This is a genomic window from Roseateles sp. P2_H4, from assembly GCF_056403315.1.
In genome coordinates this window covers 112342-154859 of record NZ_JBFUFR010000011.1, presented here as the reverse complement: position 1 = coordinate 154859, position 42518 = coordinate 112342, and the positions used below count along the sequence as shown (strand labels likewise).

37 protein-coding genes (1 of these 37 running past the window's edge) are annotated in these 42518 nt (G+C 68.8%); 17 read left to right on the top strand and 20 right to left on the bottom strand.

All coding sequences use genetic code 11. From position 1 onward, the window contains the following. Positions 1-110 precede the first annotated feature (110 nt). The 4 genes from AC1DW3_RS10955 to AC1DW3_RS10940 are packed head-to-tail and all read right to left on the bottom strand — an operon-like array spanning position 111 to position 3834. Positions 111-881, bottom strand: coding sequence for an ABC transporter ATP-binding protein (locus tag AC1DW3_RS10955; protein WP_477931321.1), 771 nt, complete (start codon positions 879-881; stop codon positions 111-113). Between the two features lie 60 nt (positions 882-941). After that, positions 942-1784 (bottom strand): alpha/beta fold hydrolase, encoded by an 843-nt coding sequence (locus AC1DW3_RS10950; RefSeq protein WP_477931319.1) that lies wholly within the window; start codon positions 1782-1784, stop codon positions 942-944. Beyond that, entirely contained in the window at positions 1781-2863 is a 1083-nt protein-coding gene (locus AC1DW3_RS10945) for a branched-chain amino acid ABC transporter permease (RefSeq protein ID WP_477931317.1), read from the bottom strand. Before AC1DW3_RS10945 ends, AC1DW3_RS10950 begins: the two co-directional genes overlap by 4 nt. Next, positions 2860-3834 (bottom strand): branched-chain amino acid ABC transporter permease, encoded by a 975-nt coding sequence (locus AC1DW3_RS10940; protein ID WP_477931315.1) that lies wholly within the window; start codon positions 3832-3834, stop codon positions 2860-2862. The genes AC1DW3_RS10945 and AC1DW3_RS10940 overlap by 4 nt, the downstream gene beginning before the upstream one ends. Positions 3835-4057: 223 nt before the next feature. On the opposite strand from AC1DW3_RS10940, the gene AC1DW3_RS10935 reads away from it, so the two are divergent. Beyond that, positions 4058-4285, top strand: a complete 228-nt coding sequence (locus AC1DW3_RS10935; RefSeq protein ID WP_477931314.1) for a hypothetical protein — start codon at positions 4058-4060, stop codon at positions 4283-4285. Positions 4286-4455: 170 nt separating this feature from the next. Here AC1DW3_RS10935 and AC1DW3_RS10930 read toward each other — a convergent pair whose 3' ends face one another. The 6 genes from AC1DW3_RS10930 to AC1DW3_RS10905 all read right to left on the bottom strand — a co-directional run bounded on the left by AC1DW3_RS10930 (position 4456) and on the right by AC1DW3_RS10905 (position 12114). Next, positions 4456-5190: an ABC transporter ATP-binding protein gene (locus AC1DW3_RS10930; protein WP_057298923.1), complete on the bottom strand. Its 735-nt coding sequence runs from the start codon at positions 5188-5190 to the stop codon at positions 4456-4458. Continuing rightward, positions 5187-5930 (bottom strand): ABC transporter ATP-binding protein, encoded by a 744-nt coding sequence (locus tag AC1DW3_RS10925; protein ID WP_477931312.1) that lies wholly within the window; start codon positions 5928-5930, stop codon positions 5187-5189. Before AC1DW3_RS10925 ends, AC1DW3_RS10930 begins: the two co-directional genes overlap by 4 nt. Before the next feature lie 13 nt (positions 5931-5943). Next, complete coding sequence (locus tag AC1DW3_RS10920; RefSeq protein WP_477931310.1) at positions 5944-7143, bottom strand: substrate-binding domain-containing protein; 1200 nt, start codon at positions 7141-7143, stop codon at positions 5944-5946. A 205-nt stretch (positions 7144-7348) separates the two neighbouring features. Continuing rightward, entirely contained in the window at positions 7349-7744 is a 396-nt protein-coding gene (locus AC1DW3_RS10915; RefSeq protein ID WP_477931309.1) for a hypothetical protein, read from the bottom strand. Beyond that, a complete protein-coding gene (locus AC1DW3_RS10910; RefSeq protein WP_477931307.1) occupies positions 7741-9246 on the bottom strand; it encodes a sigma-54 interaction domain-containing protein in 1506 nt (501 codons plus the stop codon). The genes AC1DW3_RS10915 and AC1DW3_RS10910 overlap by 4 nt, the downstream gene beginning before the upstream one ends. A gap of 666 nt (positions 9247-9912) precedes the next feature. Further along, complete coding sequence (locus AC1DW3_RS10905) at positions 9913-12114, bottom strand: TonB-dependent receptor (protein ID WP_477931305.1); 2202 nt, start codon at positions 12112-12114, stop codon at positions 9913-9915. A gap of 259 nt (positions 12115-12373) precedes the next feature. On the opposite strand from AC1DW3_RS10905, the gene AC1DW3_RS10900 reads away from it, so the two are divergent. Beyond that, positions 12374-13309, top strand: coding sequence for an MBL fold metallo-hydrolase (locus AC1DW3_RS10900; RefSeq protein ID WP_477931303.1), 936 nt, complete (start codon positions 12374-12376; stop codon positions 13307-13309). 162 nt (positions 13310-13471) lie between these two features. Here the strand turns inward: AC1DW3_RS10900 and AC1DW3_RS10895 are convergent, their stop codons facing one another. Further along, positions 13472-14629, bottom strand: coding sequence for an AI-2E family transporter (locus AC1DW3_RS10895; RefSeq protein WP_477931302.1), 1158 nt, complete (start codon positions 14627-14629; stop codon positions 13472-13474). A 127-nt stretch (positions 14630-14756) separates the two neighbouring features. Between AC1DW3_RS10895 and AC1DW3_RS10890 the strand changes: the two genes are divergently transcribed. Beyond that, entirely contained in the window at positions 14757-15632 is an 876-nt protein-coding gene (locus tag AC1DW3_RS10890) for a YihY/virulence factor BrkB family protein (RefSeq protein ID WP_477931300.1), read from the top strand. Here AC1DW3_RS10890 and AC1DW3_RS10885 read toward each other — a convergent pair. Then, entirely contained in the window at positions 15598-16119 is a 522-nt protein-coding gene (locus tag AC1DW3_RS10885) for a YgjV family protein (protein ID WP_477931298.1), read from the bottom strand. The two genes, AC1DW3_RS10890 and AC1DW3_RS10885, sit on opposite strands and share 35 nt — an antisense overlap. A 231-nt stretch (positions 16120-16350) precedes the next feature. Between AC1DW3_RS10885 and AC1DW3_RS10880 the strand changes: the two genes are divergently transcribed. The 12 genes from AC1DW3_RS10880 to AC1DW3_RS10825 all read left to right on the top strand — a co-directional run bounded on the left by AC1DW3_RS10880 (position 16351) and on the right by AC1DW3_RS10825 (position 31915). Beyond that, positions 16351-16983, top strand: a complete 633-nt coding sequence (locus tag AC1DW3_RS10880; RefSeq protein WP_477931297.1) for a PEP-CTERM sorting domain-containing protein — start codon at positions 16351-16353, stop codon at positions 16981-16983. Between the two features lie 11 nt (positions 16984-16994). Continuing rightward, entirely contained in the window at positions 16995-19043 is a 2049-nt protein-coding gene (locus AC1DW3_RS10875; protein ID WP_477931295.1) for a hypothetical protein, read from the top strand. Positions 19044-19046: 3 nt separating this feature from the next. Next, positions 19047-19814, top strand: a complete 768-nt coding sequence (locus AC1DW3_RS10870) for a hypothetical protein (RefSeq protein ID WP_477931294.1) — start codon at positions 19047-19049, stop codon at positions 19812-19814. 197 nt (positions 19815-20011) lie between these two features. After that, the gene (locus tag AC1DW3_RS10865) at positions 20012-20866 is read left to right on the top strand and encodes a GntR family transcriptional regulator (protein WP_477931292.1); all 855 of its coding nucleotides are present in this window, start codon (positions 20012-20014) and stop codon (positions 20864-20866) included. Beyond that, complete coding sequence (locus AC1DW3_RS10860; RefSeq protein ID WP_477931290.1) at positions 20863-22590, top strand: fumarate reductase/succinate dehydrogenase flavoprotein subunit; 1728 nt, start codon at positions 20863-20865, stop codon at positions 22588-22590. Before AC1DW3_RS10865 ends, AC1DW3_RS10860 begins: the two co-directional genes overlap by 4 nt. Positions 22591-22613: 23 nt before the next feature. Further along, positions 22614-22862: a 4Fe-4S dicluster domain-containing protein gene (locus AC1DW3_RS10855; RefSeq protein ID WP_378990811.1), complete on the top strand. Its 249-nt coding sequence runs from the start codon at positions 22614-22616 to the stop codon at positions 22860-22862. A 10-nt stretch (positions 22863-22872) separates the two neighbouring features. Further along, on the top strand, positions 22873-24264 hold the full coding sequence (locus tag AC1DW3_RS10850) for an ABC transporter substrate-binding protein (RefSeq protein ID WP_477931288.1): 1392 nt from the start codon (positions 22873-22875) through the stop codon (positions 24262-24264). Between the two features lie 4 nt (positions 24265-24268). Continuing rightward, positions 24269-25093: an ABC transporter permease gene (locus AC1DW3_RS10845; RefSeq protein ID WP_477931286.1), complete on the top strand. Its 825-nt coding sequence runs from the start codon at positions 24269-24271 to the stop codon at positions 25091-25093. Beyond that, the gene (locus tag AC1DW3_RS10840; protein ID WP_477931284.1) at positions 25090-25911 is read left to right on the top strand and encodes an ABC transporter ATP-binding protein; all 822 of its coding nucleotides are present in this window, start codon (positions 25090-25092) and stop codon (positions 25909-25911) included. The genes AC1DW3_RS10845 and AC1DW3_RS10840 overlap by 4 nt, the downstream gene beginning before the upstream one ends. Positions 25912-25917: 6 nt before the next feature. Next, positions 25918-26895 (top strand): HEAT repeat domain-containing protein, encoded by a 978-nt coding sequence (locus tag AC1DW3_RS10835; protein WP_477931283.1) that lies wholly within the window; start codon positions 25918-25920, stop codon positions 26893-26895. Beyond that, the gene (locus tag AC1DW3_RS10830; protein ID WP_477931281.1) at positions 26892-27278 is read left to right on the top strand and encodes a DUF971 domain-containing protein; all 387 of its coding nucleotides are present in this window, start codon (positions 26892-26894) and stop codon (positions 27276-27278) included. The genes AC1DW3_RS10835 and AC1DW3_RS10830 overlap by 4 nt, the downstream gene beginning before the upstream one ends. Positions 27279-31495: 4217 nt before the next feature. Then, positions 31496-31915, top strand: coding sequence for a hypothetical protein (locus AC1DW3_RS10825; protein ID WP_477931279.1), 420 nt, complete (start codon positions 31496-31498; stop codon positions 31913-31915). A 17-nt stretch (positions 31916-31932) separates the two neighbouring features. Here AC1DW3_RS10825 and AC1DW3_RS10820 read toward each other — a convergent pair whose 3' ends face one another. Together AC1DW3_RS10820 and AC1DW3_RS10815 are read right to left on the bottom strand one after the other, a co-directional pair. Then, entirely contained in the window at positions 31933-34083 is a 2151-nt protein-coding gene (locus AC1DW3_RS10820) for an Ig-like domain-containing protein (RefSeq protein ID WP_477931277.1), read from the bottom strand. Positions 34084-34145: 62 nt separating this feature from the next. After that, a complete protein-coding gene (locus tag AC1DW3_RS10815) occupies positions 34146-35237 on the bottom strand; it encodes a PQQ-dependent sugar dehydrogenase (RefSeq protein WP_477931275.1) in 1092 nt (363 codons plus the stop codon). A gap of 118 nt (positions 35238-35355) precedes the next feature. Between AC1DW3_RS10815 and AC1DW3_RS10810 the strand changes: the two genes are divergently transcribed. Further along, complete coding sequence (locus AC1DW3_RS10810) at positions 35356-36582, top strand: hypothetical protein (protein WP_477931273.1); 1227 nt, start codon at positions 35356-35358, stop codon at positions 36580-36582. A gap of 52 nt (positions 36583-36634) precedes the next feature. After that, positions 36635-36862: a hypothetical protein gene (locus AC1DW3_RS10805; protein ID WP_477931271.1), complete on the top strand. Its 228-nt coding sequence runs from the start codon at positions 36635-36637 to the stop codon at positions 36860-36862. On the opposite strand, the gene AC1DW3_RS10800 is transcribed toward AC1DW3_RS10805, so the two are convergent. The 6 genes from AC1DW3_RS10800 to AC1DW3_RS10775 form a co-directional block, all read right to left on the bottom strand. Further along, the gene (locus AC1DW3_RS10800) at positions 36859-38043 is read right to left on the bottom strand and encodes a tetratricopeptide repeat protein (protein WP_477931270.1); all 1185 of its coding nucleotides are present in this window, start codon (positions 38041-38043) and stop codon (positions 36859-36861) included. The two genes, AC1DW3_RS10805 and AC1DW3_RS10800, sit on opposite strands and share 4 nt — an antisense overlap. 6 nt (positions 38044-38049) lie before the next feature. Further along, on the bottom strand, positions 38050-38781 hold the full coding sequence (locus AC1DW3_RS10795) for a zf-TFIIB domain-containing protein (protein ID WP_477931268.1): 732 nt from the start codon (positions 38779-38781) through the stop codon (positions 38050-38052). Positions 38782-38919: 138 nt separating this feature from the next. Then, positions 38920-40548 (bottom strand): peptide chain release factor 3, encoded by a 1629-nt coding sequence (locus AC1DW3_RS10790; RefSeq protein ID WP_477931266.1) that lies wholly within the window; start codon positions 40546-40548, stop codon positions 38920-38922. 51 nt (positions 40549-40599) lie between these two features. Beyond that, complete coding sequence (locus tag AC1DW3_RS10785; RefSeq protein WP_477931264.1) at positions 40600-41292, bottom strand: LytR/AlgR family response regulator transcription factor; 693 nt, start codon at positions 41290-41292, stop codon at positions 40600-40602. Further along, positions 41289-42320 (bottom strand): sensor histidine kinase, encoded by a 1032-nt coding sequence (locus AC1DW3_RS10780; RefSeq protein WP_477931263.1) that lies wholly within the window; start codon positions 42318-42320, stop codon positions 41289-41291. Before AC1DW3_RS10780 ends, AC1DW3_RS10785 begins: the two co-directional genes overlap by 4 nt. Continuing rightward, positions 42317-42518, bottom strand: partial view of a hypothetical protein gene (locus AC1DW3_RS10775; RefSeq protein ID WP_477931262.1) — the final stretch only. The gene runs 365 nt beyond the window's last position; the window shows 202 of its 567 coding nt (coding positions 366-567); its start codon lies beyond the right edge, outside the window; it ends in the stop codon at positions 42317-42319. The genes AC1DW3_RS10780 and AC1DW3_RS10775 overlap by 4 nt, the downstream gene beginning before the upstream one ends.

Below are 42518 nucleotides of genomic sequence, written 5' to 3'. Positions count from 1 at the left end.
TTTGGTGACTTTTCTCTGGCGCGTCAGAGAAAAGTTACCCGCCCTCGCGGGGCGGATTCCCGCGGCACTGCACCGGGTCGAGAGGCTCTTCGCAAGAGCAACACTGCTCATCAATGCGCCCCCACCAACTCAGTCGCCTCGGTGCCCATATAAGCCTCCAGCACCGCCGGATGCTTCGACACCGTCGCGTAATCCCCCTCCGCCAGCACGGCACCGCGAGCCAGCACGGTGATCCGGTCCGCAATGCTCGCCACCACCTTCATGTTGTGCTCCACCATCAACACGGTGCGCCCCTCGGCCACACGCTTGATCAGCGCCGTCACACGGTCCACGTCCTCATGCCCCATGCCCTGGGTCGGTTCGTCCAGCAGCATCAGCTGCGGCTCCATGGCCATGGTGGTGGCGATCTCCAGCGCGCGCTTGCGGCCATAAGGCAGGTCGGCCGCCTTCACATGGGCCATGTCGCGCAGGTCGACCAACTCCAGCAGCGACAGCACCTTGGCGTCCAGCGTCTTCAGGCCGGTGAGACCTTTCCAGAAATGGAAGCTCGTGCCGGTGAAGCGCTGCAGGCCGATGCGCACGTTCTCCAGCACGCTGAGGTGGGGGAAGACGGCCGAGATCTGGAAGGAACGGATGACGCCGCGGCGCGCGATCTGGGCCGAGTTCTCGCCGGTGATGTCGGCGCCCGCGAAGACGATGCGGCCGCGCGTCGGCGTCAGGAACTTGGTCAGCAGATTGAAGCAGGTGGTCTTGCCGGCGCCGTTGGGGCCCAGCAGTGCGTGGATGTGGCCACGCTGCACGCGCAGGTTGACCGAGTCGACGGCGGTGAAGCCTTTGAACTCCTTGGTCAGGTCCTGGGTCTCGAGGATGAATTCGCTCATGGACTTACCGGTTGGCTGCGCGACTCTAGGCCTTCAAGCCTGACACAGGCTTACGGGCATTCACGGGGTTTGATCGGCCGACAGGAAGCGCTCGATCAGGCCGATCTGCTCGGGCGTGTTCAAGGCAGGCGCATGGCCGCAGCCGGGGATGAGGGCGACGGCCGCGCGCGGACCGCGCTCGCGCATGGCCTGGGCGGTCTCGGCGGTCAGCAGCGTCGAGTCCTCGCCGCGCAGGCAGAGCACGGGCAGGTCGAGCTGGTCCCAGGCCTCCCACAGCAGATAGTCGTCGGGATGGTGGTCGAACTGGTCGGCCATCGCGGGGTCGTAATGCGTCGTCACGCGGCCATCGGGCAGGCGGCGCAGCGAGGTCTCGGTGAGGTGGCGCCACTGGGTGTCGCTCAGGTGACCAAAGCTCGCGTAGATCTCGCGGAAGTAGGCCTCCAGTTCGCCGATCGTCGCGAAGCTCGGCGGCTGCCCCGCGTAGCTCTTGATGCGCGCCAGCGCCGGCGCGGCCAGCTCGGGGCCGTTGTCGTTCAGCACCAGGCGCTTGATGCGGCCGCGCAGCTGGGTGGCCGCGCCCAGCGTGCCGATGGCGCCACCCATGGAGGTGCCGACCCAGTGCACCTTCTGCAGGCCCAACTGGTCCAGCAGCGCTTCGGCCTGCTCGACATAGAACGCCAGGCAGTACTCGCTGGCCGGGTTGATGGCCCATTGCGACAGGCCGCGGCCCAACGTGTCGGGGCAAACGACATGCCAGCGACCGCTGAGCGCGGCGGCGAAGTCATCGAAGTCGCGACTGCTGCGCGCCAGGCCATGCCAGGCGATGACCGGCGGCGCCGCCGGGTCGCCCCATTCGGTGAAATGGATCTCGCGACCCAGGCAGTTCAGGTAACGCGATCTCATTGGTTCTTTCTCCCTCGCGTCCACGCCGCCAGCCGCAGCCGCCCGACGATGCCGCCGGGGAAGTGGTAGACCGCCAGCACGAAGAGCAGGCCCAGCCACAGCAACCAGCGGTCGGGCGAGATCAAGGTGCTCAGCACCGGCACGCCTTCGACCAGCGAGCCGGCCGCCTTCAGCAGGGCCTGCAGATAGTTCTGCGCGACGATGAAGAGCACGCTGCCGATGACGGCGCCATAGACCGTGCCCATGCCGCCGATGACGACGATGAGCAGCAGGTCCAGCATGATCTCCATGCTCATCGCCGTCTCGGGGCCGGTGTAGCGCAGCCACAGCGCCAGCAAGGCGCCGCCGCAGCAGGCCAGCAGGGCCGCGACGATGTTGGCGCCGGTGCGGTAGACGACAGTGCGGTAGCCGATCGCCTCGGCGCGGAACTCGTTCTCGCGGATGGCCTGCAGCACGCGGCCGAAAGGCGAGTTGACGATGCGCAGCAGCAGCGCGATGAGGGCCGCGACGGCGACGAAGAGCAGGTAGTAGGTCAGCAGCCGGCCGTCGAGCATGACGCCGAGGATCGGGTCATCCATGAACTCGGTCGACGGGCGCAGCGCCGAAGGCAGCTGGAAGTTCAGGCCGTCCTCGCCGCCGGTGAAGTCGCTCAGTTGCGAGGCCAGCGTCATGAAGGCCGAGGCGACGGCCAGCGTGATCATGGCGAAGAAGATGGCCTTCACGCGCAGGCTGGCCAGGCCCATGGCGAGGGCCAGCACGGCGCTCAGTGCGAGGGCGGCGATGAAGCCAATGCCCAGCGACGTCCAGTCCGACCCCAGACGCGTCGATGCGATGGCGATGCCGTAGGCACCGATGCCGACGAACATGGTGTGGGCGAAGCTGACGATGCCGGTGTAGCCCAGCAGCAGGTCGTAGCTGGCGACGAGCAGGATGAAGACCAGGATCTTGGCCGCGACGTTCAGCGCCTGGGTGCCCGGGAAGATGAAGGGCGCGCCGAGCAGGCCGACGAAGCAGGCGGCCAGCAGCGCGCCGAGGATGCGGCTGCGCGGCAGGTCGTGGGAGAGCAGCGCACGCATCATTTGGCGCCCACCGGGTAGAGGCCTTGCGGGCGCCACAGCAGGATGGCGACCATCAGTCCGATGTTGGAGAACAGCGCCGCCTTGGGCGCAATGAAGCCGGCGTAGTTGGCGACCAGCCCGACCAGCAGCGCGCCGACCAGGCAGCCCACCGTCGAGCCGAGGCCGCCGATGATGATGACGATGAAGAGCAGCAGGTTGACCTGGGCACCGATCTGCGGCGTGACGCCCTGTTGCACCAGGCCCCACAGCACGCCGCCCAGGCCCGCCAGCGCGGCGCCGGCCACGAAGACGCCGACGAAGAGGCGCCGCACGCGATAGCCCAGCGCCTCGACCATCTCGCGGTCCTGCACGCCGGCGCGGATCAGCAGGCCGATCTTGGTGCGGTTCAGCACCAGCAGCAGTGCGATGAGGACCGCGATACCGATGAGCATGGACAGCACGCGGAACTTTTCGACCGCGACGTCACCGAACAGGAAGATGCCGCGCAGCGCATCGGGCATGGGCAGCGGGATGAGCTGGGCACCCCAGGTGGCCTTGATCAGCTCCTCGCCAATGATCATGCCGCCCATGGTGATGAGGATCTGCTTCAGGTGCTGGCCGTAGACGGGTCTGACGAGCACCCGTTCGAAGACGACACCCACCGCTGCCGCGATGGCCATGCCTGCCGTGCAGGCGGCAGCGAGTGCGGCGAGGTTGGAGGCGACATTGGGGCTGGTGGCCCAGGGGGCGAGGAAGGCGAGCACGGTGGTGGCCGTGAAGGCACCGAGGGCGATGAAGACGCCGTGGCCAAAGTTGAGGACGTCCATCAGGCCGAAGACCAGGGTCAGGCCCGAGGCGATGACGAAGATGATGAGTCCCATGGCGATGCCGGCCAAGGTCAGGTTGAGCCAGGTGCTGGGGCTGCCGGTGAGGGGCAGGGCTAGAAGCATGATTGCTGCCAGCAGTGCGAGGGGGCGGGGGTCGAGTTTCATGGGGCGTCCGTCAAAAGGTTGCTCTTGCGATGAGCCTTCTGACCCGGTGCAGTGCCGCGGGAATCCGCCCCGCGAGGGCGGGTAACTTTTCTCTGACGCGCCAGAGAAAAGTCACCAAAAGAGGAGCGCTGAATGCAATCCGCACTCGAGCGGGATGAGGCGCTCGCGATGCTCGAACTGGAGAGCGCCCCGACGCGAGCCGCTGCGCTCTCGCCCACCACTTATGCAAACCACCACGGCTTGGATCTTCACGCCGCTTAAGTCGCGGCTGCACGCCGACGCCCGACAAATGCCGAACAGCCGCGCCGCTCGGGCGGCGCTGCATTGGGCTGTTCTGGTGAGCCCGGCGTGCAGCCGCGCGTCGGACGGGCTGCTGGTGCGATGGATGTTGGTCGTGACAAGTCAGACGCGAGAGCGCAGCGGCTCGCATCTGGGCACGGTGCCGAAGTGAGTTAGCCGCTGTGCCAAGGGCGTGTGGTGCTCGTGTGCGGTTCAGGGCCTCTTCTTTGGTGACTTTCTTCTGGCCCCGCAGAAGAAAGTTACCCGGCCGCCGGGACGGACTCCCGGCAATGCAGCGAGCAGGCACGTTCTCCGCAAAAGCATCCCAGAAATTCCAAGCGCTCATTGATGCGCTCCCAACGACAACCCCAGCAACCGCTGCTGCAGCGCCGCGTCCTCGATCAACTCTCGCATCGCCCCGCGATGCACGATCCTTCCGTCATCCATCACCGCGACCGAATCGCCCAGCTCAGCCGCCACCCGAAAGTTCTGCTCCACCAGCAGCACCGTCGCCTGCGACGTCTTCTTCAACTCCCGCAGCGCCGTGATGAGGTTCTGCACGATGGCCGGCGCCAGGCCCTTGCTGGGTTCGTCGATGACCAACAGCTCCCGCGGTTCGATCATGGCGCGCGCGATGGCGAGCATCTGCTTCTGCCCACCCGACAACTTGCCCGCCGGGTGCTGCCAGAACGTCTTCAACGCAGGGAACAAACCGAACAGCCAATCCAGCCGCTGCGCATCCAGATCCGCCAACCGTTTGGCCGAGCGGGCGGCCAGCAGCAGGTTCTCCGCCACGCTGAGCTCGCCGAAGATGCCCATGGTCTCGGGCACATAGGCAATGCCGCGCGAGGCGATGTCAGGCGTGGCCAGCTTCGTGATCTCTTCGCCCTTGAACCACACCGAGCCGCTGCTGGCCGTCCACAGGCCCATCAGCGTGCGCAAGGTGCTCGTCTTGCCCGCGCCATTGCGGCCCAGCAGCATGGTCACCTGGCCAGCGGGCACTTCGAGGTCGACGCCATGCAGGATGTGATACGCCCCGACGTGGGTGTGGACGCCCTTCAGTTCGAGCAAGTTCATGCCGCAACCCCCAGGTAGGCCTCTTGCACGATAGGCGACGCGATCACCGTCGCCGGGTCGCCGTCGGCCACTAGCTTGCCCTGGTGCAAGACGATGATGCGGTCGGCCAGCTCGCGCACGACGTCCATCTTGTGTTCCACCAGCAGCAGCGTGTGCTTCTTCTCCGCCTTCAGCGCGCGGATCAGGTCCAGCACGACGGGCACCTCGTCCACGCTCATGCCAGCGGTCGGTTCATCGAAGAGATAGACCTTGGGGTCCAGCGCAATCAGCATGGCCACTTCGAGCTTGCGCTGGTCGCCATGCGGCAGGCTGGCGGCCAGGTCATCGGCGCGCGAAGCGAGCCGCACACGGTCGAGGATCGCCCGCGCCTCGTCGATCAATTCGCGATGCGACAACCACACGGACAGCATGCGCAGGCCCTTGCCATGGCGGGCCTGCACGGCAAGCCGCACGTTCTCCAGTACGGTCAGGTGGGCGAACAACTGCGTCAACTGGAATGCGCGACCCAGCCCACGCCGCGTGCGCAGCGGCGCCGGCAGCTTGGTCAGGTTCTCGCCGTCCAGCCACACCTCGCCGGCGGTCGCGGGCAACTGGCCCGAGATCAGGTTGAAGTAGGTCGTCTTACCCGCGCCGTTGGGGCCGACGATGGCCGTCAGCGTGCCGGGCTGGAAGGCACACGACACGCCGTCGACGGCCACATGGCCGCCGAAGCGGATCGTCAGGTTCTTGGTCTCGAGCACGGGCCGTCCGGGATCAACGCTTGTTGCGGATGGGGACCTGCATTTCCTCCGGCTTGATCTCGCGCACCAGCTCCGGCACGCCCCAAGGGAAAGCCGGGTCCACCTTGATGCGGAAGTGGTACATCGACTGCATGGCCTGGTGGTCTTCCGCCCGGAAGGTCATCTTGCCCTTGGGCGTCTCGAAGCTCATGCCTTCCATGGTCTTGATGAGCTTGTTGGTCGCCGTGTCGCCGCCGGTCTTCTTCAGGGCTTCAACCAGCGCAATCGCCGCGCTCATGCCGCCGGCCGTGAAGAAGTCGGGCGGGTTCTTGAACTGCTTGTAGTGGTTGGCCACCAGCCACTCGTTGACCGGGTTCTTCGGGATGCCGAAGTAGTAGTAGGTCGCGCCTTCCATGCCCGGGAACTGCTTGTAGGCGGTCATGGCCGGCAAGATGTTGCCGCCCGAGCCCACGCCGATGCCGTAGCGCTTCTGCAGGTCCAGCGCGGCCAGCGCGCCGAAGGGCGGCGTGGCGCCGGCCCACACGACGGCGATGACCTTGGGACCTTGCTTGTCCTTGAGCGCATCCACCAGGCGCTGGATGCCGGCGGTGAAGTCGGTCGTCGCCGTGGGCAGGTATTCCTCGTGGACGATCTTGGCCTTCTTCAGCGCCTCCTTGTAGGCCTTCACGGCGTCGCGGCCGAAGGCGTAGTCCTGGGCCAGGATGCCGATGTTCAGGCCCTGGATGTCGGAGGCGACGGCGTTGCCGATGGCGTCCTGGCTGGAGTTGCGGCCGGTGCGGAAGATGTATTTGTTCCACTTGTCGCCGGTGATGGAGTCGGCCACGGCGGGCTCCACCAGCAGGATCTTCTTGTATTCCTCGGCCACGGGGAGCATGGCCAGCGCCACGCCGCTGGACGACGGTCCGACGGCGATGTCGGCCTTGTCGTCGCCATAGGCCGCGGCCAGCAGGCTCTTGCCCACGTCGGGCTTGCCCTGGTCGTCCTTCTCGATGACGACGAGCTTCTTGCCCGCCACCGTCATGGTGCCGCCGGTGGCGTAGTCCAGGCCCATCATGAAGCCGGTCTGCGTCTGCTTGCCGTAGGCCTCCAACGGGCCGGTCTTGCTGTAGACGTGGGCGATGCGGATTTCTTTATCGGCAGCCAGGGCGAGGCCAGGCAGGGCGACCGCCAGGGTGGCGGCGGCGATGGCGAAGCGGCGCGTGGTGAAGCGCATGGGCTTGTCTCCTGAAGTTCTTGAGGCCTGCTCTGTCGGCAGACGGTGTCTTCCCTTTTTGCAAGGGCCGTGCCCGGCGGGGAAGGGAGCGCCGGGGCGGATTTTGTGCGGGTTGTCCCGAAGTTTTCGGCCGCGAAACTGTTGCCGAGTGTCCGGGAGTTAGGCGCTGCCTGAAATATGGACGAATGCTCTGGCGCTGGCCAGCCTAGAGGCCGGTCTTTTGCCTGGCACGCGCAATGAACAGCCCCAGCATGGACAAGAGCGCAACGGCCAACGCCAGCGGGAAATAGAAGATCCAGGCCAATCCACTTTCGCGCACGGGCACGCACCACAGGATCCACGCCTCAAAGCAGCACAGCAGCAGCGTCAGCATCAGCAGCGGCAGCCAGGTGAAGCGGCGGCAGCTCGGGCAAAACGCGCCCAGGGCGGTGACGACAATCTGCGGGCCGGCCATGAACATCCAGTTGATCAGCCCGTTTGCGAAGACGACTGTCCAAGGCTCGACCCGCTGGCTGGGCCGCCAGATACCGAGGCCGACGATGATCAACCAGGGTGTGACGAGCGCGATCGCGGCGCTGCTGAGGAAGCTGGGAGGCTTCATTCCGGTTCGCGTGCCTGCTCCAACTCCGGCCAACGTGCCAGCCTCTCGTACAGCGACGCTCGCGAGATCTGCAGCAGCCTGGCCGCCGCCATGCGGTTGCCGCCGGTGGCCTGCAGCGCGCGGGTGATGGCGTCACGCTCCAGGGCTTCGATCAACTCGGGCAGTGGCGCCACGGCCTGGGCCGTCGTGACGGCAGGCGCCGCGGGTTGAGGCGCCGGCGCGGGCGTTGCGGCAGCCGGCGTCCGCCCCACCGCTCCACCCTGGAAATGCGCCGCCGTCAGCTGCATGTCGTCGCTCATCAGGCTGACCTGCTCCAGCGTGTTGCGCAGTTCGCGGATATTGCCGGGCCAGCCCTGCTGCATCAGCCATTCGATGGCGTCGGGGCTCAAGAGCTTTTGCGGCATGCCGCTGCGGCGGGCGATGTCTTCGCCCAGGGCCTCGGCCAGCGCCTCGATGTCGTCCAGGCGCTCGCGCAGCGCCGGCACGCGGATGGGCAGCACATTGAGTCGGTAGTACAGGTCGGCGCGGAACTGGCCGGCAGCGACCATGGCGGCGAGGTCACGGCTCGTCGCGGCGATCACGCGCACGTCCACTCGCAGCACGGTGTTGCTGCCCAGCGGCTCCACCTCCTGCTCCTGCAGCACGCGCAGCAGCTTCGATTGAAGCGCCAGCGGCATGTCGCCGATCTCGTCCAGGAACAGCGTGCCGCCGTCCGCCAGCTTGAACTTGCCGTCGCGACCCTTGCGGTCGGCGCCGGTGTAGGCGCCCGGCGCGACGCCGAAGAACTCGGCCTCCAGCAGCGTCTCGGGCACGGCGGCGATGTTGACGCCCACCAGCGGCCGATGCGCGCGGCGCGACGCGGAGTGGATGGCGTGGGCCATCAGCTCCTTGCCGGTGCCGGTCTCGCCGAGCAGCAGCACGGTCGAGTCGGTCTGCGCGACGCGGCGGGCCTGGCGCTTCACTTCCAGCGCCGCCGGGCTGGCGCCGATGAAGCTGGCAATCGTGTACTTGGGCCGGCGCTGGGCGGCCAGCTGGCGCCGCGTATCTTCCAGCTCCTGCTGCATGCGCGCGAACTTCTGGATCAGCGGCTGCATCGTCGTCTCGGGGTGGTCCAGCAGCACCAAGCCCAGCGCGCCGATGACCTCGCCTGCGTCGTTCCTCAGCGGCAGGCGGCTAACCAGGAAGGTGCCGGCCTTGTTGGTCAGCAGGTCCACCAGCACCGGCTTGCCGGTTTCCAGCACCTGCAGCATCTGCGTGTTCGGGACCACGTCCTCCACCCGCTTGCCAACGAACTCGTGTTCGTCGCTGAACCCGAGCGCCGGCAGGAAGCGCTTGTAGCCGTCGCTGATCCAGACCACGCGATGGTTGCGGTCGATGACCATCATCCCTTCCGTCGACCGGGCCAGCACGTCGAACATCGACTGCGCGGCCAGGCGCAACAGCCCGTCGACATCCTGGGGGATGTCGAGCGGGGCGGGTGTCTGGTTTTTAGACAGGGGCATGACGGCGGGAATGTAGCGCGGTGGGCGTTGGTGGCGGCGCGCCTTGGTCTATCCATTTCATGTGGGTGCCCGCTACTTTTGGTTGGTGGCGAGTGTGGTGCCGGGAGTCCGCCCCGGCAGGGCGGGTAACTTTTCTCTGACGCGCCAGAGAAAAGTCACCAAAAGAGGAGCGCTAATGCAATCCGCACTCGAGCGGTATCAGGCGCTCGCGTCGCTCGAAGCGGGGCATGCCCACAAGCGAACCGCTGCGCTCTCGCACACGACTTGTGAAGAGCGCCAGCGATCGGACCTTCACGCCAGTTGACGCCGGCTGCACGCCGGGCTCATCAGCAAGCAAACCCAATGCAGCGTCGCCCGAGCGACGCGGCTGTTCGGTATTTCCTGATGAGCACGGCGTGCAGCCGCGCGTCGAACGGGGTGCTGGTGCGATGGATCCCGCTCGTGACAAGTCAGACGCGAGAGCGCAGCGGGTCGCTTCTTCCCGCAATGCCGTTGGCTGTTTTCGCGCGCCGCTGGTGGCGGCGTCGTGCTGGTGTGCGGTTCAGGGCCTCTTCTTTGGTGACTTTCTTCTGGCCCCGCAGAAGAAAGTTACCCGGCCGCCGGGACGGACTCCCGGCAATGCATCGAGTAACCACACTCCCTGAGAAAGCAACCCACCAACCCCCATCAGAACTTCAAGGTTCCGCCAATCGTGAACGTGCGCGGCGGGCCGTAGTAGGCGTTCAGCACGCTCAGCGCCGCGATGTTGTAGCCGTCGGTCTTGTAGGCCTTGTTGGTCAGGTTGCTGCCCTGCAGGAAGAAGCTCAGCTTGGGGTCCTTCTCCCAGATCAGGCCGGCGTTGACCAGCGTGTAGGCGTCCTGGGCCAGCGCCTCCGACAGGTCGGTCGTCGGGTAGACCTTGCTGCGGTGGGCCAGGCCCAGGCGCGAGCGCAGCGTGCCGATGGCGAGTTTGGCGTTGTGCTCGATGTTCAGGCCGGCCTGGAACTTGGGCGTGTTGGTGAACTTCTTGTCGGCCGCCACGTTCACGCCGCGGTCGAAGTACTCGTCGTATTTGGCGTCCAGCGTGGCCAGGTTGCCGCTGATGCGCCAGGCCGGCGTCGGCATCCACAGGAACTCGACCTCGGCACCGTTGACGGTGGCCTTGCCGGCGTTGGTGAAGTCGCCGAAGAAGCCGGGCTGACCATTGGCCTGGGTGTAGCTGGTGAACACCGACAGCTGCACGTTCTTGTACTTGTTGTGGAAGACGGCGGTGTTCAGCTCCAGCCGGCCGCTGTCCAGGATCATCTTGGCGCCGAGCTCCAGCGAGTCCAGCACCTCGTCCGCGAAGGGCTTGCCCGAAGACGGGAAGGCCACGGTGTTGGCGCGGATGTTGTAGCCGCCGCTCTTGAAGCCGCGCGAGGCCGTCGTGTAGAGCTTCACTTCCTGGCTGGCCCTGTATTCGAGSGACAGGCGCGGCGAGGTGTTGGTCACCGAGCGGCTGTTGTCGAAGTTGGCCGGCACGGCGATGGGTGGGCCGCTGAACTGGTCGTTCGCGAAGGCCTGGTTCAGCACGACGGCGCGCTTGCTCTCGTCGGTATAGCGCAGGCCGGTGCTGACGCTGAACTGCGGCGTCAGGCGCCAGCTCCAGTCGCCGAAGATGGCCTTGCCCTGGGTGTAGACCAGGCCATTGGTCGTGCCGAAGCTCAGGTTGAAGAAGTTGTTGCGCACCGTGCCGCCGGCGCGGCCATCGAAGTAGTAGACGCCGATGACGCCCGAGTGGTTCTTGCCTTCGTAGATGGCCTGCAGCTCATGGCTCTGCGAGCTGTCGTGGTACTCGGCGCGCACGTCGGCGGTCTTGTTGGGCAGGCCGTCGAAGTCGATGGAGGTGTTGGTGTCGGAGGCGCGATGCGCCAGGATGTACTTCAGGCTCCAGTCGTCGCTGAGGCCCCAGTTCAGCGTCAGCGATTCGCCCTCGCTGCTGGTGCGGTTGGCGTTGGGCATGCCTGTCGCGATGTCGTAGCGGCCAGGGGTGGGGGGCGTCTTGGCGGGGTCGAAGGCGCTGACGTTCAGGCGCTGGAAGCCGCGCATATGCGAGTCGTCCCGGGTGCGGTCCACCGACACCTGGGCGTTGAAGCTGGAGCCGGTCGGGAACCAGCCGGCCGAGAAGCGGCCGCTCATCGTCGCCTGGTCGCTGACGGGGCTGCCGTCGGTCAGGTTCTTGCCGTAGCCGTCGCGGTTCAGGCTGGCGCCGGCGAGGCGGAAGCGGAACTGGCCGTCGTTGACGGCCGTGCCGACACCACCCTTGGCGGTGACCTGGCCGTAGTTGCCGATGGCCAGCGTCACCGAGCCTTCGGTCTTCTGGGGCAGCGGCTTGGACACGTATTTCACCGCGCCGCCGATGGTGTTCTTGCCGTACAGCGTGCCCTGCGGGCCGCGCAGCACTTCCACGCGCTGCACGTCGTACACGTCCAGCAGCGCACCTTGCGGGCGGGCGATGTAGACGTCGTCGAAATAGATGCCCACGCCCGGGTCCACGCCCCACAGCGGGTCGGCCTGGCCGACGCCGCGGATGAAGGTCGTGATCGTCGTGTTGCTGCCGCGCGCGGCGTAGATGGTCAGGTTGGGCACCTGGCCCTGCAGATCGCCCAGGTCCTTGATGGCGAGCTTGTCCAGCTGCTCGGCGCTCAGCGCCGTGACGGCCACCGGCACGTCCTGCAGCGACTCCTCGCGCTTGCGCGCCGTGACCTTGACGACGTCCAGCGTCGTCACCGCGGGTTCGGCCGCGGTCTGGGCGGCCGCCGGCAGCGCGACCGTGGCGCCGAGTGCGGCGAGGATGGCGAATTGCAGCGGGCGGACGTGGAACGTCGGCGCCGGTAGGCGTCGGGTCATGGCGTGTCTCCTGGTTGTTGTGTTTGGAACCAGATGCCAAAGCGCAAAAGCCATGCCCGCGCCAACTCGGGGCGAGTTGCTGGCAAACCCTTGCGAGCTAACCCGCGGTTTTGGCCTCTGGCGCTGCGAAACCGTCCGGATTCCAGGCATCCGCGCCGCCATGTGCTGTCCAGGATGCAGACAACATCCCTGGGGGCTGCAAGGCCGTCGAGGCGCCGCTATCCTGCGCCGCTTCCTCAAAATCCCCCGGAGACCCACCATGCTAAAGCGTCTGCTCCCCGCCGCCATCGCCCTCGGTTTCAGCGCCACCGCCCTCGCCGCCGGCCCGCAGCTCAAGGGCCAGGCGCCCGGCTGGTACCGCATGCAGCTCGGCGATTTCGAGGTCACGGCCCTGTCCGACGGCACGCTGGACCTGCCCGTCGACAAGCTGCTGCAGCAACCCGTGCCCAACACGGTCAAGGCCCTGCAGCACGCCTACCTCGGCGTGCCGCTGGAGACATCCTTCAACGCCTACCTGATCAACACCGGGGCCAAGATCGTCCTCGTCGATACCGGCGCCGCGGGCCAGTTCGGCCCGACGTTGGGCCGCGTACTGGCCAATCTCAAGGCTGCGGGCTATGCGCCTGAGCAGGTCGACGAAGTGGTCATCACGCATATGCACAGCGACCACATCGGCGGCACTGCCGTCGACGGCAAGGCCAACTTCCCGAACGCGACGCTGCGCGTGGACAAGCGCGACGCCGACTTCTGGCTGGCACCCGAGCAGGTGGCCAAGGGCGACGGTGCCAAGGCTATCGCCGCCAACGTGAAGGCTTATGCCGACGCGGGCCGCTTCAAGCCCTTCGAGGGCAGCGCCGCCGGCGTCGAGATCGTGCCCGGCGTGAAAGCCTATCCGGCCTATGGCCACACGCCCGGCCACAGCAACTACGTCGCCGAGAGCAAGGGCCAGAAGATGATGTTCTGGGGCGACCTGATGCACGTCGCCGCCGTGCAATTCCCCGAGCCGGCCGTGACGATGAGCTTCGACTCCGACCCCAAGGCCGCTGCGCCGGCACGCGAGAAGGCCTATGCGGCGGCCGCCAAGGACGGCTACTACGTGGCCGTGACGCATGTGTCCTTCCCCGGCATCGGCAAGCTGCGCGCCGACGGCAAGGGCTATGACTGGCTGCCGGTGAACTACAGCGCTAACCGCTGAACTTTCGCCCGGGCTGCCGGCTTGCGGGCCGAGCGCCGGGCCGCTCCCTAGCCGGCCCGCGCTGGCGATGTGCTTGCGGCTCAATGCCGCAAGCATCGCCGTCCCCGCGGGGGACCGACCAGCCTCGCGCGCGTTCAGCGACGCGAGGCTGGGCGAGGGGCTTCAGTCCCCCAGCAGCTCGCCGATGGGCTGCAGCCCATCCACACGGTCGCACACCGCCTTGGTGCTGGCCAGGATGGGCACGCCCAGCAGCAGGCCCGGCAGGCCCCACAACCAGCCGAAGCCCAGCACGCCGATGAACACGACAACGGGGTTCATGCGGCTGCTGCGGCTGCTCAGCCACGGCATCAGCAGGTTGCCTGACAGCGTGTGCACGCCCAGCGCGATGCCTGCCACGAGCAGCGCCATGTCCGCGCTGCCGAACTGCACGAAGCTCATCAAGCCCGCGGTGCTGGTCAGCGTGGCGGCGCCGATATAGGGTATGAAGTCCAGTGTGAAGGCCACCACGCCCCAGACGGCGGCATGCTCCATGCCCACGAGCGTGAAGGACAGCCAGATCGTCAAGCCGACTGCGGCGCTGGTGATCACCTGCACGATCAGATAGCCCTGAATCTGCGAGCCGATCTCGTCCAGCGTCTGGACCGTCAACCGCCGCTTGGCAAAGGTGGGGCCGGCCAGGTGCACCAGCTTGCGCCGGAAGGTGTCGCCCGAGGCGAGCAGGAAGAAGGCGATGAACACCACCACCAAGATCGAGCCGAGCAAGGCCAGCAAGCCCACCGTGCCGCTCAGCAGGTAGTCGTGCAGGTTGAAGCGGGGGCGCTCGACGATGACGCGGGTGATGCCGCGAGGGCTGGCGGCAGGGGCGGTCGCGCTGGCCTCAGCCGCCTGTTCCAGCTGGGTTGCCGCCTTCTGCACCTGCGCCAGCGGGTTCACGCCGGGCCGGCGCTCCGCCATCGCCGCGCGCACCTTCTCGGCGGCCACGGGCAAGGCTTCAAGCAGCTTGCTGGCGTCATCGGAAAGCGCATAGCTCGTCCAGCCGACGCCGCCTACAAGGCCCAACAGCAGCGCCGCCGCCGCCAGCGCCCGGGGCAGCCGCAGCCGTTGCAGCCGGTCGACCAAGGGGTTCAGGGCATAGCTCAGCATCACGCCGAGCAGCACCGGCACGAAGAACGCGCCGGCCACATGCAAGGCGGCCAGCGCCGCCACCAGCGCGATCAAGGCGAGCGAAAAGCTGCGGATGTCGACGGGCATGTGCAGGCGCATCGGTTCGCCGGCGGGCGTAGGCGTGGGCGTGTCGATGCTGGAGGGAAGTGCGCTCATGGCATGGCAGCGTACGCGCTGTTACACGGCCATGCACTCGCACTTGGGTGCTTCGAGGCGCCGTCTGACAGGGGGGCGTTGTGCACACCGACAAGCCGCGACCGCTGCGGTGGCCGACCCTGTTGACATGTATCTCTTCACCCACAGGTTTGCCCGCCAGACCGCCCGCGTGCTGCACAACCCCTGGGGCTTTGCATGGCAGACGCTGAAGGCCTTTCGCGCCAACCAAGGCCTGCTGCTGGCCGGTGCGGTGGCCTATTACGCGCTGCTGTCCATCGTGCCGCTGATGATCCTCAGCGTCATCGCGCTGTCCCACTGGGTCGGGCAGGCCTCGCTGCTGCAGACGGTGGGCCGCTATCTGGAATGGCTGGTGCCGGGCCAGTCGGTGGCCATCGTGGCCGAGCTGGCGCGCTTCCTGGCTCACCGTGAAGTGATGGGCTGGGTGCTGCTGGTCAGCATGCTGTTCTTCAGCTCGCTGGCCTTCTCGGTGCTCGAGGGGGCGATGTCGGTGATCTTTCATCACCGGCACAAGCTGCGCCGGCGGCACGCGCTGATGTCGGCGCTGATCCCCTACGTCTACATCCTCTGCCTGAGCCTGGGCCTGCTGCTGGTGACGCTGGTGGCCGGCCGCTTCCAGGCCCTGGGCCAGCGCGAGGTGGAGTTCCTGGGCCTGAGCTGGTCGCTGCACGGCGTGTCGGGGGCGATGCTCTATCTGCTGGGCTTTGCCGGCGAGGTCTTCGTGCTGGCCTCGGTCTATATGGTCATGCCCGCGGGCCGGCCCTCGCTGCCGCTGGCCCTGATCGGCGCGCTGGCCGCGGCCCTGCTGTGGGAGCTGTCGCGCCACGTGCTGGTCTGGTACTTCGGCACGCTGTCGCAGATCGGCACCGTCTACGGCTCTCTCACCACGGCAATAGCCGTGCTGCTGAGCCTGGAGATCGGCGCCACGCTGCTGCTGTTCGGCGCCCAGGTCATTGCGGAGTTCGAGCGGCTCGGCGAGCCTTGATCATCCGCATGATGGTTGTGAGATTGATGACCGCGATGACGACCTCCAGCGCCGTGCCGCCGATGGAGCCGACGATCAGGTTGTTGGCGATCCACAGCGCCGTGCCGCACATCATCAGCAGCCGCATCGGCACGCCCTGCAGCGTGAACAGTGCGATGGTGCCGAGGCAGGACGCGCCCAGCGGCAGCCAGTCACTGGGCCGCTGCGCGATGGCGAGGCCGAAGCCGATATTGGCCGCAACGACGCCCACCGCCACCCACCGGGAGCGCGTGTACAGCGACAGCAGGGAGCGCAGCATCGACAGCGACGAGCTGGCCACCGCCGTCGGGTTGCCCAGCAGCGCGAAGTGGGCGATGTAGGCGACGCACTCGCCCGTCATGAACCACTTGAAGCGCCGGTCGTCGGTCTGCAGGAAACAGGCGACGCCGAGCACGAAGGCGAGATAACCCAGCGCTTGAGCGGGAGAAAACCAGTCGGTGGCGAACATGCGGGTGGTCGTTGACCCCCTGGAATTAGGGAGGCGTCTCGGCAAGGCCTGGATTGTCCCGCTGACGCCAGGAAAGCCCGCCTTCGCGAGCGACGGGGTGGCATTCCCGGTGGTTATGCGGCCCGCTCGAATTGGCAGAGGCGACGCCGGACTAACCCGATGGTCGCTGCACAGCCGTTTGCGGACCATCCGACCCGCCTCCAGCTCACGCGACGCCGTCGCCCTCGCCCCATGACCAAGAAGACGCTGATTGCCGTCCTGGCAATAACTGGTTTGTTGATCGGTGCACCGGCACGTGCCGAGCTGCAGTCGCGCGCCAACGGCAGCATGGTCTACGACACGCAGACCCACCTCACGTGGCTGGTGGACGCGAGCGCCGGCGGGCTGCTCACCCAGGCCGACGCGGCGCAGTGGGCGGCGTCGCTGAGCTTCGGCGGCGTCGACGACTGGCGCCTGCCCGCCGTGCTGCCGGTCAATGGCAGTGCGCTGCAGCTGGACTATTCGGAGGACGGCTCGACCGATGTCGGCCTCAACAACGCGGGCTTCAACAGCGAGCTGGGCCGGCTCTTCTACGTCAGCCTCGGCAACACGTCCACGGGCCTCACCCATGCCGGCCCCTTCAGCGGCCTCGTCGATGCCAACAACGCCGTCGGCCCGGTGTTCTGGACCGGCACGGCCACCGATCCCGGCTGGGGCCTGAGCTTCTTCATGGGCATGGGCCTGCAGGACCAGCTCGCCACGGACACCCTGGCCCAGGCCTGGGCTGTGCGGGTGGGCGACGTGGCAGCCGTGCCCGAGCCCGGCAGCGTGGCCCTGCTGCTGGCAGGCCTGGTGGCCATCGCGGCCCGCCGTCGTTCGCGCTGAGGAGAGCCGCCATGAGAACCCTTGCCCTCATCGCCCTGTGCCTTGGCTTTGCTTCCCAGGCCCAGGCGGCCTACACCCCCACGCCCAATGACTGGGCCTGCACCAACAAGGTCGGCGGCACCTGGACGCATGGCCGCGCGCCGTCGGGCTGCGATGCCAATGCCTTCGGCCCCGACAGCTTCGTGCGTGGCAACTACAGCGGCACCATCTTCAATGACGCATCGGCCAGCCTCGTCGACGAGCGCAAGCGCTATATGCAGGCGATGTACCCCGTCATCCGCGACGCGAGCGAGCGCTATCTGCGCTCGCGCAAGCCGGGCGTGTCGGCGCGCGAGCTGGAGGCCTTCCAGCGCGGTACCTTCGCGACGCTGCGCCAGGAGACCTTCTGGTCCCACTACCGCGATGCGCAGCTCGCCGCCGGCCAGCCCTACACGCTGAAGATGATGCGCGGCGACAGCGGCCATGGCCACGGAATGATGCAGGTCGACGACCGCTATCACTTCGTCCAGCTCCAGCAGGGCAAGGGCTGGAACATGATGCAGAACTTCACCTACGCGATCGACATCTACTACGCCGCGTGGGAGGCCGCGCCCGCGTCCTGCCTGGGTGGCGTGACGGCGCCGACCGGCACCACGGCCGAGGTTGACGAGTACTGGCGTGGCCGCGCGCGCTCGGCCTGGTCGGCCTACAACGGCGGGCCCACCAAGGTCTGCCGCTGGCAGAACGCGTCGGACGTCAACGTCGCCAAGGACAACGGCTACCGCGACAACTACGACGCCCGCCTGTGGCTGACCGACGTGGCCGACCTCGGCAAGGCCGCCGGCATCGACGTGGCCTGCCTGATGGACGACGGCCCGCAATGCCCCGTGCCGGTGGGCGGCAACGTCGAGGCCGGCAAGCTGCTGCAGGTCGGCAGCGCGGCCTGCGTGCTCAATGGCAGCACGCTGGAATGCGTGGACGATGTGCGCGACGCCGCCTGCCTGGCCGGCCGCGCGAACTTCGACGACGCCAGCATCACCCAGGTCTATGTGGCGCAGACAGCCAACTACGCCCGCATCGACCACAACCGCCACCAGCTCTGCCGCGCCCAGGTGCCGGGCCTGCAGTCGCTCGCCAGCGCCATCGCGACGCTGCAGCCGCTGGCGCTGCGCTCGGCACCCAACGGCATGGTGCTGGGCCAGGCGGCGGCGGGCACTTATCAGGTGCTGGACTTCATGGTCAGCGGCGCGCAGCAGCAGACGCGGCTGTACCGCATCCGCGCCCTCGTCAACGGCGTGCTGACCGATGGCTGGATAGACGCCGGCACTGCCGCCACGCAGGCCTCGCTGGCCGTGGGCGCGGCGCCTTCAGGGGCCGGCGCCATTGCCTATGCGGGCGACTGGGTCAAGGTCGTGCCCAACCTCAATATGCGCGCCACGCCGGGCGGCGCCCTGCTGGTGGCCATCCCGGCCAACACGGCCGTGCAGGTCAAGGAGGTGTTCGGCACCGCATCGGCCAACAACCTCTACTACCGCGTCGAGTATCTGCACAACGACGGCGTGCTGCGCGAGGGCTGGATCTTTGCCGGCAACCTCTACCCCGCGTCGACGCTGGCGAGCTGGGCCCTGCCGACGGCAGCGCCGTCGGCACAGAAGCACGCCCATTGCCCCAACGGCACGCGCTACGACAACCACCWGCGCCAGTGCATGAGCGCGAGCCAGACCTATGGGCCCTTCACCGCCGCGGCGACGCAGGCCTGCGTGGACGGCGGCGGTGGCGCGGTCTGCGCGGCCAACCGCGCGACGGTCGTCGATGGCGTCGCGCTGGCCCTGCCGATCTGGAGCAAGGCCCTGGCGGCCGCCGCCACGGGCAATGGCGACTGCCCGCGCGGCGCCGCGCGCTCCCTGGCCCACCGCTTCCATTGCACGGAGGCCGTCACCCGCAATGGCGCGGCCGAGATCGATGTCTACGGTCCCTTCGGCACGGCCCTCGTCAACGCCTGCCTGGCGCGCTCCGGCAATGCGGCCTGGTGCCGGACCAATCGCTGGCCGGCGGCCGCTTTCCTGGCCTTGCAGCCCTGAGCTATGAAGGCGAAGCTGGCTCTGGCCGCTGCCACGGCGGCGGTCGTCGCAGGACTGTGGTGGGCGCAGGACGACGATTCCGCACCCACCACGGTGGCGGCCGCACCGGTACCGCGGGCCCTGCAGCCCCCGTCTCCGGCCAGCGCCTCGCCCACGTCGCCGCCGACCGTTCGCGATATCGAAGCGGCCGCGGTGGCGTCGCTCACCACGGCAGCGCCGGCCCAGGCCCTGCGCACGCTGACCCAGTGCCATGCCGCCAACAGTTGCCGGCTGACGCGTGGCGAAGGCATGGACGAGCATTTCGAGGTCGTGCGCCTGTTGCTGGAGCAGCTGGACCGGCTCGCCGCTCATGGCAGCCCCGCCGAGCAGGCCGCCTGGGCCCGCGAACTGCTGGCCTTCCCAGACGGCCATGTGCAGGCCGCGGCGCTGGCCCTCGCCGCCCGGCTGCCGCCGTCCGCGGAGACGACGGCCGCGGCGGTCGCAGCCCTGGGCAAGACCTATGACGCCGTGCTGCTCGGCAAGGCCTACCCGGTGCTGCAGCAGTGGCAGCAACTGGGTTTGAGCAGCGGCTTCGACGACATGTTCATCGGCCTCGTGCACACCGGCGGATGGCAGGCGGCCCAGTCGGTGGCCGACAACATCCGGCCTTTCCTGAACGCCGGCAATGTCGCGCGTTTCGAGCAGGTCGTCGGCCAGCTGCAACCCGGCACACGTCAGCAATCGCTGCAGCGGGCGCTGCGCGACTACCAGTTGCAACGCCAGGGCGGCTGAGCGCTGTTGAAAAATCAACAGCCAGCTGTTGATGGCGCAGCAGTCTGTTGATTTATAGGCACCGCGGCGAGTTGGCTGGCGCCTGCCAGAAGCCCCTGTCTTCATAGGAGAAACGGCGCCAATCCGGGGTGCCGAATGCACCCGGCACAGCGCTTGCGATGAGAGCACCTGACATGACAGGTCAGGCCCCCTCTCCCATGCTTGTTTTTCCCACCCGCGCTGACGCCCCGCTGCACCACGGCCCGGCTGCCGTGCGGCTGTACAGCCGCATCCGCGAGGACATCCGCGCCCGCATCGTCAGCGGCGCCTGGCAGCCGCACGACCGCCTGCCGTCCGAGAGCGAGCTGATGGGCCTGTACGGCGTCAGCCGCATCACCGTGCGCCAGGCGCTGGGCGACCTGCAGAAGGAGCGCGTCATCTTCAAGGTGGCGGGCAAGGGCAGCTTCGTGTCGCCCCTCAAGCCCTTCCAGGAACTGGGCCGGCTGCAAGGCTTTGCCGAGGCCATGGGCGCGCTGGGGCACGACACCTACAACCGCCTGCTGGCTGTGAGCACGGTGCCCGCGACCGAGGAAGTCGCCCAGCGCCTGCAGCTTGCAATGAACGAGCCCGTCACCGAGATCCGCCGCGTTCGCCACGTCGGCTCGCAGCCGGTGTCGCTGGACCTGACCTGGCTGCCGCTCGCCCTGGGCCAGCGCGTGGCCCGCGAGGACCTGGCGGTACGCGACATCTTCGGCATCCTCGAAGCCGACTGCGCCGCGCCGCTCGGTCACGCCGACCTCGTCATGGACGCCCAGCTTGCCGACGCCGAACAGGCCGCACTCCTTGGCGTGGAGCGCGGCGCGCCGCTGCTGCACATCGAACGCCTCACCCACGGCCGCGACGGCCGGCCGCTCGACTACGAGCACCTCTATTGCCGCGCCGACAACTTCCAGTACCGGCTGCGCCTGCAGCGCAGTCCCGATTCAACAACAGCCCCCACGCTCGCTTCGCTCACTGCCCCCCGAGGGGGCGCGTCAGCGGTTTCGGGCGGCCGGGCACCACTGACGACATGAACCTCATAGAAACCGAAGTCGACGTCCTCGTCATCGGCGGCGGCACCGCCGGACCGATGGCGGCCGTCAAGGCCAAGCAGGCCAACCCCGCCTTGCGCGTGCTGCTGCTGGAGAAGGCCAACGTCAAGCGCAGCGGCGCCATCAGCATGGGCATGGACGGCCTCAACAACGCCGTGCTGCCCGGCCACGCCACGCCCGAGCAGTACGTGCGCGAGATCACCGTCGCCAACGACGGCATCGTCAACCAGAAGGCCGTGATGGCCTATGCGGCCAACAGCCACGCGATGGTGGAGGAGCTGGACCGCTGGGGCGTCAAGTTCGAGAAGGACGAGACCGGCGACTATGCCGTCAAGAAGGTCCACCACATGGGCAGCTATGTGCTGCCCATGCCCGAAGGCCACGACATCAAGAAGGTGCTCTACCGCCAGCTCAAGCGCACGCGCGTCGAGATCACCAACCGCCTCGTCGCCACGCGCCTGCTGACGCACGAGGGCCGCATTGCCGGTGCGATGGCTTTCGACTGCCGCACGGCCGACTTCCACGTCATCCGCGCCAAGTCCGTCGTGCTCAGCTGCGGCGCCGCCGGGCGCCTGGGCCTGCCGGCCAGCGGCTACTTGTTCGGCACCTACGAGAACCCGACCAACGCGGGCGATGGCTACTCCATGGCTTATCACGCGGGCGCGGAGCTGTCGGGCATCGAGTGCTTCCAGATCAACCCGCTGATCAAGGACTACAACGGCCCGGCGTGTGCGTATGTGACCGGGCCCTTCGGCGGCTACACGACCAATGCCCAGGGCCAGCGCTTCATCGAGTGCGACTACTGGTCGGGCCAGATGATGTGGGAGTTCTACCGCGAGCTGCAGGGCGGCAACGGCCCGGTGTTCCTGAAGCTGGACCATCTGGCCGAGGAAACGATTCAACAGATCGAGACCATCCTGCACACCAACGAGCGGCCCAGCCGCGGGCGCTTCCACGCCGGCCGCGGCACCGACTACCGCGAGCGCATGGTCGAGATGCACATCTCCGAGATCGGCCTGTGCAGCGGCCATTCGGCCTCGGGCGTGTGGGTCAACGAGCACGCGCAGACGACGGTGGCCGGCCTGCACGCCGCGGGCGACATGGCCAGCGTGCCGCACAACTACATGCTGGGCGCCTTCGTCTACGGCAAGTTGGCGGGAGAGAGCAGCGCCGCCTTCTGCGCTGCCAATGACTTCGCGCCGGTCGATGCCGGCCAGGTGGAAGCCGAGCGTCAACGTGTCCAGGCGCCGCTGCTGCGTGACAAGGGCCTGCCGCCCAACCAGGTCGAGTTCAAGCTGCGCCGCATGGTCAACGACTACCTGCAGCCGCCCAAGGTCACCAAGAAGATGGAGATCGGGCTGGAGCGCTTCGAGGCCATCCGCGAAGACCTCGACCAGTTGCAGGCCCGCGACCCGCACGAGCTGATGCGAGCCATGGAAGTGCACTTCATCCGCGACTGCGCCGAGATGGCCGCACGCGCGTCGCTGTTCCGCACCGAGAGCCGCTGGGGCCTTTACCACGCACGGGTCGACTACCCCGAGCGCAACGACGCGGACTGGATGGTCCACGCCCAGCTGCACAAGGACACGCACGGCCGCATGGCCTGCTTCAAGCGCGCCATCGAGCCCTACATCGTCCCCATCGCCCAGGCCGACAGCTCGGCCTATGCACGGCTGCGCATTCCGGCCGAAACCGTGCCCGCTTGAAAGACCACCCCATGAGCATCGCCATGACCACCCCGATCCGCCCGCAGGCGCTGACGCCCTCGCAAGTGCCCGTCACCGTCGACGCCGACAAGTGCATCGCCCACAAGGGCTGCACCGTCTGTGTGGATGTCTGCCCCCTCGACGTGCTGGCCATCGACCTCAGCAAGGGCACGGCCTATATGAAGTTCGACGAGTGCTGGTACTGCATGCCCTGCGAGAAGGACTGTCCCACCGGCGCCGTCCACGTCGAGATCCCCTACCTCCTCCGCTGAACTGACTGTCATGAAGAAACTCGCTCTCCTGGCCCTGTCTCTCGCGCTGGCCTCGGCGCAGGCAGAAACGATTCGCGTCGCCATCGGCACGCAGGACACGACGATCAACTGCGCCACCGGCGGCCTGCTGATCCGTGAACTCAAGCTGCTGGAGAAATACCTGCCCAAGGACGGCAAGTACAAGGGTGTCACCTACGACATCCAGTGGAAGAACTTCACCTCCGGCGCGCCGCTGACCAACGAGATGGTGGCCGACAAGCTGGACATCGGCTCCATGGCCGACTTCCCCGGCTCCAACAACGGCGCGGCCTTCCTGAAGGCCGGCAAGCAGAGCCTCTTCCTGACCGTGCTGTCGGGCAGCACACTGGGCAGCGGCAACGGCGTCGTGGTCCCGAAGCAGTCCACCATCACGTCGCTGTCCGAGCTGAAGGGCCGCACGATCTCGGTCCCGTTCGCGTCGACCTCGCACGGCATGCTGCTGCGCGCCATCGCGTCCCAGGGCTGGGACCCGCAGAAGGACGTCAACATCATCACGCAGGCGCCTGAAGTGGCGGGGCCGGCGCTGCAGGCCAACAAGATCGAGGCCCACGCCGACTTCGTGCCCTTCGTCGAGCTCTTCGAGCACCGCGGCATCGCGCGCAAGATCTATGACGGCGCCCAGGCCAATGCGCCGACGTATCACGGCTCGCTCGTCGCGGCCGACTACGCGAAGAAGTACCCCGAGATCGTCGTCGCCTTCCTGCGCGCCGCGTTGGAGGCCGACAAGCTCATCGCCGCCGAGCCCGAGAAGTACAGCGAGCTGATCGAGAAGGTCACCGGCATCGAGGCCGCGGTGAACTATCTGTACCACGGGCCTCTCGGCCTGCAGACCCGCGACAACACCTGGAAGCCCGAGTACCGCAAGGCCCTGGCCACCTCCATCGAGACGCTGAAGCTGATGGGCCGCGAATCACCGCTGAAGGCCGAGACCTTCATCGACGACCAATACATCCGCGCCGCCTTCAAGGCCTCCGGCATCGACTACGAAGCCAAGCTGAAGAACTACGACAAGCTGGCGCTGAAGGCCAATGACGCCGTCACCGGCAAGCCCATCACCGACTTCCAGCGCGTGGCCGGCATCTGGCTGGTGGGAGAACCCAAGGTGCGCCACTACGCCACCATCGAGGGCGCGTTGGCCGATCTGCGCAAGCTGGAAGCCGAAGGCAAGAAGGCCCGCGGCATCTATGTGCATGACCTCGTGCACCGCATCAAGCTGCTGGCGCCCAATGCGTCCTTCGTTGCCGATGCGAATGGTCAGCTGAGCGCCTTCCTGCAGAAAGACGCCGCCAACGCCTATGCCGCCGCGGTGAAGGGCAAGGCGCTGGACTTTGCCGGCGCCCAGGCGGCTGCCAAGGCGCGGTGATGCCATGAGCGCCGTCCTGCCCGCGCCCGCTCAGGTCGCACCTCGCCCGATCTGGTGGCCGTCGTTGACGCGGCTCACGCTGCAACTGCTATCCCTCGCCGGTTGCCTGCTGGCCTGGCAACTGGCCTGCGCCTGGCGCCTGCACCTCGGTTTCGTCACCTTCGCCAACACGCCCAGGCCGGCCGAGGTGTTGGAGGCCGCCTGGCAATTGGCGCAGTCGCCCAAGCTGTGGCCGCATCTGTCCAGCAGCCTGCTGCGCGTCGGCGCCGGCTTTGGCCTGGCGGCCGTGCTGGGAGTGGGACTGGGTCTGCTGATCGGCCGCTTGCCACTGGCCAACCGCCTGTTGCTGCCGCCGCTGGAGGTGCTGCGCCCCATCCCTGCCGTCGCTTGGATTCCGCTCTCCATCCTGATGTTCCCCTCGTCCGAGGGCAGCATGATCTTCATCACCTTCGTCGGCGCGCTCTTCCCCATCCTGCTCAACACCATCCATGGTGTCGAAGGCGTGGACGCCCGCCTGATCGCCTCGGCCCGCGGCCTGGGCACGAAGGGCTGGCGGCTCTTCACCGAGGTCGTCGCGCCGGGTGCGGCGCCCAGCATCGTGACCGGCCTTTCCATCGGCATGGGCACCTGCTGGTTCTGCCTCGTCACGGCCGAAATGATCGCCGGCCAGTACGGCATCGGCTACTACACCTGGGAGAGCTACACGGTGCAGGCTTATCCCAACATCGTTGTCGGCATGTTGGTCATCGGCGCGCTGGGCATGGGCAGCAGTGCCGTCATCACCTGGCTGGGCGCGCGGCTGATGCCCTGGCAGGGAGGCAAGCGATGAACGGACGCATCACCGTCGAGCACCTGTCGATCGAACTCGGCGAAGGCGCGGCGCGCTTCGAGGTGCTGCGCGATCTGTCGGTCACCATCGAGCCGGGCGAGTTCGTCTGCCTGCTCGGCCCCTCGGGCTGCGGCAAGTCCACCTTGCTGGGCGCACTGGCCGGCCATCTGTCGCCCTCGCATGGCCGGCTGAGCCTGGACGGCGAGCCCATCACCGGCCCCGATCCCGACCGTGGCCTCGTCTTCCAGCAGCACACGCTGTTCCCGTGGAAGACCGTGCTCGACAACGTTGGCTACGGCCTGAAGATGAAGGGCGTGCCGCGCGCCGAGCGCGAGCAGCGCGCTCACGAGCTGCTGCAGCTCGTCGGCCTGCAAGGCTTCGAGCGCCGCTATCCGCGCGAGCTGTCGGGCGGCATGCAGCAGCGTGTGGAGATCGCTCGCGTGCTCATCAACCACCCGCGCGTGCTGCTGATGGACGAGCCCTTCGGCGCGCTGGATGCACTCACCCGCAGCCGCATGCAGGAGCTGTTGCTGGCGCTGTGGGCGCGCATGCGCACCACCGTCGTGTTCGTCACCCACGACATCGATGAAGCCCTCTTCCTCGCCGACCGCGTCCTCGTCATCGGCCCGCGCCCGGGCCGCATCGTCGAGGAGCTGAAGCTGGACTTCGCCCGCCCGCGCGACGCGGCCCTGCTGACCGAGCCCGCTTTCGTGCAGCTCAAGCGCCGCTGCCTGGCCCTGCTGCGCGAGGACGGCCACGCGCCGCCGCTGGAGCGGTTGACCCCCCTTGGTACGCCACGCTGGCGCTTTGCGAATTGACTCGACATGACCGACCTGATTGATCCCGACGCGCAGGAGCTGCTGCAACGACTGGCCGACCCCGACCCCGGCGTGCGCCGCGTCGCCGTGCTGGCGTTTGCCGACGTCGAGGACGAAGCCCTGCTGCCCGCCCTGGCCCAGCTGCTGCGCCGCGACCCCGACCCCACGCTGCGTGCCGAGGCGGCGCGGGCGCTCGCCGGCTGGGACGAGCCCGCCGTCGTCGATGCCCTGGCCGCTGCGCTGAGCGACACGCCCGAAGTCGCTTCCGCCGCCGCCCAGTCCCTCACGGAGCTGAAAGACCCGCGCTCCGGCGAAGGCCTGCTGGCCCATGCCGCCTCGCCCGACGCCTTCATCGGTGCCGCCGCCCTGCGCGCCCTGCGCGAACTGCGCGTGCCGGCTGCCGCCACGCCTGCGCTCGCGGCGCTGCAGCACGCCGATGCCAGCGTGCGCCGCGAAGCCGTCGCGGTGCTCGGCTGGCTGAAGCACGCGGCCGCCCTGCCGCTGTTGACCCGCGTCGTCATCGCCGACGCCGACACCGAAGTGCGCCGCGCCGCCGCCGGTGCGCTGGGCCTGGCCACGCCCGAGCAGGTGACCGCCGTTCAAGCCGCACTGTGCGAATCCCTGCAGGACGCCGCCTGGACCGTGCGCGAGGAAGCCGCTTCGACGCTGGGCAAGCTGCGCGCCGCGGCCGCCGCCACCGCACTGCGTGCGGCCATGGACGACGACTACTGGCAGGTGCGCCTGCGCGCTGCCCGGGCGCTGGGCCGTATTGCCGATGCGCAGGCCCTGCCGGTGCTGAGCCAGGCCCTCATCCACCCGGCAGGCAACCTGCGCAAGGAGGCGGCCATTGCGCTGGGCGACATCGGCGACGCGACCGCCGTGCCCGCACTGCAGGCGGCTGCCGCCGATCCCGACCCCGAGGTGCGCAAGGCCGTGCGCCTGTCGCTGCAGCGCTTGGGGGCAGCCACCGGAGTGGACCGATGAATGACCTGCCAGAAGCCGTCGACCTGACACCCACCGCGTTGCGCCTGCGCTGGCCCGACGGCGCCGCCGAACTGCCTGCCGCCCGCCTGCGCGCCATCTGCCGCTGCGGCGCCTGCCGAGCCCGGGCGCCGCAGGCCGCGCCTGTCCTGCTGGTGGACGCCGTGCCCGTGGGCCGCTATGCGCTTCAGCTCATCTTCAGCGACGGCCACGACCGCGGCATCTATCCCTGGGTCTGGTTGCGCGAGCTGTCGTCTGCCACGACCACCACCGCCGGCTTGGCCGGCCAGGCCCCGCCCGCACTGAACGCGGCCCAGGCCCAGCCCACCCAGCGCAGCAGCGACGCCGCCAGCCACAGCGCCCAGGCCAGCATCAGCACGCGGTAGAGCCAGACCGGCGCACTGAAGACCCAAGCGCCGGCCGTGTGATCAGTGAAACGGTCCGAGGTCCAGATCAGCACATGACTGCTCGACTGCGGCCCGGCGACCAGCAGGTCCGGGTAGCCGAGCAGGCCGGTGCGCAGCACGTCCAGCAAGGCGCCGATGGCGAACAGCGTCCAAAGCACCAGCAGCAGCTGCAAGAGGATGCGCAGCCAGCGCGCCGTGTTCGGCATGGCCAGCGTCCAGCGCCGGCGCGCTTCCAGCAGCGCGAACCAGCCGGCCAGCAGCACCAGCGCCCACAGCGACACCGGTGCCACGCCCAGGGCCAGGATCAGCCACGCCGGCCGCGCCATGACGCCGGGCAGGCCACGCGGGGCAAACCAGGCGAGCACCAGCACGACGACCAGCACGCCCCAGATCAACACGGCCGGCCCCATCAGCGGCCCGCCGACGGCGAGCACGATGCGGTCCTGCGGCACGTTCAGCATCAGCTCGTCATTGACGCCGGGCAGGCCCAGCGTCACGCCTTCGTGTCGCCACAGCGTCCCCATCCCGCCGGGCTCGCGCCAGAGCAGGTTCACGGACTGGTGACCGGGGGTCAACGGCAGGCTCAACGCGCCATCGCGCGGCTGCAAGGGCAGCACATTGCCATTGATGCGAACGGCGAGCAGCTCGGCACCGGCCGGCAGTTTCAGCACGTGAGGCCCGCCGAGGCTGGCGCGCAGGCTCAGGTCCAGGCCGACGTCGCTGCTGCGCTCTCCCGGCGAGATGGAGGTGCGGGCGCTGTCCAGCGTCAGGGTCTGGCCGGGCACGCCGGCGGGCTTGCTCACGGTCAGCTTCAGCGTCTCGCCGGGCCAGGGCCGCCACTCGGGCTGCCACTGGCCGCCCTGCTGCAGCGCCGTGGCGGCCAGGCCGCTGGATTCCACATGCCATTGCGCGGACGCGTCCACCGTCCAGTGCTCGACCTGGTTGGGCTCCTTGCCGGCGGTCAGCGTGAGTGCCTCGGCAGGCTTCAGCGTGCTGGCGACTTCGGCCGCGTCATCGCCGCCCAGTTGCAGGCTGGCCACGCCGCCTTCCACCGTCACGCGGGCATCGCTGACCGCCTCGCCGGGTAGCAGGGCCCAGCGCACGCGCAGCGGCGCGCGGCTCGGGGCCATGCGCTGGATCTGCGTGGTCACCTGCCAGCGCAGGCCCAGCTGCAGACGGCGGTCCACGCGCACCAGCGGCGGCAGCGCGTCGCGCTGGGTGCCGGCGTCCTCGGTGCGGCTGCTGCCCGAGCCGGCCTCGCGGCTCAGCGTGATGGCGCCGGTACTCTCGCCGCGCGGGTCCAGCCCGGCCAGGGCCCAACCCTTCAAGTCGCTCTGCAGCGCGCGCGGCGGCAGCGGCAGCGCGATGTCCAGGCCGCTGGCGCTACCCACGTCAGCGCTCAGCACCACCTGGTGCACACCGGCCGGCACGGCGATCAGCAGCCGACCTTCGTCATCGCGCCGCGCGGCGGCCGGCTGGCCGTCCAGCGTGATGCTGGCGGGCTGCCAGCCGGTGCCCTGGCCGGGCAGGGGCACGGCCACCAGCGCCTGCGCATGGATCTCGGCGCGCAGCTGCACGGTCGAGCCCGAAGCGCTGACGAAGAGGCGGGCCAGCTCGGCGCAGCGCGGCAGGCAGTCGGGCGGCGCGGCGAGCTTGTCGCGCATCGCCTTGAGTTGCTCGTCGCTGGGCCAGCCGGCCTGGGCTTCGCTCGGTTGGGGCGTCAGGCCCAGCAGCAGCAACAGGGCAGCCGCGACAGCGCTGGCAGTCGCGCGTGGCGCGCGCAGCGGCGGCGGCTTCAAGCCGGTGACGACTATCAGCGCAAGCGCCAGCAGCGCCAGGCCGGCCAGCTTCATCAGCGCCGTCGCCCAGGGCGGCAGCAACCACAGCCGCAGCGTCTGCTCGGGCGTGACCGGGCCGCTCCACGTGAGCATGTGGCCGCGCCAGGTCCAGGTCGGCAGTCCGGGGCCGGTCTGCACGCGGGCGTTGGGGTCGATGCGCTCGGTGGGAGCGTAGGGCGAGGGGATGTAGGGTGCGGGCGAGAGGCTGCCGACCCGTTTCCCCGGCGGCGCGGGCATGCTCATCTCGGGAGCGGGCATGACCTTCTCTTCGTTGATGCCCATGTCGGCAGCTGCCGGCGGGCCGCTGCGCGTCATGAGGAACCCGGCGCCCACCGCAGGCCGCTCCAGGCTCGGATAAATCGCCTCCCTGACCTGCTGCACCGCAAACGGCAGCATCAACAGCGCCAGCATCCCCGCTACCGCGATACGGCCGCGCGCAAACGCCGTCTGGGCGCGCCCCAGCGGCAACACGCGGGCCAGGGCCGTCAGCGCCAGCAGGCCGAACCACAGCACCGCGGGTGGGCTGCCGGGCGTGTGCCAGGTCAGCACCAGCGCCACGCCGAGCAGCAGGCCGACCCGCCAGCCCAGCAGCCGGTAGGCCGCCAGGGCGGCCAGCAGCACGAAGAAGAAGTCCCACAGCGTCCACATCGCCAACCAGGCGTCGCTGGCGCTGCTGGGGCCTTGGGCGTGCAGCAGGCGCCAGCCGGGCGGCAGCTGCAGTGAGACAGCCAGTCCGTCGACGGGAATGCTCCAGCCGCTGGCGGGCAGGGTGCCGTCGCGCGGCCAGCGGCTGTCGGCCTCGATGATGTGAGCGCGTCCGCGGGCATTGAACTCGCGCTCGCGCACTTCGAAGCCGGCCCGGTCGTCGTTCGACAGACGGGTGATGGGCTGGTCTTCGCCGTGAATGGCCGCACGACCGAGCTGGCCGGGTGCGGTCATGGCCAGGCGCGCACTGGCCGACAGTTGGCCATCGAACTGGTCTTGCGCCGTCAGGCCAACGCCGTCGAAATCCAGCCAGAGGCGGCGCATCTGCTTCAGCGCGTCCGGTGGCGGCTTGGCGTTGCCGCGTTGCAGCTCGGTCAGCTTCAGCGTCTCGCCAGGCTTGAGGCGAAAGGCCGGCAGGGCGCGCCAGGGCTCGGGCATTTCGACCTGGCGTGGGTCGACGCTGGCTGGACCCTCGGGGCGGATCAGCCGCAGTGCCGGCGCTGCCTTGACGACCCAGACCTCCTCGTCGGGCGCCGCCTCGGGCAGCTTCAGCGCCTGCACCGGCGCCATCAGCCGGGCGCGCAGCTCGATGTGCCAGTTGCCCGGCCGGGCCTGCACGATGAGGCGGCCGTCGTCGGCGAGGCGGGCGGGCAGTGGGCTGTCGAGCTGCATGGCGCGCAGCCCCGGCAGCAGGGCCAGCGGCAGCTCCACGGCGCGGGCGCGGCCGGCAACGCGCAGGTCGAAGGCGGTGGTTACCGTCAGCGGCAGTTCGTCGTCGATGAGGCGCACGGCCTGCACGCTGACGCTGTCGCTGGCCTCGGCAGGGCTGGCCCCGGCGCGCAGCCAGATGCGGCCTTCGCCGTCGGGCGCGCGGGCCTGGGTGGCACCGTCGCTGGTCACGACGATGGTGGCGAGGTTGGCGGGCACGGCCAGGTTCTGCGGCATCTCTGCCCAGGCGATGCGGCCTTCGACAACATGGGCGCCCGGCGCCAGCCAGACGGCCGGATGCTCGCTCGCCTCGACGACGGCCAGCGCCTTGCCGCCCGCCTTGACGTCCTGCGGCCAGGCGCCGGGCTCACCGGGCAGGGCCACGCGGGCCGGCGCGCCGAAGACCTGCACCTCCAGCTTGAACGTCGCCTCGCGAGCCCCGGCGCCGAGCTGCAGCCGCCCGGGCCAGACGCAGACCGGCGTCTCGCCTTCGGCGCTGCCCGCCGGGCAGCCCAGCGGCGGCTGGCCCTGTTGAGCCCAGGGCAGCCAGTCGCGCGTGGCGGCGGGCAAGTCAGCGGGTGTCAGCGGTGCGGCATGCACGGTCAGGCCGGCAAGCAGGCACAACAGCGTCGTCGCGAATCGCTTCATCGTGTCTCTCCCTGTGCGCGGCATTCCAACACAGCGCAAGAGGACGTCGACGGGGGTTGTCGCGGGTGCGCGGGGTGCTGCTGCCGGTGCAGCGAGATGCGACTTTTGCCGGGCGGATGCGATAGTGCAGCGGTCGTATCCACGCTCTGCATCTCCTCCCTGATGTCCGTTCTCGCACCCTTGCCCACAGTCCCGACCGAAGAAGAACCGCGGACGTCCTGGCCAAGCCTGTTGCTGGCCCTCGTGACTGCGCGGCGTGCGCCGTCATTGACCCTGCATTGCCTGCTGGCGTGGCCGGTGGCCTTGCTTCCCAGCGCGGCCTTCGTCGGCCTGGCCTATGGGCTGGCCGTGGCGCTGGGCGTGGACACGACCGCCTTCGCGCCACCCGATCGCGAGGCTTCGTTCAAGGACTTTTTCGGTGCGGTGGTCTTTGCACCCCTGGCCGAGACGCTGTTGCTGGGCGGCCTGCTGTGGCTGCTGGGCCGCCTGTCGAGCCAGCCCCTGTTCATCGCCGCAGTCTCCGGCGTGCTGTGGGGCGGCCTGCACGGCGCGCACGGCTTGCTCTGGTTCTTCGGCACCTTCTGGAGCTTCTTCGTGTTGAGCTGCGGCTACCTGGCCTGGCGGCCGCTGGGCTTCGGCCGCGCCTTCGCCGCCGCGACCCTCCCGCATATGCTGATCAATCTGACGGCAATGATGCTGGTGTGGCTGCCTGCCTGAGGCGAGACGGGCCGGCGTCAGTCGGCCTGCAGCGTCAGCGCCACCAGCGTCCAGCGGTCTGCGTTGCTGACCACGGTCCCGTCGGTATCGAGAACCACCGGCCCCAGCTGCATCACCCAGACGGTGTCGCCGATGCGCAGCAACGGCTGCCATTGACGCAGTTGCGACAGCGCGCATGAGCCCTGGCCGGGGAGTGGCTGGTAGACGCTGCAGTTGGCGTCGTAGGTGCGCACCGCTTCCAGGCGGCCATCGGCCAGCAGGCGCCATTCGCGGCGGCTGAAGTCGAAGGTGGAGGTCGGCTCGCCCGGCACGGTGAACTGGAGCCCGAAGCGGCCGTCGCTGCGCAGCTGGTAGGCGACGCCCTGGCCGTAGAAGACGCTGACGTTGGACGCGAAGCTGTGCTGCCAGAAGGCGCGGTCCAGCGTCGGGATCGCCACCGGAATCACGCTCACTTCCACGGCCGTCTGCGGGCTGCCGTCCGCTCCCAGGTCCTGCAGCAGCCAGCGCGCATCGCCGCGCGCACCCTTGCCCAGCAGCGTGTACAGATGCGAGACGTGCGCGAAGTCCACCCGCAGTTTGCCGTCCACGAGGCGCCAGCTGCCCTTCAGCCCCGATCGCGACAACGTCAGTTCGGTGGCCGACGTGACCGTCGCGATGTCCTGATGGGGTTCCAGCACGTCGTTGGCGTCCAGGGACAGCGGCGCGGACAGGCCGGCCCATTGCGTGCCGACCGCGAAATCCTCGGCCTTGAACGCCGGCGTGTCGATCTGGCGGCGCATGAGGTCGCCACTTTCGACGCGCCGTTCGCTGCGCGACTGATTGGGAGGGATCCGCGTCACGGATCCCTGCCGTGCGACCTTGGCGAGCGACGTGCTCTGCGGGCCGCCGATATCGCTGAGGGTCAAGCCCGTGCGGGTGAGCTGGAAGGGAACGTCTTCGCTGATCTCCAGCAGGCCCAGGTAGGCATAGTCGTAGGCACGGTAGGCCTCGACGGGGGGCTGGTCGTAGGTGACGGTCATCGCGCGGGCGCTGGCGGTCCAATGCACGGCACGCGGCCGATCGCTGACCTCGGTGCCGGTGCCATCCGAACGCAGCGTCAGCGTGCGCACGGCCTGAGCGCCGGCCTCGTCGCCATAGCTGTAGATCAGCGTCACCGGGGCGCCGTTGGCCGTCGGCGTTGGGGGCGGTGCGTTGAGGGCGGGGTCGCCCAGCGTGGCCTGGCGGGCGGCTTCGAATTCGCCGGGCCTGTCGCGCCGCAGGCTGGTGCGCAAGCCGTTCAGCGCCGCGGCGCTGGTCAGCAGCGCACGGGTGTCGGCCGCACCGGCCGGCAGGGCGACGCCGCCGTCGATGACGAGCTTGGCCGTGGCCGCCGCGTCCAGCACGGACTGCGGCCCGAGCCGCTGCAGCGCCGCCACCAGTTCCGCGGCGGTCCCGGGTTGTGCGCCGGCCTGGGCAATCAGTCCGGCCTGCGCGGCACTCAGGTGCGTCAGGTTCAGGGCGGCGTTCTGCTCGGCCGCCAGCTTGCCATCCCTGGACGCCGCCGCGAGGCCACCGAACTCACCGGCCAGACTGGTGAGGACGACCTTGGACTGGGTGCCGGCGCCTGTCGCGGTCAACGTGACGAAGTCGCCAGGCTGGCTGCTCTTGACCGCCAGGGTGTAGCGGCCGCTGGCATCGGCAATGGCCGTGAAGCTCTGGCCGCCGACGTCGGCCTTGACGGTGGCGTTGGCGACGGGCGCATCGGTGACCTGGCCCTGCAAAGTCAGCGCGGCCTCCACCGTCAGCTTGACCGTGGCCGACTGGCTGGCCGTGCCGACGCTGAGCTTGTAGCTGAAGCTGTCGGGACCGAAGAAGCCGGAATTGGGCGTGTAGCTGATCTTGGTGCCGTTGACGGTGGCCGTGCCGTGCAGCGGGGCGGCATCCACCGTCACGCTGGCGCTGCCATTCGTGACGGTGTCGTTGTCGGTCACGCCCAGCGCGACAGCGGTGTTCCAGGCCACGGAATAGGCATCCGCAGCAGCCACGGCGGCCGGTGCAGGAGCCGGCGCGGGTGCCGGTGCCGGTGCGTCGGATCCACCACCGCCGCAGGCGGTCAGGGTCGAGATCAGCGCAGCGCCGAGGGCACAGCGCAACATGGCGCCATCACGGCGCCCCAGCTCGGTGGACATGCGGAACTCCCTGGGTCATCTTTTTTCGCCGCGATTGAACCAGAAAATCCCGGAGGATCTGATCAGGGCTTCACGCGGACGATGCGGCCGTGGGCTTCCAGCACCAGGTAGAGCAGGCCGTCCGGGCCTTCGCGCACATCGCGCATGCGGCCAGCGTCGGGGAAGAGCTTCTCCTGCTCGGCGGGCCGGTTGTCGGCGTCGAGCTTGACGCGCTCCAGGTAGCCGAACTTCAGCGAGCCGATGAAGAAGTTCCCTTGCCAGGCCGGGCCGTACTTGGCGCTCTTCAGCCGCACCAGGCCCGAGGGCGCGATGGAGGGCACCCATTTGACGACGGGTTGCTCCATGCCGGCCTTGGCGAAGATGCCGTCGCCGATCTTGCCGCCGCCATAGTTCTCGCCATAGGTGATGACGGGCCAGCCGTAGTTCAGCTTCGGGCGGATGAGGTTGAGCTCGTCGCCGCCCTGGGGACCGTGTTCGTGTTCCCAGAGCTGGCCCTTGTCGTCCAGGGTCAGGCCTTGCGAGTTGCGATGGCCATAGCTCCAGATCTCGGGCAGTGCGCCGGGCGTGTTCACGAAGGGGTTGTCGGCCGGCACGCTGCCGTCCTTGCCGACGCGCACGATCTTGCCGAGGTGGTTGTCCAGCGTCTGCGCGCTCTGCATGCCGCTGAAACGTTCGCCCATGCTCAGCATCAGCTTGCCGTCGGGCATCTCGACGATGCGGCAGCCGAAGTGGTGCTTGCTCTCGACCTTGGGCTTCTGGCTGAAGATGACCTTGACGTCGGTCAGGCGCTTCAGGTCTTCGCTGAGGCGCGCACGGGCGAGGGCCGTGCTGTTGGTCTTGTTGGCGCCGGGCTCCGAGAAGCAGAAGTAGATCGTGCGGTTGCGGGCGAAGTCGCTGTCGGTGACGACATCCAGCAGGCCGCCCTGGACGACGGCATCGACCGCGGGAACGCCCGCAATCGGCGCGCTGGGCTTGCCGCCGGCCTTGGCCGTGCGCAGGGTGCCGTCGCGCTCGGTGATGAGGAACTGGCCATCGGGCAGGAAGGCCACCGCCCAGGGCGTCTTGAGGCCTTCGACGACGGTTTCGAGTTCGGGGGCGGCCTGGGCGAGGCTGCAGCCGAGGGCGAGAAGAAGGGGGAGAAGACGCTTGCTCATCGGCGTGGACTCAACTCAGGGCGCGGGGGGCTTGCATCATCGCAGCCCACGGTCTCGCTAGCATCGCGATCCAGTGAATGACATGACTCGGGGAGGGCGGATGCGCGCTGCGGTGTGGATGACTTTGGGACTGCTGATTGCCTGCTGGGTTTCAGCGCCGGCGCGGGCCCAACCCTCGGAGGTGGATGTCATCGTCGGCCGCGCCGATGCAGACGCCAGCGGCGCCTGGCCGGTGATGCTGTGGGTGCGGGACGGCGCGCAAAGCCGCGTCATCGTGCGCGCGCCGCGGGCCTGGCTTGGGGCCATGCCCTGGCGTGCGGCCGATGCGCAGGCGCTGATGCAGCTGGAACGCTTCGGCGCACCGCGGCTGCAGCGACGGCGGGATGCCGACCCCTGCTCGACGGCACTGGCCTGGGCGCGCGTCATTCACCCGCCGGGCAGCGCCCACTGGCCGGGCGAACGTGAAGCCCTGGCGCACCCGGTTTGCGCGACCGGTGGCTGTGAAGGTGAAGCCTGGCAACTGGCATTGCCCGAGGAAGCGGGTGACGCCCTGCCGTTGGCGAAGTTGTTGCCTGGCCTGGGCGCCGACCGCGCGCAATGGCTGGTGCTGCTGGTCGTCAGCCCCTCGCAGGCCGTGATGCTGGAGGGGCTGCCGCAGCTGCGGATACCGGCCTCGCTGCAGTGGGATCGCCCCATCGAGCGCTGGGCCAGCGACGTCTTCCCCGAACGGGCCGCGGCGAGCTTTCCAGCCATCCACACCGCTCTGCTGGAGCAACTGGCGGCCACCCAGGGGCTGGCGTCGTCGTCGGCGCTGATGCGTTCCGACTCGATATCCCATGTCCAGCCGCACAGGTATGTGCGGAGTTGGGAGCCCAGCCCTGAGCAGCGCCAGGCGCTGGGCCTCGCGGGCCAGGCCTTGCAGGGTCACAACATCTTCCGCCTGCTGCTGCGGCTGAATCCGGGCAGCCGCCCGACGGCATTGCGGTTGCAGGCTGTCGATTGGCGGGAGATCGGATTCTTCGGCCAATTCCATGCGCTCGAGCCGCAAGCCGTGGACCGGCCGGCCTGCCGGCTGAAACTCGCCGACATGAACTGCAAGCAGAGCTGCGCCGAGCGCTTGGCCAGCTTGCCGGGCCAGCTGAAATGGGGCTTTCTTGCGGACGCGTCGATCAAGACCCTGGCCGATGGCGAGCGCCCGGCGGCCTGCCTCAAGAGTTGCGAACAGCAACGCGCGGCGCTGGACGCCGGCATGGAAAGTCGCTTCGAAGCCGTGGCGCAACGTCAGCGTGACGCCTGGCGCTGGGTGGAGGAGCTGACCGGCCGGCCAGCCGGCAGCTGGCAATAGCGCTGCCGCCTGCGCTGGCGATCCCGGCACGCCGATTGCCGGTCAACCCGCCATGCAGCGCTATCTCAACCGCAGCGGCGAGTCAGGCGTCGTCGCCTATGAACTCGGCCCGGCCAGCATCGCCGTGCGCTTTGTCGACGGCTCGGTCTATGTCTACGACGCCAAACAGCCGGGAGCCGAAGCAGTCGACGAGATGAAGCGCCTGGCCCAGGTCGGGCGGGGCCTGAGCGGCTATATCAGCCGCTTCGTGCAGGCCAACTACGCGAAGAAGCTGCGCTAGGCGCGCCGCATCACGACAAGCAGGCCCTCGACGGCTTCGTCGTTTTCCTTGCGGATGGCGCAGCGCGTCGACGACTCGAGTGTGAAGCCGTGGGCGGCTGCCAGGCGCTGCAGATAGGCCAGCGAATGGGCGTAGCGGCGCTTGGCGCCGAGGCGGAAGTCGCTGCTGTCCTCGCAGGCCTCGACGGAGAAGGCGAACAGCCCGGCCGGCCGAAGCGCGGCCGCGGTGGCGGTGAAGACGTCGCCCAGGTCACCGATGTAGACGAAGACGTCGGCAGCGACGGCGATGTCAAAGCGCTGCGGCTGGCCTTGCAGCGCCTGGGCGATGTCGCCCTGCACCAGCTCGTCGTACAGGCCCAGCTCGCCCGCCTTGGCCAGCATCAGGCCGGACAGGTCCACGCCGGTCAGCTTGGCCGCCAGCGGGCGCAGCAGCGGCCCGCACAGGCCGGTGCCGCAGCCGAGGTCGATGACCTCGCCGCCCGCAGCCGGCAGGGCGCGCTGCAGCTCGTTCACGAGCAGCTCGGGCGTGCGATAGCCCAGCCTCTGGACGAGGTGCTCGTCGAAGTTGTGGGCATACATGTTGAACAGCGCCTCGACATAGCCGGCCGGCGCCGTCGACGGCGGGCTGCCGACGCCGAGTGCCGCCAGCGCGTACTGGATCTGGTCGACGTCCTTGCCCAGCGCCAGGGCCAGCTGGAAGGTGGCGATGGCCTGGCCGCGGCGGTGCAGGGTCAGCAGGCATTCGGCGCGGCCGACCAGCGCCTCGGAGTAGGTCGGCTGCAGGGCCAGGGCGGCGTCGAAGCTGGCCAGGGCTTCCTCGGGCCGCTCCAGCGCGCGCAGGCTGGTGCCGCGGTTGCGCAGGGCCTTGGCGTCGGCGGGGCGCAGCGCCAGCGCATGCTCGAAAGCCTGCACGGACTCCTCGTGGCGGCCCAGGCTGCCCAGCGTGTTGCCGAGGTTGTTCAAGGCCGGCGCGCTGTCGGGGCGCTGGGCCAGCGCGCGGTTCAGCAGCTCGAGGGCTTCGTCGAAGCGGTTGGTCTGGCCGCAGATGACGCCTTGCAGGTGCAGGGCATCGAAGTGGGTCGGTGCGGTGCGCAGCAGGCGGCGGTAATGCTGCTCGGCTTCGGCGAGACGGCCTTGCTGGTGCAGGGCCAGGCCCTTGTCGAAATCGGTGGGCTTGGCCATGGGGCTTCAGTCGTCCCAGAGGTTGCTGATCAGGTTCAGGCCCACGGCGAGCAAATCAACCGTGAAGACGGCGGTCGCGCCGATGGCGCCCCCGGCCGGCGACCGGGCCGCGTCGCGCTCGGCGCGGGCACGGTCGCGCGCGATCAAGCCAAGCGCGTCCGCCACGCTGGCGGGCGTCGGTCCCTTGGCCGCCGCCTTGGCGTAGCCCTGCAATGCCTGCTCGACGGCCTGCGGGTCCAGCAGCGACAGCGCCGAGCGGCAATGCGAGCAGGCGTCTTCCTTGCGCAGGTCCACCGGCGCGCCGCAGCCGCTGCAGTTGATGACGCCGACCTTCTTGGCGATGTCGGCGATCTCGGGCCTGGTGAGCTGTCGCACGAAGCCCTTCTCGATCATGAAGGACGCGAAGCTGCTGAAGCGGCCGTGGCCGTGCGGGCAGCGGTGCGTGATGTAGCGGCCGCTGCGCACGATGTCGAAGCCTTGCACGAGGCGCGCGCGGCATTCCGCGCAGCGCAGCGTGCCGGCCAGCGGCCCACGCTTGTCGCCCTGGTGGCGGTGCATGTCCTTGAACACCGACAGCGTTGCCTCGGGCGAGAGCTTGAGGTTCTCCTGGTGGTCGAACCAGATGCCCTGGCAGCCGAAGCAGAAGTCGATGTCCACCTGCGCGCCGTGGTGGGCGGGCAGGGTCTGCAGCTGCATCGCGTCGCCGCAGGAGGGGCAGGGGCGGACGGACATGCTCATCGCGATTTTGCGGGCCGAGCGCCGGGCCGCTCCCTAGCCGGCCCGCGTTGGCGATGTGCTTGCGGCTCGATGCCGCAAGCATCGCCGGCCCCTCGGGGGACCGACCAAGGTACTCCTTGGGCGAGGGGCCTCATGCCTTCAGCCGTCCAGCCTTTGCTGGAACACCAAGCCCGCGTGCTCGCGCAGCGCGTGGAACTTGATCTTGGGCCAGTTGCTCTCGATGGCGCGCAGCTCGGGGGCGTACTCGACCAGTACGGTCGGTGCGTCGACGGCGTCGTAGGCCATGCGGTGGTCGTTGGCGTCGATGAAGCGCTTGAGTTCGGCCGGGTCGTCACACGTCACCCAGCGCGCCACCTGGAAGCGGCTCGGCATGATGCGGGCCTTGCAGCCGTACTCGTGCTCCAGCCGGTGGGCGACGACTTCGAACTGCAGCTGGCCGACGGCGCCCAGCAGCAGCACGCTGCCGGCAATGGGGCGGAAGACCTGGATGGCACCTTCTTCGCCCAGCTGCGTCAGGCCGGCGCGCAGCTGCTTGGTCTTCAGCGGGTCGGCCACTTCGACGGCGCGGAACATTTCCGGCGCGAAGAAGGGCAGGCCGGTGTATTGCAGGGCCTCGCCTTCGGTGATGGTGTCGCCGAGCTGCAGCACGCCGTGGTTGGGGATGCCGATGATGTCGCCGGCAAAGGCCTCGTCCAGCAGCTCGCGCTTCTGGCTCATGAAGGTCACGACGCTGTTCGGACGCAGGCTTTTGCCGGAGCGCACCACCTTCAGGTTCATGCCGCGTTCGAATCGGCCCGAGGCCACACGCAGGAATGCGATGCGGTCGCGATGAGCCGGGTCCATGTTGGCCTGGATCTTGAAGACCACACTCGTGAACTTGGGTTCCTCAGGCTGCACGGTGCGCTGCATGGCGACGCGCGAATCCGGCGGCGGAGCCAGCTCGACGAGGGCGTCCAGCACTTCCTGCACGCCGAAGTTGTTGACGGCCGAGCCGAAGAACATCGGCGTCTGCTTGCCGGTCAGGAACTCCTCGCGGTTGAACTCGGGCGCGGCCTCGCGCACCAGCTCGATCTCGCCTTCGGCCTGTTCGTACTGCATGCCGAAGCGCTCCGCATAGGCCGGGTTGTCCAGGCCTTCCAGCACTTCCTCGGTGCCGGCCGCGCGGTCCTCGCCTGGGGCGAACACGCGCATGCGTTGCTGGCGCAGATCCATCACGCCGTGGAACTGCTTGCCCATGCCGACCGGCCAGGTGAAGGGCACGACCGTCATGCCGAGTTCCTGCTCGATCTCGTCCATCAGCGCCAGCGGGTCTTTCACCTCGCGGTCCATCTTGTTGACGAAGGTCAGGATGGGCGTGTTGCGGGCGCGGCAGACCTGTAGCAGGCGGCGGGTCTGCGGTTCGACGCCGTTGGCCGCGTCGATGACCATCAGCGCAGCGTCCACGGCGGTCAGCACGCGGTAGGTGTCTTCCGAGAAGTCCTGGTGGCCCGGGGTGTCGAGCAGGTTGATGACGCAGTCGCGGTATTCCATCTGCATGACGGACGACGCCACCGAGATGCCGCGCTGCTTTTCGATCTCCATCCAGTCCGAGGTCGCATGGCGGCTGGCCTTGCGCGCCTTCACCGAGCCGGCGATCTGGATCGCACCCGAGAACAGCAGCAGCTTCTCCGTCAGCGTGGTCTTGCCGGCGTCGGGGTGGCTGATGATGGCGAAGGTGCGGCGGCGGCGGACTTCCGTCTCGATGCGGCTGGCGGTGGTTTCGGACATTGAGTTTTTCTGGCGGGCTAACCCGCGATTATCCCAGTCGCCTGCTGCGCGCTACATCCCCTTGAACCGCCCCCGGTGTGCGCGGCTCACGGGCAGCGGCTGGGCCTGGCCTTTCAGATGCACCCACAGCTCGCCGTCGTCGCGCCGTTCGATGCGCTCGATGGCGCGCGCGTTGACGACCGAGCCGCGGTGGATCTGCCAGAACAACTGCGGGTCCAGCGACTGCTGCAGCTCGCCCAGCGAGGTGCGCAGCAGCAGCTGTTCGCCGCCCTGGCTCAATGCCCGTGTGTGGCGCAGCTCCGAGCGCAGCGCGGCGAGCTGATCGACGTCCAGCAGCTTCATGGTGTTGCCGGTCCAGGCCTGCAGGAAGCGCAGGTCCGACCGCTGGGGCTGGGCCGCCTGCAGCCGCTGCACGGTGGCCGCCAGCCGCGCGGGCGTGACGGGCTTGTGCAGATAGTCCACCGCCGCGCGCTCGAAGGCGGCCAGGGCGTGCTCGGCATGCGCCGTGACGAAGACGAGACGCGTGCCGGCCGGTGCCAGCTGCGCCAGGCCCAGGCCGTCGATGCCGGGCATGCGGATGTCGAGGAAGGCGATGTCCGGCCTCAGTTCATCCAGCAGCCGACGCGCCTCGGTGCCGTTGCGGGCCAGGGCCACGATCTCCAGCTCGGGCCAGGCCTGGGCGAGCAGTTGCTGCAGCTCTTCGAGCAGCTGGGGTTCGTCGTCGGCGATCAGTGCAGTCGTCATGGCGTGGGCAAGGTGAGCGTGGCTTCGGTCAGGCCTTGGGCGTTGGTCGTGAGGCTGAGGCTGGCGAGGTCGCCGTGCAAGGCTTGCAGGCGTTGGCGCAGATTGGCCAGCGCCAGGCCGTGGCCAGCAGGCGCTGCGCCGGTGAGCGGACAGCCGCCGTTGACGACGCGCAGCAGCAGCCGGCCCTCGCGGCGCTCGGCCTGCAGCTCGATGAGCCCGCCGCCCTCGCTGGGCTCGATGCCGTGCTGGATGGCGTTCTCCACCAGCGGCTGCAGCATCAGCGGCGGCAACGGCAGGTCCAGCAGCGCGGCGTCCACATCGACGCGGTAGCTGAGCCGCTCGCCCAGCCGCAGCGCCATGATGGCCAGGTAATGCTCGACGATCTGGCACTCCTGCCCCAGCGTCGAGCCTTCGTTCTGCCGCACCCTTTCCAGCGTGGTCTCCAGCAGACCGCTGACGGCGTCCAGCAGCGGCAGCGCGCGCGCCGAGCCCTGGCGCACGAAGCTGCGCAGCGTGGCCAGCGTGTTGAACAGGAAGTGCGGCTCGATCTGCGCCTGCAGCATCTGCAGCTCGGCCCGCAGCCGGGCGCGCTCCTGCTCCACGCGGCGCACGGCGCGCAGCCGGCGCAGGCCTTGCAGCAGCGGCAGGCTGAGCAATACCGCGCCGAAGCTGATGTGCAGCCAGGCGCGGGTCATGCGGTCCCCCATAGCCATGGGCTCGGGCGTCAGCAACTGCTCCGCCCCCCAGCCCAGCGCGGCGCCGACGAGCAGTGCCCCCAACAGCAGCTCAAGGGCGGTGCGGGGCCGACGGGCCAGCAAGCCGCAGAGCCCGTCGGTTGCGGCGTGGCCCAGCAGCAGGCCCAGGATCAGCGGCCAGGCCTGCGGCGCGCGCAGGCAGGTGATGGCCAGCACCGCCAGCATCAACATGGCGTTCAGCACACCGGGGCGATGCCAGCCCACCCTCTCCTCGCGCAGCGCCTGGGCCAGTTCGTGGCCCAGCGTCGGCTCGGTCAACCCGGCGCGGTTCAAGGCGGCGTCAGGTGGTTGGGCTGGCGGGGCAACGCGAGCGCGCCCTTGCCCGTGGTCGGTACCGCGTTCGACACGACCTCGAGCTTGAAGTCGGTCGCCTGCAGCTGGCCCGCGCCGGTGAGCAGGAAGCCAAAGCTGAGCGCGGTGGCATCGGCCGGGATGTCCARCACCACCTCGGCGGGCTGCCAGCCGAAGCTG

Excerpts from the sequence above, each read along its gene's own strand:
- AC1DW3_RS10800 (WP_477931270.1), bottom strand. The coding sequence starts at position 38,043 with ATGGCCAAGCCCACCGATTTCGACAAGGGCCTGGCCCTGCACCAGCAA.
- AC1DW3_RS10830 (WP_477931281.1), top strand. The coding sequence starts at position 26,892 with ATGAATGACCTGCCAGAAGCCGTCGACCTGACACCCACCGCGTTGCGC.
- AC1DW3_RS10935 (WP_477931314.1), top strand. The coding sequence starts at position 4,058 with ATGCAAACCACCACGGCTTGGATCTTCACGCCGCTTAAGTCGCGGCTG.
- AC1DW3_RS10790 (WP_477931266.1), bottom strand. The coding sequence starts at position 40,548 with ATGTCCGAAACCACCGCCAGCCGCATCGAGACGGAAGTCCGCCGCCGC.
- AC1DW3_RS10840 (WP_477931284.1), top strand. The coding sequence starts at position 25,090 with ATGAACGGACGCATCACCGTCGAGCACCTGTCGATCGAACTCGGCGAA.
- AC1DW3_RS10915 (WP_477931309.1), bottom strand. The coding sequence starts at position 7,744 with ATGAAGCCTCCCAGCTTCCTCAGCAGCGCCGCGATCGCGCTCGTCACA.
- AC1DW3_RS10785 (WP_477931264.1), bottom strand. The coding sequence starts at position 41,292 with ATGACGACTGCACTGATCGCCGACGACGAACCCCAGCTGCTCGAAGAG.
- AC1DW3_RS10850 (WP_477931288.1), top strand. The coding sequence starts at position 22,873 with ATGAAGAAACTCGCTCTCCTGGCCCTGTCTCTCGCGCTGGCCTCGGCG.
- AC1DW3_RS10920 (WP_477931310.1), bottom strand. The coding sequence starts at position 7,143 with ATGCGCTTCACCACGCGCCGCTTCGCCATCGCCGCCGCCACCCTGGCG.
- AC1DW3_RS10845 (WP_477931286.1), top strand. The coding sequence starts at position 24,269 with ATGAGCGCCGTCCTGCCCGCGCCCGCTCAGGTCGCACCTCGCCCGATC.
- AC1DW3_RS10860 (WP_477931290.1), top strand. The coding sequence starts at position 20,863 with ATGAACCTCATAGAAACCGAAGTCGACGTCCTCGTCATCGGCGGCGGC.
- AC1DW3_RS10945 (WP_477931317.1), bottom strand. The coding sequence starts at position 2,863 with ATGATGCGTGCGCTGCTCTCCCACGACCTGCCGCGCAGCCGCATCCTC.
- AC1DW3_RS10900 (WP_477931303.1), top strand. The coding sequence starts at position 12,374 with ATGCTAAAGCGTCTGCTCCCCGCCGCCATCGCCCTCGGTTTCAGCGCC.
- AC1DW3_RS10865 (WP_477931292.1), top strand. The coding sequence starts at position 20,012 with ATGCTTGTTTTTCCCACCCGCGCTGACGCCCCGCTGCACCACGGCCCG.
- AC1DW3_RS10955 (WP_477931321.1), bottom strand. The coding sequence starts at position 881 with ATGAGCGAATTCATCCTCGAGACCCAGGACCTGACCAAGGAGTTCAAA.
- AC1DW3_RS10890 (WP_477931300.1), top strand. The coding sequence starts at position 14,757 with ATGTATCTCTTCACCCACAGGTTTGCCCGCCAGACCGCCCGCGTGCTG.
- AC1DW3_RS10885 (WP_477931298.1), bottom strand. The coding sequence starts at position 16,119 with ATGTTCGCCACCGACTGGTTTTCTCCCGCTCAAGCGCTGGGTTATCTC.
- AC1DW3_RS10815 (WP_477931275.1), bottom strand. The coding sequence starts at position 35,237 with ATGAGCAAGCGTCTTCTCCCCCTTCTTCTCGCCCTCGGCTGCAGCCTC.
- AC1DW3_RS10950 (WP_477931319.1), bottom strand. The coding sequence starts at position 1,784 with ATGAGATCGCGTTACCTGAACTGCCTGGGTCGCGAGATCCATTTCACC.
- AC1DW3_RS10795 (WP_477931268.1), bottom strand. The coding sequence starts at position 38,781 with ATGAGCATGTCCGTCCGCCCCTGCCCCTCCTGCGGCGACGCGATGCAG.
- AC1DW3_RS10940 (WP_477931315.1), bottom strand. The coding sequence starts at position 3,834 with ATGAAACTCGACCCCCGCCCCCTCGCACTGCTGGCAGCAATCATGCTT.
- AC1DW3_RS10870 (WP_477931294.1), top strand. The coding sequence starts at position 19,047 with ATGAAGGCGAAGCTGGCTCTGGCCGCTGCCACGGCGGCGGTCGTCGCA.
- AC1DW3_RS10805 (WP_477931271.1), top strand. The coding sequence starts at position 36,635 with ATGCAGCGCTATCTCAACCGCAGCGGCGAGTCAGGCGTCGTCGCCTAT.
- AC1DW3_RS10895 (WP_477931302.1), bottom strand. The coding sequence starts at position 14,629 with ATGAGCGCACTTCCCTCCAGCATCGACACGCCCACGCCTACGCCCGCC.
- AC1DW3_RS10880 (WP_477931297.1), top strand. The coding sequence starts at position 16,351 with ATGACCAAGAAGACGCTGATTGCCGTCCTGGCAATAACTGGTTTGTTG.
- AC1DW3_RS10835 (WP_477931283.1), top strand. The coding sequence starts at position 25,918 with ATGACCGACCTGATTGATCCCGACGCGCAGGAGCTGCTGCAACGACTG.
- AC1DW3_RS10810 (WP_477931273.1), top strand. The coding sequence starts at position 35,356 with ATGACTTTGGGACTGCTGATTGCCTGCTGGGTTTCAGCGCCGGCGCGG.
- AC1DW3_RS10910 (WP_477931307.1), bottom strand. The coding sequence starts at position 9,246 with ATGCCCCTGTCTAAAAACCAGACACCCGCCCCGCTCGACATCCCCCAG.
- AC1DW3_RS10855 (WP_378990811.1), top strand. The coding sequence starts at position 22,614 with ATGACCACCCCGATCCGCCCGCAGGCGCTGACGCCCTCGCAAGTGCCC.
- AC1DW3_RS10930 (WP_057298923.1), bottom strand. The coding sequence starts at position 5,190 with ATGAACTTGCTCGAACTGAAGGGCGTCCACACCCACGTCGGGGCGTAT.
- AC1DW3_RS10820 (WP_477931277.1), bottom strand. The coding sequence starts at position 34,083 with ATGTCCACCGAGCTGGGGCGCCGTGATGGCGCCATGTTGCGCTGTGCC.